Genomic DNA, 56026 nt, shown 5'->3' on the forward strand with positions numbered 1-56026 from the left:
GTGACGGGCGCGGCAGCGCCCGTCCCGGATGTATCCGCGGTCTTCGCGCGTTCGGCCTCGGTCAGGGGCGGGGCCGCTGCAAGCGGTAGGAAGCGGCCCAGCGTGGCGTCGTACTGCGCGTGGCGGGCTGCGGCGGACATGTCGCCGCCCTCGGGCAGAAGGCCCCAGTTGATCAGGATCGGCTCGCCCCCCACCGACCAGATATCCCCGCTGCCTGTCAGGTGCAGGGCGGCGGCGATCAGGGGGCCTGCCTCGGGATCCCCGAGCAGGTCGGCCACTGGCGCCAGTTGCGCGCTCAGCCGCGCGTCGAACTCGGCGCGGGCCGTGTCGTCGAGACGCGCCGCGGGCAGGCCGGTACCGGGGTGATCGCAATACCACGACACGGTGGACGCCGCCTGATCATTCCCGCGGCTGATGAGCGGTTCGGCAAAGAGGCGTGCCGTGGCCGGGCCGATCCGCCCGGTCAGGAATTTTTGCAGGTCGTCATGGTGTTCAAGGGCAGGGCCGTCGTCAAGACGGATGCAACGGGAAAGGTCGATGCGCGACTTCGTCAGGAAATGATCGGCCATGTACGCCCCCGTCTTATCGGCACCAGAACCGGAGTTGTGCCTTTTCCCGAAGAGTGCCGTGCCGCCGGGCTTTTGGCCAGACCCGGCATGAAATGGCCGGAAACAAAAATTTACCTTGCGCGGCATTGTTGCACAGCCGCACGTGGATTGAGGGCGCCAGATAACGGCAGAAATCGCGAAGCGTCAACTACGCAACAATGCTACGTGAAAGAGGATGACTGATCACAAAACGAAAACAGACACCGATGCCGCCAGCGCGAATCGTATTGGGTCGCACACGAAAACGACTATTCCGATTTAAACGAATCAGGTTTAATCGGAATGCGGATTGCAGGATCGTTTCTAGGGGGTGTGGCACATGAAAGTCAGACAAGGCGTAATTCCGGCCCTTTGCGTGTCGTTGGCCATGACACCCGGGCCAGCGGCGGCCAGCGATGCTGCAAAGGTCATCGGCGGTGCGATCCTCGGGATCATGGCCGGACAGGCCGTGCAAGGCGCACAAAAGCGCCGCGAGCAGCAGCGTTCCCGGAGCTCTCAACGCGCGTACAGCCCCCAAAGACAACGCATCCGCGAGGTGCAGCAGGCACTCAACGAGTTCGGATTTTCCGCCGGTGGCGCTGACGGCATCATGGGGCCGAAAACGCGTGCGGCCATCAGCAATTACCAAGCCTACATGGGCTATCCCACCACCGGGCACCTGAACGATCGCGAGCGTTCGGTGCTGGTCGAGGGCAAGAACCGCTATGACGCCGGAGGCGCGCAGGCATATCCCGAAGTGGTCGCCAACGAGGGGACCAAGGGGTTGCTGAAGGCATTCAATGACCCGAACTATGTCAACAGGTATCGCGGAGGCGATACGACCGGCCAGGCCCAGACCGCATCGGTCAGCACCAGCGGACAGGGAGGTGGCATCGGCACGGGCAACGGTGGGGTTCTTCCCAAACTGGATTTGTCACGGGGAAAGGCGCCGTCATCCATGGCCACACATTGCGAGGTCGTGGCCGGCCTGACGCAGGTCAACGGCGGCGTCATCCTCGCCTCCGACGTGAGCGACCCCGACCAGGCGCTCGGTGAACAATTCTGCGAGGCGCGCGCCTACGCGATCACGCAGGGGCAATCGTTGTTGGCCAATGCGCGCGCCACCGAGGATCAGATCACGAACCTTTGCGATCAGATCTCGGACAACATGGCGCCGGCGGTTGCGGCCATGGGCACGCAGGATGTGAAGGTCATCAGCGCGCAGGCAAAGCAGATCGCGAACCGTATCTACAATCAGGACATGGCAGCCGCAGAAGGATACGGGCGAATCTGTCTCGGAACCGGGTATCGGCAGGACGATGCCGGCATGGCGCTGGGCGGCGCGCTGTCCATGGTGGCCGCGGGGGCGATGCCGTACGCGGAGGTCATGGGCCACCACCTGCGCTGGGGGTTCGGTGCGGATCGTGCGGCGGGACCGTCGGAAAACTGGTACAAGGCCGGGCTGACCGCGATGGAGCACGGCGCGGAGCCCGTGTTCCTGCCGAGCAAGACGGCGGAGCGTAATGCCATCATCAAGGCTGCGCTGGATGCCGGTACGGGCACGCTGGCGGCCGAGGCGGATGGCGGCGGTGGCGGCGGATTGTCCCTGCCCGAGCTCAACCTTGGCGACTGAAAACGACGCGATCCCCGGGCCATGTGCCCAGTTGCCGCTCGCTTGGGCAGACTGAGCCGTGCCACGGAAAAAGCTGAAGGGCCTGCCGCGACTGAGAGCGGCATTTGCCAATTCCGCACGCGGCCTGCGCGATATCTGGCGCGGTGAGGAAGCATTCCGGCTGGAAGCGGTTGTATTTGTGCTGTCTGTCCCGCTGGGGATATGGCTGGCGGAAACCGCCTTGGGCGCCGCCTGCCTGATATTTTCCGTATGGCTCGTGCTCGTGGTCGAAGTGATCAACTCCGCGATCGAGGCGGTTGTCGACCGGTTTGGAGAGGAACATCACGACCTGTCGCGTATCGCCAAGGATCTCGGCTCTCTCGCGGTTCTGATGGCGATGGTCGTCCCTGCCGTGGTGTGGTGTGTTGCCCTTTACGACAGGGTGGCGGGATAACCCGCCAACGGGCGTGGTTCGCGTCAGCCGCCCTTCAGCCGGGCCAGCAGCACCACCTCGCTGTCCGGCGAGATGCGCTGGAACCAGCTGTCATTGTAGATGCGCCCGTCGATGGCGACGGACACGCCGCGGTCCAACTGGGGTTTCATGGCCGGGTAGTCCCGCGCCAGACCGTCCAGCAATTCCCGCAGCGTGCCCGCCTCGATCTCGACCTCGGTCCGGTCACCGGCAGCTGCCGCGAGCGAGCCCCAGATCTTGACCTGAACCATCCCCTAGCCCGTCTTCGACTTGAGCGCCGCGAGCAGTTCCGGCGGCGACATAGGCAGGCTCGTCATGCGCACGCCGGCGGCTTCCGAGACCGCGTTGGCGATGGCCGCGAGGGGGGGCACGATGGATGTCTCGCCCACGCCGCGCACGCCGTAGGGGTGGCCCGGGTTGGGAATCTCGAGGATCACCGTGTCGATCATCGGCAGGTCCGAGGCCACGGGCACGCGGTAGTCGAGGAAGCCGGGGTTCTGCAGCACCCCGTCATCGCCGTAGATGTATTCCTCGTTCAGGGCCCAGCCGATGCCCTGCACCGCGCCGCCCTGGAACTGGCCCTCGACATAGGAGGGATGCACAGCCTTGCCCGCGTCCTGGAAGACGGTGTAACGCAGCACCTTCACCGCGCCCGTGTCGGGGTCCACCTCGGTATCGACCATGTGCGTCGCGAACGATACGCCAGCCCCTTCGGCGTTGACCTCGTGATGGCCCGCGATCGGCCCGCCGGTATTGGGCGATATCGCGGCGATCTCGGCCAGGGTCATCGGGTCGTGCCTGCCCGCGTTCGGTCCGGCGGGCCGCGCGGCGCCGTCCTCCCAGATAACGGCTTCCTCGTCGATGCCCCAGACCTGTGCCGCGCGCTTGCACATCTCGCGCTTGGCGGCGCGGGCGGCCTCGATCGTGGCGAGCCCCACGGCGAAAGTCACGCGCGAGCCGTCGGTCACGTCGTTGACACCCAGCGACCCCGTGTCGGCGATCACCGTGCGCACCCGGTCATGGGGAATGCCCAGTTCCTCGGCCGCCATCATCGACATGGACCCGCGCGAGCCGCCGATATCCGGGTTGCCCTCGGTCACGGTCACGGTGCCGTCGAAGGTGATGTTGAGCGACACGCAGGTGTTGCCGCCGAAGTTGAACCAGAAGCCGCAGGCAACGCCGCGCCCCTGGTTTGCGCCCAGCGGGGCCGACCAGTGGGGATGGTCCTTGGCGGTGCGCAGCGTCGCCTCGAGCCCGATGGCCGGGTAGGTGGGCCCGTAGGAGGCGCGCGTGCCTTCGCGCGCGGCATTCTTGAGCCTCACCTCGAGGGGATCGAGCCCGAACCCCCTGGCCAGCTCGTCGATCGCGCTTTCCACCGCGAACGCCGCCATCGGCGCACCCGGCGCGCGATACGCCGCCGCCTTGGGTCGGTTGGTCACCACGTCCCAGCCGACCGTCTTGACGTTGTCGAGGTCATAGGGCGCGAAGGCCGACATGGAGCCCATGTCGACGGGCGCGCCGGGATAGGCACCGCCCTGATAGCGCAGCTCGGCGAAGCCGGCCGTGATGCGGCCGTCCCGTGTCATGCCCAGCCGGATGTCGATGGAGCTCGACGCGGTGGGGCCCGTTGCCCGCAGCACCTCGGACCGGCTCATGACCATCTTAACGGGGCGGGCCGCCTTTTTCGCCAGCAGCAGCGCCACGGGCTCAAGGAAAACGGTCGTCTTGCCGCCGAAGCCGCCGCCGATTTCGGAGGCTGTCACGCGAAGCTGGCCCTGCTTCAGCCCGAGGATGGCGGCGCATGTATCGCGCACCATGTACTGGCCCTGCGTGCAGCACCAAAGGTCGGCCTGCCCGTCCTGTCCCAACTGCGCAAGGCAGGCATGGGGTTCGATATAGCCCTGGTGCGTGGCCTCGGTCCGGTAGGTGCGTTCCAGCACCTTGTCGGCCTGGGCGAGCCCCGCGTCGATATCGCCATGGCCGAATTCGTACCGGGCCATGATGTTGGGCGACACGCCGGAGGGCACGGATTCGTTCGCGCGGCCGGTATGCAGCGCCGGGGCGCCGTCCTCGATGGCCGCGTCTATGTCCGTGACGTGGGGCAGCGGTTCGTACTCGACCCTGATCGCCTTGAGCGCCTTGCGCGCGACATGACCCGACGAGGCCGCGATCGCAGCCACCGCGTGCCCGTCATACAGCGCCTTGGCGCCGGCCATGCAGTTGTCGCGGATGTCGTCATTGGCCTCGTCAAGTTCGATGTCAGGGAAATCGGCGCGGGTGAGGACGGCATGCACCCCGTCCATCGCCTCGGCCACGGAGGTGTCGATCGACTTGATGCGTGCGTGGGGGTGCGGGCTGCGCAGGACGAGCCCCGTGAGCATGCCAGGCGCCGACATGTCCGCGCCGAACCGGGCGCGGCCCGTCACCTTGTCTATGCCGTCGGGGCGGTCGGGCCGGGTGCCCACCACCTTGAAATCCATCCTGGTGTCGGTCTTGCTGTCCAGTGCCATTACGATGCCTCCCGCATTTCGGTGGCCGCGTCGAGGACGGCGCGAATGATCTTGTCATAGCCCGTGCACCGGCAGAGGTTGCCGGCCAGCCAGTAGCGTGCCTCTTCCTCGGTCGGGTCGGGGTTGTGCGCCAGCAGTGACTTGGCCGCCACGAGGATGCCCGGCGTGCAGATGCCGCATTGCAGCGCGGCATGCTCGATGAACTTGCGTTGCAGTGGATGCAGGGTTTCACCCTCGGCCATGCCCTCGATCGTGTCGACCCGCGCGCCCTCGGCCTCGGCGCCGAGCACGAGACAGGCGCAGACCAGCCGGCCATCGACGGTGACGGAACAGGCCCCGCAATCGCCGGTGCCGCAGCCTTCCTTGGAGCCGGTCATGCCCAGCCGGTCGCGCAGCACGTCAAGAAGCGTCTCATCGGGTTCGCAAAGGAACTCGGTCGGGTCGCCGTTGACGTTCGTGGTGACGTGAATCTGGCTCATGTCGCACCTCCTGCGCGATTCCTGGCGATTTTCGCGGCCCGCTTGGCCAGTACTCCGGCGACGTGGACCCTGAATTCCTCGGTGCCGCGCTTGTCGGCAATGGGGGTGGCCGCCGTGGAACAGGCAGCCGCCAACGCGTCAAGCGCAGCGTCATCGGCCCGCGTGCCGACAAGGGTCTTCGCGGCGTCCTCGACAAGGATCACCGTCGGCGCCACCGCGCCGAGCGCAACGCGCGCCGCGATGCAGGTGCCGTCGGCGTCGAGCGTAAGCGACACGCCGCAGCCGACCACGGCGATGTCCATCTCGGTGCGCGGGATGAAGCGCAGGTAGGCATCGCCCGACCTTTCTGCCTTGGACGGAAGGAAGATCGAGGTGATGAATTCGCCGCGTTTCAGCGATGTCTTGCCCGGTCCGGTCGGGATGTCCTGAACGGGCAGGTCGCGCTGGCCATCGGGGCCGGCCACGCGCGCCACGCCGTCGGCGGCGACCATCGCGGGCACGCTGTCAGCGGCCGGGGAGGCGTTGCAAAGGTTGCCGGCAAGGGTGCAGCGGCCCTGGATCTGCGTGGAGCCGATCAGGTTGACGGCCTCGACCACGCCGGGCCAGTCCGCCACGAGCGCGTCATTCTCGCCCATCTCGGCACCGGATACGGCCGCGCCTATCCGCCAGCCGCCGTCTTCGCGTGTGATGCGCCGCAACTCGTCGATGCGCTTGATGTCAAGGATGCTGTCAGGCTCCGACATGCCGGAGCGCATACGCACCAGCAGGTCGGTTCCACCAGCCAGCACCCGGCACTCGCCCGCCTCGGCGGCGAGCAGGCGGACGGCGTCATCGACTGTCTTGGGTGAATGGTATTGCATGAGTGGCTTCCAGGTTACCGGGTTCGAGATTTGATCAAACGCATCCAACAGGAAAACGTGCCGGTCGTCAAATGGCCTTGCGCATGGTGCGGCGAAATGCAGGTGACGACTCGGGCATGGATGCGAGGTTATTGTATTAGGATGGTAGCATCGCGGCGCCGGGGCGCAAGCGGCAGATCGCCGGACCCCATCGCGGTGCGGCAGGCGGCGGGACATGACGCCGTCCTTGTGGCAGAGGGGAAATGGATGAAAGCGGACATGATATGCCGAGGCTGATATGCGCCACGATAAGATGACCAGTAGCGCCGGCGCGCACACCGCGCAGCCGGTTGCCGACCGGCTCGAGCGGTTGATCGCCTGTCCGGTCTGCGACGTGGTCTACACGGTGCCAACGGTCGAGTCGCAGGACCGCGCGGTCTGCGCGCGATGCCACACGGTGCTGATCGCGCCGCGGCGCAAGGCCGGCAAGCGGCTGATCGCGCTGGCGCTGACGGTACTGATCCTGATCGTGGCGGCGACGGTGTTCCCGTTCCTCGCCATCGACGCGCGGGGCCTGCATCGTGATGCCTCTGTCCTTCAGACAGCGTTTGCCTTCTCCGGCGCGATGTCGGTCTTGTCCGTCGCGGTGCTTTTCTTCATCGTCGTGATCCCGGCCACGCGGCTGGCGCTGCTGATCTACGTGTTGGCGCCCTTGATCCGTGACAGGCCGCCGGCACGGTGGGCGCAGCAGGCGTTCCGGTTGTCCGAGGCGCTGATACCTTGGTCCATGGCCGAGATCTTTGCACTTGGCTGCGCCGTCGCGCTGGTCAAGCTGAGCGATCTGGCCGATGTGGTGTTCGGGCCCGCGGCGTGGCTCTTCGCGGCGTTGGTGGTGATCGTGGTCGTCACGGATCGGCTGATGTGCAGGTACTCGATATGGAAATCACTGGAGAACTGAAAACGGCGCGGGAGATGGGGCTGGTCGGCTGCACGCGCTGTACCCGCGTCAGCCCGGCGGGCACAGCCCGTTGCCCGCGTTGCGGCAGCGTGCTGAGATCGCGCGATCCGATGACGCTGCAGAAGGTCTGGGCATGGTGGCTTGTCGGGCTCGGGTGCTACGCGCCGGCCAATCTGTACCCGATGCTGGAGACACGGACTCTGACCGGGACCCAGAGCGATACCATCATTGGCGGTGCCGTCGATCTGGCCCAGCACGGAAACTGGGGCGTGGCCATCATCATATTGATCGCCAGTGTCCTGATCCCGGTGGGGAAATTCGTGGCGCTTGCCGGTCTTGCCATCGGGGTGCGCCGCGGGCCGCAGCTTTCGGACAAGAGGCGCCACCTGCTGTACGAAGTGGTCGACTATATCGGCCGCTGGTCGATGATCGACGTGTTCGTCGTTGCGATTCTGTCGTCGCTGGTGCAACTTCAGGCGCTGGCGTCGATCACGCCGGGCCGGGCCAGCCTGTTCTTTGCGCTGTCGGTGATATTCACCATGCTGTCGGCACAGGCTTTCGACAGTCGATTGATCTGGGATACCGGCCGCCGCGAAGACATGCCGGGCAGGGCCGGGCGGGCCGATCATAGGCGAAGGGAGCCGACTGCGTGAGCGATGACGACACCATGCCGCCCGAGGCGCCCGTCGAGCCTGCCCGCCGGGGCCTTCTCGATCGCATTTCCATCGTGTGGATCGTACCCGCGGTGGCGTTGGCCGTGGTGCTGGCGATCGCCGCGCAAACCTATCTGGACCGCGGACCGCTGGTCGAGATCAGTTTCGAGAACGCGTCGGGGGTGAAACCGGGCACGACGGAATTGCGTTATCGCGATGTCACCGTCGGCCTTGTCGAGGAGGTGTATTTCACCGACGGTCTGGACCGTGTTCTGGTGTCCGTCCGGCTTGAACAGGAGGTGGCGCCGTATGTCGATGCCGATGCGGAATTCTGGGTGGTGCGCCCGCAGGTGACCACGCAAGGGGTGCGCGGGCTGAACACGGTGCTGTCCGGCGTCTACATCGAAGGGGTCTGGGACAACGAGGCCGGTGGGGCCGTCGAACGCTTCGAGGGGCTTCCGGATGCGCCGTTGAACCGGGCAGGGCAGGACGGGCTGCGCCTGACCCTGCGCGCCTCGGGCAAGGCCACGGTCACAGAGAACGCGCCGATCCTGTACCGCGGCATTACCGTGGGGCGTGTCGGCAAGCCGACGATTTCAGCGGACGGCAGCACGGCCGAGGCCGAGGCGCTGATATTTGCCCCGCATGACCGGTTGATCAATGACGCCACCCGGTTCTGGGATGCGTCGGGCTTCTCCTTCTCGCTGGGGGCGGGGGGGGCCGCGCTGGATTTCTCCTCGGTGGCGGCACTCGTATCGGGCGGGATCGCGTTTGATACCATGGTATCGGGCGGCGGCCCGGCGCAGGCAGGTGACAATTTCACCATATTCGCCGACGAGGCGGCCGCGCGCGCCAGCATCTTTGCGGGGGATGACGGTGAAACCGTCACGCTGACGGCCGTTTTCGAGGACAATGTCGCCGGGCTGAGCGTCGATTCGCCGGTGGAACTGAACGGGATCGCCATCGGCCGGGTCAGCGCGCTGAGCGGTATCATGGACCCGGAGAGCTTCGGCGACAGCCGGGTCCGGCTGGCCGCCACGTTGGCGATCCGTCCCCGCCGGCTGGGGCTGGACGGCGAGACGGGCACGCAGGCGGCGCTCGACTTCCTGCGCGGGCGCATTGCCGAAGGGCTGCGCGCGCGCCTTGCCACCGACTCGATCCTGACCGGCGGGCTCAAGGTGGAGCTGGTGGACGTGGGGAATGGGGAAGCGCCCGCCACGATGCCGGGCGACGGGCCCGGCGACCTGACCGTGCCGACCACGCAAAGCGACATCGCGGACGTGTCGGCAACCGCCGAAGGGGTGTTCGAACGCATCAACGCGCTTCCGGTCGAAGACGTGATGGCGCGGGCGATCACGTTGATGGAAAACGCCAATCGGTTGATCACGGACGCGGACACGCGGGCGGTGCCCGGATCGCTGAACGGGTTGCTTGCCGACGCGCGGGGCGTGATCGGCGCGCCCGAGGTGCAGGCCCTGCCGGCGCGGCTGGACGCGGTGGTGGGAGAATTCGAGGCGCTTGGCGCCCGGTTCTCCCGGGCGCAGCTCGTGATGCGGCTTGAGGACGTGCTTGACGAGGCCGCGCAGGCGGCGCGCGGGGTCAATACCGCCGTGGCCGGTGTCCCTGACCTCGTCGAGCGGCTCGACGCGGTGGCGGCCAAGGCCGAGGCCGTCGAGATCGAGGCGGCGGCCGAAGAGCTTTCTTCCTTGCTCGACGCCGCACGAACCCTGCTGTCCGGAGAGGACACCCGGGCCCTGCCCGGCAGGCTGAACAGCGCCTTGACGGAACTGGCCGCCATCCTGTCGCAGCTGCGCGAGGGCAACGTCGTCGAGAACGCGCGCACGACGCTGGAATCGGCCAGCGACGCCGCAGACACCTTTGCCGCGGCCGGCAGCGACCTGCCCGGGCTCATCGCCGAGGCAGAGAACGTTCTGGCGCAGGCGCGACGCACGCTCGAAGGCTACGAGGCCGGCGGCGGGCTTGCCCGTGATACGCGTGCGGCACTTGCCGAGGTTCAGCGCGCCGCCAAGGCCGTCGCCTCGCTCGCCCGCGCGATCGAACGCAACCCCAGCTCACTTCTGAGAGGACGCTGAGACGATGACCCGACCCTTTCTCGTGCCAATGATAGTCGCTGCCGCGGTCCTGTCCGCCTGTGCCGCAACGCCAGAGAAACGGCTGGCGGTGCCGCAAGCTCCGTTCGCGAAAAAGCAGGCGGTGCCGCACGACACCATCGCCGTCCGCGAGGTTTCGCTGCCGGGTTACGCCGCGTCGGAAGACGTCTACACGACCGACGCGGCGGGCCTGCTCACCCGGCGGCACGGCCTTTTGTGGGCCGATGACCCGACACGGGCCGTCACGCTGGAGCTGACGCGCCACCTGTCACGGATAACCGGCGCCCGTGTCGCCGCGGAGCCTTGGCCGTTCGACGGTTTCCCCGAGGCGCAGGTCGAAGTCCGGATCGAGGAAATGCTGGCGGGCGGGGATGGTACGCTGCGCCTGTCCGGGCAGTATTTCATCGCCGCCGGGGAAGGGCATGAGCGCGCGCGGCTTTTCGAGCTGGGCGTTCCGGTCGACGACGACGGCAATCCGGCGAGCTTGGCCGCGGCACGCGGTCAGGCGTTGCGCGATCTTGCCGTCATGGTCGTCGAAAACGGTTTGCGCTGAGAGGGCCGGCGGCGCAAGTCAGAGCGCCGGCAGCCTGTACATGCCCGAAGCCGAGAAGGCGATTGCGCTGCCATCCTCGATCTCGGCGGCGAAGCGTTCTGCAATGGCGCGCAGCGCTGCCTTACGGCCCTTGTCGACGAGGGCGCGCCGCGACGGCAGCGGCATGGCGGCTCCCGGGGTCAGAAGGGCCTGTGACCAGATCAGCGGGTGCAGTTCCTGAAGATGCGCGCTCAGAAGCCAGTCGAGGCAGCCGTGCAGCTTGGCGCGCGCCGCCTCGGCCGACCCGGACAGGGCGCCGTCGCCCTGTTGCCGGGTCATGGCGATGGCGCAGAAGGCGGTGAAAAGGTTGACGATGTGCTGGTTGCGCTTGCGGTCGAGAATGTCGGCCATCCCCTCGATGAAGAACGCGTCGTCGAGCAGCGTCAAGACGTCGGGATCGAGCGAAAGCGCATCAAGGTAGACCCATGTATACCCCCCTGCGCCCCAGATTTCGCCGGTTCGTGCCGCGGTGCGGCGTGCCTGCAGTTCGATGGCGCCGACATCGCCATCGGCCGTTGACAGGAGATGCACGCCCAATGCGCGCATGTGGCGCGGGCAGTCCGGATCGAGATCAATCAGCGTTTCGTATGCGTCCGCCAGACGGGGCCGGGCGTCCGGGTCGAGCGCCGTCAACAGGCATCGCGCCGCCGCGAGCGAAGGGGCATCGAGATCCGCGGCGTCATGCGGGGCCAGCAGGTCGCGCGCGCGGCCGAGGTGAGCGCGGAACCGCAACCGGTGTTCGCCGGTGCCGTCGGGACCTGCGATCTGGTGCCATGCCCACGCGATATCGAGATGTGCCAGCGCAACAACCAGCGTACAGGCGTATTCGTCCGGCATGTCTGTGAGCATGTCCTCCAGCGCCTCGATCCCCGCCGGGTCGGGGACCATGCCGTCATGCAGCGAATCCTCGGCCGCTGCGACCACGTCGCTGCGCGCGCCGAACGCCAGCAGGGCACTGGCCGCTTCCCCGCCGGGTGTTGTCAGGCGCGCGTCGTCTGCATAACGGATGCGTTGTGCAAGATCGTCCCACCGCTCCTGCCGGGCAAGTTTCTGCCCGCTGTCCTGATGCGTGGCGCGGGCCATTTCCTCGTCTGTCACGGGCAGGGTCGGCAGGATGATCCGCTTTGCAAGGGTGTCGAGGTCGGCACGGCTTCTGCGGCCCGGCCGCTTCAGGGCGGCGAGACGGGCGGCAGGCGCAAGGCGCCGGCCAAGAGGTCCGGAAAGGATTTTTTTCAGGTAGCGGTCCGGTCGGATATTGGCGGGCATGAATTCTCCGGCACTCTTGTGTCTATGCGACCGTGCCGGGCCAATCCGGCCAAAACTTGGCGAAGCTGCGAAGAAGCCGGGGAATCAGCACAAGCCCGGCAGACGCCACCGGCCGGGCGCCGTGCTGTCACGTGCCGCGAATGCGGCTGACCATCTCTGTAGTGTCGCGGCTGAGGCCGGGCGTGGCGAGGATGCGATCAAGCTGACGTGCGATCAGCGCCCGGCGATGATCGTCGTAGCGTTTCCACGTCTCGAAGGCCGCGCACATCCGGGCCGTTGTCTGCGGATTGAGCGGATCGAGACGGATCAACCAGTCGGTCAGCAGTTCGTAGCCTTTGCCCGAAACATGGTGGAACCCGGCGGGAGACATGGCCAGCGCCCCCAGCACGGCGCGGAAGCGGTTGGGGTTCTTCAGGTTGAAATCGGGGTGATCCGTCAGGCGGCGTGCCGTGTCGGCGGCGTTTTCGGGCAGGGCGTTCACGATTTGCATCATGAACCACTTGTCGATCACCAGCCGGTCCTGACGCCACTGGTCGTAGAAGGCGCGCGTCGCCGCGTCACCCTTGCCGGCCTTGAGCAGGCAGCTGAACGCGGCGAGCTGCTGGGTCATGTTGCCGGCGGTGTCGTATTGCGTTTGCGCCTGCGCGCCGCCGTCGAGGCGCGTGATGAGGCCGAGCGCCGCGTTGGCCAGCGCCCGCGCACCTGACTGCGCGGCATCGGGGCGATAGGGCGCCGTGACCTGGTACTGGGCATACAGCCCCGGCGCGAGGTCCCGCAGCGCCTGCGCCTTGGCCAGACGCAACGTGTCAAGCGCTTCCCAGATGGCCTGCGGATCGGGCGTGTGACCCTTTTCGTGCAGCGTCTGTGCCAGATCGTCCTCGCCGGGAAGACCGAGGGCGAGCGCCCGGAAAGCCGGGTCGAGGCTGTCGTCACGGGCCATGTCCCGTACCGCGTCGAGATAGGCGTCGTCGGGTGCCGCGCCGTCCGTGATCATCGCGACAAGCCCTGATCGCGCGAGGGCGCGGCCGGCTTCCCACTTGTTGAAGGGGTCTGTGTCATGCGCCAGCAGGAAAGCGCGTTCCGCGTTCGTCGTGTCGCGGTCGACGATGACCGGCGCCGAGAAATCTCGCAGGATCGACGGCACCGGGCGCGCGTTCAGACCCTCGAAGGTGAAACTCTGCCGCGTCCCGGTCATTTCGCAGATAACGGTCTCGCGCACTTCGTCGCCATCGGGGCCCAGCAGCCCGACCGCCACCGGGATCACCTGCGGTTCTTTCACGTCCTGACCGGGTGTCGGTGGCGTTTGCTGTTCGAAATGAAGCGTGTAGGTGCCGTTGTCGTAGGTGTCGCTGACGTGTAGCCGCGGCGTGCCCGCCTGCGTGTACCAGCGCTTGAACTGCGTCAGGTCACGACCGGTCACATCCTCGAACACCTTGAGCCAATCCTCGATCGTGGCGGCGTCGCCGTCGTGGCGGTCGAAATAGAGGTCGAGCGCGCGGGCATAAGCCGTGTCCCCCACGAGCCGCTTGAGCATGCCGATCATCTCGGCCCCCTTTTCGTAGACCGTGGCGGTGTAGAAGTTGTTGATCTCGACGAAGCTCTCGGGCCGCACCGGATGGGCCAGCGGCCCGTTGTCCTCGCGGAACTGACGGGCGCGCAGGGTGATCACGTCGGTGATGCGCTTGACGGCCGCGCTGCGCTGATCCGCGGTGAACTGCGCGTCGCGGAAAACCGTCAGCCCCTCCTTCAGGCAGAGCTGGAACCAGTCGCGGCAGGTGACGCGGTTACCTGTCCAGTTGTGGAAATACTCATGCGCGATGATCGCCTCGATCCGCTCGAAATTCGCGTCGGTCGCGGTTTCGGGGCTGGCCAGCACGGCGGCGGAGTTGAAGATGTTCAGTCCCTTGTTCTCCATCGCGCCCATGTTGAAATCGTCAACGGCCACGATGTTGAAAACATCTAGGTCGTATTCGCGGCCGTAGACGTCCTCGTCCCATTTCATCGACTTGATCAGCGAGTCCATCGCGAAGGCGGTTTTGCCCTCGTCCCCCGGCCTGACCCAGACGTTGAGTTCCACATCGCGGCCGGAACGGGTGGTGAAACGCCCCGTATGGGTGCGCAGGTCGCCGGCGACCAGTGCGAAGAGGTAGGCCGGCTTGGGCCATGGATCGTGCCATTCGGCAAAGCCGGCCCCGGCCGCGCCGCGATTGCCGTTCGACAGCAGGACAGGCGCATCCCCTTCGATCCGCACCGAGAAGGGCGCCATCACGTCGGGCCGGTCGGGGTAGTAGGTGATCTTGCGGAAGCCCTCGGCCTCGCACTGCGTGCAATACATGCCGTTCGACATGTAAAGCCCTTCCAGCGCGGTATTGGCGGCGGGATTGATCTCGACTTCGGCTTCCCACGTGAAAGGCGCGTCCGGCACGCGGCAGCGCAGCCCGCCCTCGACCAACTCGACCGGGGCGTCGGCGCCGTCGATCCGGGCCCGGATCAGGTTGAGGTTCTCGCCGTGCAAAAAGAACTCACGGTCTTGTGACCCGGGGTTGGGTCGGAACTCCAACTTACTAATCACGCGCGTTTTTTCGGGGTGTAAACGGAAAGTCACGTGAACCGCGTCGACAAGGTAGTTTGGTGGTGAATAATCTGCGAGATAGATCGGGTCGGAAGCGGCGTCATTCGTCACGGCGATCTCCGTCAGCTGTTCGGGTTCGACCGGACGTTAGGGCGACGCGGGGCCGGCCGCAACGGCAGGTGGCCCCGAGAGGCGAAAAACCGGAAGGAAACAAATGATATCGGCGCCTGACACGAAGGTGGGAAAGCAGAAATCACGCCACAAGCCCGCGCTTTGAGGAATTGGCGCGGTCGTGGTTTTTGCGGGGACACTCTTTGCCGGTCTCATGCGCTGGCTGGCCCATGCCGGTAATGAGCCGCGTGATGCCGACGTGAAATCGACCGCCGCACAGGAGAAAAAGTGCAGCCCGACTGACTATTGAAACGCCTTGGACGGAGCGAGGACACTTGTCATGGCCGACGTATCGATTTGCTGGTTCAAACGCGACCTGAGGGTCACGGACCATCCCGCTCTCGCACTGGCGGCAGAACTCGGGGCGGTGATACCGCTTTACATCGTCGAGCCCGAACTCTGGCGGCAACCGGACATGTCCGGGCGCCAGTACGATTTTCTGACCGAGACGCTCGCGGGTCTTCGCCAAGACCTCGCGCAACTGGGGCTGAGCCTTGTTCTGCGCGTGGGTGATGCTGTCGACGTGCTGGAGGAGCTTCGCGGGCGCACCGGTGCGGGCTGGCTTGTCAGCCACGAGGAGACCGGAAATAGCTGGACTTTCGCGCGCGACCGTGCTGTCGCATCCTGGGCACGCGGGCAGGGCGTAACATGGGAGGAACTGCCACAGTGCGGCGTCGTACGACGTCTGCCCGGCCGTGACGGATGGCAGCGATCACGTGACCGTTTCATGGCGACCGACATGTGCGCCCCGCCACGGAACGCCCGGCCCGGCCCGGTGGTTGACAGCGATCCGATGCCACCGGCACGTGACCTCGGGCTTTCGGATCAATGCCCGTATCGCCAGAAGGGCGGCCGTGACCGGGCCGAAAGGGCGATAGATGGGTTCCTGCGGACCCGCGGGCGGACGTATCGGCGGGCCATGTCCTCGCCATTGACCGGCGCCCGGGCCTGTTCGCGGGTGAGCCCGCACCTTGCATTCGGCACCCTGTCGGTGCGGGAGGCCGTGCAGATTGCCAAGGGGCGGCAAGCCGAGGTGAAGGGGCGCCGGGATGGCTGGTCCGGTTCCCTGCGGTCCTTTCAATCCCGGCTCGCCTGGCGTGATCATTTCATGCAGAAGCTCGAGGACGAGCCAAAGATCGAGCATCGCTGCCTTCATCCCGATTACGAGGGGCTGCGCCCCGCGCAACCGGACCGCGCGCGACTCGAGGCTTGGGCGAACGGCGAGACAGGCCTGCCTTTCGTGGATGCCTGCATGCGCAGCTTGCACGCCACCGGATGGCTGAACTTCAGGATGCGCAGCATGGTCATGGCGGTTGCCAGCTACCACCTCTGGATCGACTGGCGCGAGACGGGGCCGGTTCTGGCGCGCCTCTTCACCGATTACGAGCCGGGCATTCACTGGTCGCAGGTGCAGATGCAGTCCGGGACGACCGGGATCAATTCCATCCGTATTTACAACCCCGTGAAGCAGGGTCTCGATCAGGATCCGGACGGCTTGTTCACGCGCCGGTGGATACCCGAATTGTCGGCCGTGCCGGACGAGTTCCTGCAAATGCCGTGGCGATGGCAAGAGGCCGGACGCGTTCTCGGCCACGTGTATCCCCACCCCGTCGTCGCGCCGGAGGACGCTGCGCGCGCGGCGCGACAGGCCGTCTGGGCCGTCCGGGGGAGGCCGGGCTTCCGCGACCGTGCCCTTGGCATCGCCGCCCAACACGGCAGCCGCAAACGGTCGCGCCCGGGCATTCCGGCGCCGGATCGCCAGATGCGGTTCGATTTCTGATGGCGCGGATGCGGCGAAAATCCGATCTGCCCACCAAGATCTGCGCCGCGTGCGGACGCCCCTTCACGTGGCGGCGGAAATGGGCGCGGGACTGGGACAGCGTGCGGTACTGCAGCAAACGCTGCCGCGGGGCCGGCGCGGCGTCGGGGAAATAGCCCTGCAGCGGTGCGCGGCGGGCTGTGCGCCTATTGAGGTTTCAATATGTGATGCGCATGTATAACATCAGTATCGTGACAACCGGTGCAGGACAGGCATGAAACGCCCGATCATAGGAATCATTGGGAATTATCACGAGATCGATGGCCGTTATCCGGTCCATGCGGGTGGCACGATGAACTCCGAGGCCATTGCCGGCGTGGCCGGATGCATGCCGCTCATCGTACCGAGCGATCCGCGTTTTGTCAGCGTTGCCGACCTGATGGACCGGTGCGACGGGTTCATGCTGACAGGTGGGCGGCCGAACGTTCATCCCGAGGAATACGGCGAGACCCCGACGGAAGCGCACGGCGCGTTCGACCGGGCCCGCGACGCCATCACCCTGCCGCTGGTCCGCGCCTGCGTCGAGCAGGGGCAGCCGGTTCTGGGCATTTGCCGCGGCTTCCAGGAGGTGAATGTCGCCATGGGCGGCACGCTTCACCCCGAGATACGCGAATTGCCGGGCCGCGAGAACCACCGGATGCCACCGGACGCGACGCTGGCCGAACAATTCGCCCCGCGCCACAAGGTGCATTTCACCGAAAACGGCGTGTTTCACCGCTTGATCGGGGCGACCGAGGTGATGACCAATACGCTGCATGGACAGGGTGTCGTCAAACCCGGACAGGATGTCGTGATCGACGGCCATGCCGACGATGGCACCCCCGAGGCGATCTATATCAAGGGCGCCAAGGGATTCGCGTTTTCCGTCCAGTGGCATCCTGAATGGAACGCGGCCAATGATCCGGTCAGCCGACCGCTCTTCACCGCTTTCGGAGATGCGGCGCGGGCGTGGGCGGCCGGGCAGCAGGCGCGACCGGCGTTGAAATCCGCCTGACGGAACGACCCCGAGAACGCGGTCCCTCGAGCGGGATGCCGAAAGCCGCCGCGGTCCGCGGTCCTTACATACCTTGATTGATCCCGAGCAATGCGAGAGCCGGGATTCCGCGGCAAGGCGTGGCCACGGGAGGACCGCGTGATGAAGATTGCGATCACTTATGCCACGACCGAAGGACAGACCCGGCGCATATGCCGGTTCTGTGCGGACAAGCTGGTCGATGACGGTCACGCGGTCGAGTTGCTTGCCGCTGCGGATGGTGATGACCTCAACCTCGGGCGGTTTGATGCCGCGATCCTCGCGGCATCGGTTCACGTTGGGGCCTATCAGGCCGGAATGCGCGCCTTCGTGGAATACCATGCCGCTGCGCTGGCAGGGCGCCGCACGCTTTTCCTGTCGGTTTCGCTGGCGGCGGCCGGGGATGACCCGGACGAGCTGGCCGAGCTGGACGCGATCGCCGACCGTTTCTTTCGCGATACGGGCTGGCGGCCGGACAGGGTAGCGCAGGTCGCCGGCGCCTTTCGCTTCACGCAGTACGATTTCTTCCGCTCATGGGCGATGCGATGGATCGCGTCGCGCAAGGGCGAAGAGGTCGATCCGCACGCGGACAAGGAATATACCGACTGGGACGCGCTGCATGCCGTGCTGCACGATTGGTCGGCAGGGTCAGACGGTGAGGCTCCGGGCTGATTCCCGTGCCAGAAGCGCGGCCTCGCGTTTCTTCAGGCAGGTTCGGGCGGTTTCCAGATGACGCCCCGCCGCGATGCGCAGCTCGGGGAAAACGGCAAAGAGTTCCTCCCGCGCGGCCGCGTCGATGGCCGTGATGGCCGCGTCCCCGGCGTGGAAACTTTCGGCGGCGATGCCGTCTGCATAGATGATCTCGTGCCGGTCGAACATGATGTGGACGTAGGTCACCGTTGCCCGCGGCACGATCCGCACATCGTTGTCATTGACGAGATGCTTGGCCGCAACCAGCACCTCGGACTCGCCGAAAAGCAATTCGGCCGTGTACCCGGTGAACAGGATACGATGCTGCGGGGATATCAGCAGGCCGCCGCACGTGTCGCCGCCGGCCATGTCCGGCGCGATGCGGACCGGTGCGAAGCGCCCCGTCCCCGGGAGGTCGCGCCGGCCGATCCAGCGGATCGGCCTCAGGCCGTGATCGCGTGTCACCACCATGTCGCCCACCGCCAGTGTTTCGATGGGGCGATCGCCGAATTGCGTCAGGAGGCGGGTGCCGGGGGTGAAGCAGATGATGTTGTCGATTTCCGCGCCGCCCCCCGCCGTCGCAGACGCCATCCCGAAATGGCCCGACAGATCGCCCGCGTAAGCGTCGGAAGCGGCAAAAGTGATGTCGTCGTACGAGGGCGCCCAGGTCAGCATCCGCGTTGGCCCCGTTTTGGCAAAAGAGATGTTGATGCTGCCGCCGCCGGTTTCAGCCCGGGCCGGCCGGTCACCCGTCGCGTGGCTGTCCTGACCGGGGTCGGCAGGCGGGTGTGGGTGGCGTTGTCGAACCTGCTGTCGCCGGTATCGCTGGGGTGATCCGCCCTCTGGCCGCCCAGGCACATGCGACGGCGCGTGCTTTGTCCGAAAATGGGTCTCATGCCTCGACCTTGCCTTCGTACGGGTGCCCGGCGTCCCGGTTTCCGCACGCGATTCTGCCTCGTCGGAGGGCGCCGTGCTGACTACGCGGCGCAGCGGCACCTTAGCCGGCAACCTCTTATGAAATGCTAACGGCGCAGTTGGGCGGAATTCCGGGTCGGGTGTGACGATAGGATGGTCCGCCGACGGCGCAGCGCCGCAATCACGCCGCGTTCATGCATCTGGCCTCGGCGGTTGCGAGCAGTCGTGCCTCGTGCTGCTTGAGGCAGGGGCGTGCCGCCTCGGCGCCCGCGCCCGTGCGCAATTCGGGAAAGATGCTGAATATCTCTTCGCGGGCGGCATCGCAAACGGCCGAAAGGCCCATTTCCGCGGCTTGAAAGCTCTCCGTTGCGGCGTTTTCCGCGTAGATGATCTCGTGCCGGTCGAACATCAGGTGAAAGTAGGTGACCTGATCGCACGGGGCCTTGATCACCGCGTTGCCGTCAACGAGGTGCGTGGCGGCGACCAGCACCTCGGGGTCGCCGAAAAGCAATTGTGCCTTGTAGCCGGCGAAGAGAAACCGGTGCTGAGGGGAAACGCGCAAGGGCCGCGTCGCGCCGTCCAGGACACCCGGTTGAACAAGGATCGGCGCGAACCGGGCGTGACCGGCGACCGTCCGACGCCCGATCCAGCGGACCGGCCGGGCCCCGTGATCCCGCGTGATGACGAGATCACCCTTGCACAGCGTCTCCACCGGCCGCTCGCCGCGCGGCGTGAGGATCCGCGCGCCCGCGGTGAAACAGATGATGTTCTCGATTTCCGAGAAAGTGACCGCGGTGCCGTCGGCCATCGCGAAATTGCCCGACAGCCCGCCCGCCATATCGTCCGTGTTGGTGAAGGTCAGGTCCGCGAAGGTCACTTCGGGGGTCAGTTGTAGGGTGTCGCCGCCGGTCTCGCCCGTCTCGCCGCCCGTCAGGCTGATTGTGCCGGTGCCGTCTTCGCCGAGGTCCTCTAGCACGAACAGGTCATCGCCGGCGCCGCCGTCAGCCGTGTCGCCCTCGGCGATGCGCATCACGTCATCGCCCGTGCCGCCAACCAGCGTGTCCGCGCCCACGCCGCCGTCGAGGGTATCCGCGCCGGCCGCCCCCAGTATCCGGTCGGCGCCGGTCCCGCCGTCAAGGCTGTCGGCCCCGTCTTCAGGCAGGACGGTTTCGAACCGGATATCCGTGACGTTGATCGCCTGCGTGTTGCCGAGCCCGTTCTCGTACGCGATTTCGATTCTCTGAACCGGGCCGTCCATCTCGACCAGGACCGACCCTGCAAGATCATCCGTGGCCGTGGCGGTGTTATCCGAGCTGACCGTGTTTCCCGAAACCGTCTGTCCGCCGCCGGTATCGAGGGTGACAGCCACCGGCGCCCCATCGGCGTCGTAGGCGTCGATCGTCACGATATCGCGGTGATTTCCGTCCCCCCAGTCGAGGTCGTTGATGCGGAAAGCGACATTCTGAACCTCGTCGTCCATGACGCTGCCCGAGGTCGCCGCGAAGTCGATGGTGGTGGTCGAGGAGGCGCCGGCGCCCTGAGCAAACAGATCGAGGCTGGAATCGGTAGCGAAGGACTCTCCGGTGGCGGTGTACATCGGGTCCGTCGTCTCGACGCGGAAAGTGGGGGAGTTGTCGCCGTCATCGGTGAAGCCGACGGTGACATCCATCTCGCCCGTGTTGAGCGTGAAGCCGCCCGAAAGGTCGGTTCCGTCGGTGTCGAGCGCGCTCCAGTTCAGCGTTTCGACGACCGGCGCGGCCCCGTTGCTGCCGCCGTGGATGACATCCGCGCCATCGCCCCCCGTGACGGTATCCTGTCCGCCTCCGGCGATGATGGTGTCGGCGCCGGCGGCCCCTTTGACCGTGTCGTCGCCCTCGCCGCTGCTGATCGTGTCGTCCGTGGCGCCGGCGCGGTCTCCGTCGGTGTCGGGTTGGCTGGGGTCGATCCTGTCGCTGCCGGTCGTGCCCCCGACCACGCCGTCGTTCGACGTGAACCCGCCCGCCGGGGCGGATTCCACCTTGGCGGCCGTTATCGTGTCCACGGCGCCGAAATCAGGGACGAAATAGACGTTGCCGTCCGTGGCGTGGTAAAATTGGCCGGGTTCTGATACGTCGTTGAAGGTCTGACCGTTCCACGTGCCGGACCAGACCCAGTCGCCCGCACCGAGGTCCTGCTGGATCAGGAAACCGGTGAGGGGGCCGGCGATCGAATCGGTGGAATCAAGCGAATTGTCAGACAGTTGGACGAGATACCCCTGGGGCATGCTCATTACTCCTTGCGGGCAGACACAGGTGACCTGCCGCAGTCACGCTGTGCGATCCGGCGGGGCGGAACATTATTTTTCCGACCCATTCGATAAAAATCGTCCGAGGCAAAACTGCGATGCGAATCGGGTTTATTCGTGGTCAACCGAGGCGGGCCAAGCGCGACGAAAAGACGTCTGTTGCGGCGCCGCCATTGCCGTAGAGATGGTGACGTTGGATATTCAAAAACGGGCGGCGCCGCGCCGGGCGGCCCCGGAGCGGAGGAAGACGGAATGCTGAAATGGATCGACCTGCCACCTGTTTGGCTGGCGGGGGCCATCGCGCTGGCATGGTGGCAGTCGACGTATTCCACGCTCGGGCTGGGGTTCGGCGGCGCGTGGTCGGACCTTGCCGGCGGGGTGCTTGTGGGCGGCGGTGTGCTGTTGATGCTGCTGGCGGTGGCCGAGTTCCGCAAGCACAAGACGACCGTGGTGCCGCATCACACGCCCGAAAGGCTGATCCAGACCGGTATCTTCAGCCGGACGCGCAACCCGATCTATCTGGGCGATGCGCTGGTGCTGGCCGGGCTGATCCTGCGCTGGGACGCGGTGTTGTCGCTGCCGCTGATTCCGGTCTTCGTCTGGATCATCGAAAAGCGCTTCATCGAACCCGAGGAAGACCGGATGCGGCGCGCGTTCCGCATGGAGTTTGCGCGCTACTGCGAAAAGACAAGGCGGTGGATATGACCGAATGCGACATTCCTTGCATCGAAACCGGTGGAAAAATGTGGAATAAGCGGTGCTGATGGTATCTAAGGCCGGGTGATCGGCCCGCGGTGCCGCCCGAATAACACCAGAAACAGGACGAGATAACGGGGGAGACGAGATTGAAGATCGGAACACCTAAGGAAGTGATGGAGGGCGAGGCCCGGGTCGCGATGACCCCCGACTCGGCCCGGCAGCTTCAGAAACTGGGCTATGACTGCGCCATCGAGACCGGCGCGGGCAAGGCGGCGGGCTTTGCCGATGCCGCCTACGAGGAAGCCGGCGTCGAGGTCATCAAGACCGCCGCGCAATTGTACAAGGCCGCGGATATCGTGGCCAAGGTGCGCCCGCCGACGGAGACCGAGGCCAAGCGGCTGCGCAAGGACCAGCTGCTTGTTTCCTTCTTCTGGCCGGCCGAGAACGAGGACCAGATGCAGATGCTGGCCGAGAAGGGCACCAGCGTCATCGCGATGGACATGGTGCCGCGGATCAGCCGCGCTCAGAAAATGGACGCGCTCAGCTCGATGGCCAATATCGCGGGTTACCGCGCGGTGATCGAGGCCGGCAACAATTTCGGCCGGTTCTTCACCGGGCAGGTGACGGCGGCGGGCAAGGTGCCACCGGCGAAGGTGCTGGTGGTGGGGGCCGGCGTGGCCGGGCTGGCCGCGATCGGCACGTCCACCAGTCTTGGCGCGATCACCTATGCCTTCGACGTGCGCCCGGAAGTGGCCGAGCAGGTGGAATCGATGGGCGCCGAGTTCGTCTATCTCGATTTCGACGAGGAGCAGCAGGACGGCTCGGGCACCGGCGGCTATGCCGCGCCGTCCTCGCCGGAATTCCGCGAGGCGCAGCTGGCCAAGTTCCGCGAACTGGCACCGGAGGTCGATATCGTCATCACCACGGCGCTGATCCCGAACCGCGAGGCACCGGAACTCTGGACCGAGGACATGGTGAAATCCATGAAGCGCGGCAGCGTGATCGTGGATCTTGCGGCCGAGAAGGGCGGGAACTGCAAGCTGACGGTGATGGACGACAAGATCGTCACCGACAACGGCGTGACGATCATCGGCTACACCGATTTCCCGAGCCGGATGGCGACCCAGTCATCGAGCCTTTACGCCACCAACATCCGCCATCTGATGACGGACCTGACACCTGAAAAGGACGGACAGGTCGTACATGATATGGAGGATGACGTGATCCGCGGCTGCACCGTGGCCCATGCCGACGAGGTGACATTTCCACCGCCGCCGCCCAAGGTGCAGGCGATTGCCGCCGCGCCCAAGAAGGAGCCGGAAAAGGAACTCACCCCCGAGGAAAAACGCGCGCAGGAACTGGCCGCGTTCAAGGAGCAGACCAAGCGGCAGGTCACGCTGCTGGGCATTGGCGGGGCGTTGGTGCTGGCGGCGGGGCTCGTGGCGCCGGCCAGCTTCATGCAGCATTTCATCGTCTTCGTGCTGTCGGTCTTCGTGGGCTTTCAGGTGATCTGGGGCGTCAGCCACAGCCTTCATACGCCGCTGATGGCGGTGACGAACGCGATCTCGTCGATCATCATTCTGGGCGCGCTGATGCAGATCGGCTCAAGCTCGGTGCTGATCACGGTGCTGGCGGCGCTGGCCGTCTTCATGGCGGGAATCAACATTTTCGGCGGCTTCCTCGTCACGCGGCGGATGCTTGCCATGTTCCAGAAATCCTGAGACGGAGGCGACAATGGATTACGGATTTACCATTGCGGCCTACGTGGTCGCGGCTGTTCTTTTCATCCTGAGCCTCGGCGGCCTGAGCGGGCAGGAAAGCGCCAAGCGCGCGGTCTGGTACGGCATCGTGGGCATGGCGATCGCCGTGCTGGCGACATTGATCGGCCCCGGGGCCGGGCTGTGGTGGCTGTCGATCCTGCTGATCGCGGCCGGGTCGCTTGTCGGCTACCAGCTGGCCACGCGGGTGCAGATGACGCAGATGCCCGAACTGGTGGCGATCATGCACTCGCTCGTGGGGCTTGCCGCCGTCTTCGTGGGCTTCAACGCCGATATCGAGCTGGGCCGTGTCGCGGCGGCCTTCGGCGGGCAGGGCCTCGCCTTCCCGCGGCCCGAGGAGGTGACGCCCGAGGCGTCGGAATTCGCCAAGACGTTCTCGGGGTTCGCGGCCATCGTGGCCAAAAAGACCGGGGTCGAGGTCAGCATCCTGATGGTCGAGCTGGTGCTGGGCATCTGGATCGGCGCGGTGACCTTCACCGGCTCGGTCGTCGCCTACGGCAAGCTGGCCGGCAAGGTCGATTCGGCCGCCAAGAAACTGCCCGGCGGGCATGTCCTGAACGCGGGCGCTGTGGCGCTGTCGGTGATCTTCGCCGCGATGTACCTCGGCGGAGCGGGCAGCTGGACGCTGGTCCTGCTCACCATCCTCGCGCTTTTCATCGGCTATCACCTGATCATGGGAATCGGCGGCGCCGACATGCCGGTGGTGGTGTCGATGCTCAACAGCTACTCGGGCTGGGCGGCGGCGGCCATCGGCTTCAGCCTTGGCAATGACCTGCTGATCGTTGTCGGCGCGCTGGTTGGCTCCTCGGGGGCGATCCTGAGCTATATCATGTGCAAGGCGATGAACCGCTCGTTCATCAGCGTGATCCTCGGCGGGTTCGGCGGCGCGCAGGGCCCGGCGGCCGAGGTCGAGGGCGAGCAGGTCGCCATCGACCCCGACGGCGTGGCGCAGGCGCTCAACGAGGCCGACAGCATCATCATCGTGCCCGGCTACGGCATGGCGGTGGCGCAGGCGCAGCAGGCGGTCAGCGAACTGACCAACAAGCTGCGCGCCAAGGGCAAGGAAGTGCGGTTCGCCATACACCCCGTCGCCGGGCGTCTGCCGGGCCACATGAACGTGCTGCTGGCCGAGGCCAAGGTGCCCTACGACATCGTGCTCGAGATGGACGAGATCAACGACGATTTCCCGGACACCGACGTGGTGATCGTCATCGGCTCGAACGATATCGTGAACCCGGCCGCGCAGGACGACCCTAACAGCCCGATCGCCGGGATGCCGGTGCTAGAGGTCTGGAAGGCCAAGAACGTCTTCGTCTCCAAGCGCGGGCAGGGCGCGGGGTATTCGGGTATCGAGAACCCGCTGTTCTTCAAGGAGAACACCCGCATGTTCTACGGCGACGCCAAGGACAGCGTGAGCAAGTTGCTGACGCTTGTCGATTGACCCGTCCCGGCCAAATCAGTGTGAAAGGGCACCCGTTCGGGTGCCCTTTCCGTTTCAGACGCCGTGATGGCCGCCGCGCCGTGTTGCCCGAATGCAAGTATGCGCCGGGACACCTTGCGCACTGTTTCCTTCGCGGCATCGCGGCATAATCTGGCAACAAGACCCAACACCGCGTCGAAAGGCCCCCCAATGGCACGCATCGAAGACCATCCTCTGCGCTACAGTCTGGCCAATGAACTGCACGCGCGCCCCTTCCCGTCGCTGACTGTGCCGACCACGGCGGCCTTCCTCGCGATCAAGCGCGTGAACAGTGCCGCGGGCCGGGACCGGGACGCGGACATGGCGCATCTCGTGGCGTTGCTGGACCGCTACGGCGCGCCGCACCCGCAACCTGGGGCCACGCATTTCTTCGGCAAGATCGGCCGGCACATGCTGAAATGGGAAAGCCATACCGAGATGGTGACTTACACCGCCTTCGCGGACGGGCTGAGTGCGCGGCCCTTCGACCCGACCGATTTCGAGGTATTCCCCGACGACTGGCTGAGCGAGGCGCCGGGCGCACGCATCACCTCGGCGCTGATCCGGGTCGCGCCGTGGCGCGACAAGGAGACGGTGCGCAAGGAAATCGCCGAGTGGTTCGTTCCCGAAAGCGTGGCGGTGGCGCGCGTGTTGGACGATGCTGCCGTGATCGCCGGGGATTTCCGCATCGATCCGGCGGGGCACCAGCGTTTCGCGGTGACGGTGGCGCCGCAGACCGGGCAGCGCCGGGTGGGGCGCGTCGTGCAGCGGCTGTGCGAGATCGAGACCTACAAGTCTATGTCCATGCTGGGCTTTTCCCGCGTGAAGGAGATGAACCCGCGGATGGGCGAACTCGACGAGCGGCTGAGCCACCTGATCGGGACGATGCCCGACAGCGCCACGCGTGCCGAGGACACGCTGGACGACCTGCTGGAGGTATCGGCCGAACTGGAGGGCATGGTGGCGCAATCCTCGTTCCGGTTCGGGGCGACGAAAGCCTACGAGCAGATCGTCAGGCAGCGCATCTCGGTGCTGCGTGAGGAAAGGTTCGAGGGGCGTCAGACGTTCTCGGAATTCATGATGCGCCGGTATGAGCCGGCGATGCGGACCGTGCTATCGACCAAGGAGCGGCTGGACGCCATGGCCGATCGCGCGATGCGCGCGGGCGACCTGTTGCGCACGCGCGTGGATGTGGAGCGCAGCGCGCAGAACCAGAAGCTGCTGGAAAGCATGAACCGCCGGGCGGATCTGCAACTGCGCCTGCAGCGCACGGTCGAGGGGCTGAGCGTTGTCGCGATCAGTTACTACGCCGTGTCGCTGGCGGGCTACCTGCTCTACCCGCTGAGCGAGGCGTTCGGCGTGGGCAAGGGGATGGTCACGGCGGCGGTGACGCTGCCGGTGGTGCTGGCCGTCTGGCTTGTCATCCGTCATGTCCGCAAGAAAATGGAATAGCCGCGGCGCCCCGCGTGGCGCGACGGCCGCAGTACCGGCGCGCCGTGTCGTGACCGGTTCCCGCGGCGGGGCGGATAGGGCATACTCGGGCCGGGGAGGAAACCGGACACCTTGTCGAAAGGGGGTTTCCATGACGTCGAACATTCCGGAAATCGGATTTCTGCCCACGAGCTGGCGGCGCGACCTGGACCTTTTCCTGGCCGAGCGCGCGCAGGGCATGAACGCCTACATGCTGAGCCGGAACAGGCTGGCCAGCGTGGCGCGGCTGGCGATGCTGAGTGACGCGGAACTGGCGGAACTGGGTCTTGCGCGCGAGGACATCCCGGCATTCGTTTTCGAGGACATCCTGCCCGGCTGACAGGCCGGGCGCGGTTGCGCTTGACACCGTCAGGCCCCGCCGCCAAGGCTTTGCCGCATGTTCGATCTGCGACCCGTGGGATATGTCATCGGCTTGATGGTCATGGCGCTGGGCCTGACGATGATCCTGCCGATGGTGGTGGACATCGCCGAGGGGCGCGGGCATTGGGCCGTGTTCGCCGAAAGCGCGATCCTGACGGTTCTGATCGGGGGGCTCGTGGCGCTCGCGTGCCGGAACGGCGTGCGCGCCGGGCTGAGCATTCGGCAGGCCTTCATCCTGACCAGCGGGGTCTGGGCGGTCTTGCCGATTTTCGGAGCCTTGCCGTTCATGCTGGGGGCGACGAACGCGACCTTCACCGACGCTTTTTTCGAATCCATGTCCGGGCTGACGACCACGGGAACCACCATGTTCGTGGGGCTCGACGACCTGCCGAAAGGGATCTTGCTGTGGCGCAGCATCCTGCAATGGCTCGGGGGGCTGGGGATCGTCATCGTGGCATTGGTCTTCCTGCCCGTGATGCGCGTCGGTGGGATGCAGTTTTTCGTGTCCGAAGGCTTTGACACCTTTGGCAAGGTCCTGCCTCGGGCGGCGGATATCGCCAAGGGCGTGCTGAACATCTACCTTGCCCTGACGGTTGTGTGCATGCTGGCCTATCTGGTGCTCGGCCTGCCGGCTTTCGACGCAACCGCGCATGCGCTGACAACGGTCTCGACGGGCGGGTTTTCGACACGTGACGCGTCCTTCGCGGCGTTTCCCGGCCTGCCGCAATATGCCTGCGTCCTGTTCATGATTCTGGCCAGCCTGCCTTTCGTGCGCCTGATGCAGGCCGTCCGGGGCGATTTCGGGTCTTTTTTTCGTGACAGCCAGGGCCGAGCCTATATCCGCTGGATCATTTATGCCGTCGGCGCCGTTGCGCTCTACGAGTTTGCTCGGGCGGGACACCTCACCGAGGAGGGGTTCCGCGAACGGTTGTTCAACGTCGTGTCGATCTTTTCGGGCACCGGGTACGGGGATGGTGATATCACGGCCTGGGGGGCGGCGCCCTTTACCGTTCTCCTGATCGTCGGTGCCATCGGCGGTTGTACCGGGTCGACCGGATGTTCGATCAAGGTCTTCCGCTACCAGATCCTTTTCACCTCCATCTGGGTCCAGTCCAAGCGCATCTTCTTTCCGCACATCGTGAGCGTGATGCGGTATGGTGGCCGCAAGGTTGACAACGATGTGCTACACTCGGTCATGCTGCTGTTCACGGTGTACATTCTTGCGTTCGGAGTCTTCACCGTGACGCTTGAGCTGGTGGGCCTGTCATTCACGCAGGCCCTGACTGCCGCGTGGACGTCGATGTTCAATATTGGCCCGGCCTTCGGCCCGGATGTCGGCCCCACCGGCGCCGTTGACGCCTTTCCGGGGCTGGCGAAGTGGGTGATGATCCTTGCCATGCTGTTGGGCCGGCTTGAGGTCGTTTCGGTCCTCGTCTTGCTGATGCCGCTGTTCTGGCGGACCTGATCGGGTGCCCCCGGACCACTGTGTGTCCGGGGAACGGCAATTCCGTGCCTGTCCGGATCAGTACATGTCGTCGTAGGGGCTTGTCCCGACGATATAGGTGGGACAGCCCGGGCGGCGCGTGTTGATGATCACGAACCAGACGGTTTCACCGGGCCGGCCGGCGCGCGAATACTCGCATCCGCGCGGATGGGTCCACCACTGGCCTTGATGGCCCGGCGGCGGGGCGGCGACGGCCCGCGTGCCGGCACCGGTCGGGGGCTCCGGCGTGGTGCGGGTGTCGGCGGTCGCCGTTGCGGCGGCGCATGTCAGTACGGCGGCCATGACGGCCGATGGCAGAAATCCCTGCATTCCGATCGCTCCTGTTCGAGGGCATGAATGCCCGCGGTCTTGCCCCGCACCGCTATTGCCCGAGGGTGCGCCCGGGGGATTGAGACTTCGTTAAGGCAAGCGGGGCGCGCCGCGCCAGTTGCATCGGATTCGATCCAAACGGAGCGGCGCGCGGCGGGTCAGTCCCAGCAGCTGACAAGCACGGTCATGCCCTTGGCCTGCTCGGTCAGTGCCTCGGGCGAGACCTGGCCGACCTGCGACGTCGCGGCGGGCGAGATCCCGGCCTGCGCCAGCACCTCCTGCACGACCGCGGCATCGGCGGCGAGGCTGACATCCTCGGGCAGGCGGCGTTTGTCCCGCGTTTCGGGCAGAAGCATGCCCAGCACCGCCCCGCCGGCATCGAGCACCGGGCCACCGGCATCGCCCTCGAGGGCCGCCAGTTCGAGCCGTTTGCGGCTTTCGTCGCCATCGAGGTCGCGCAGGTCGGCCAGCTGCCCGAAAGTCAGCGTGGGCGCGCCGAGGACGCCGCCATAAGAATACCCGGCCACCGCCACCTCGGAGCGCAATCGGGGTACCGCTTGCTGGAACGCCGCGATGCTGAGCGGCGCGAGCGCCTGCACGGGTCGCAGCACCGCGATCCCGGCGGCGCTGTCCTCGGCGGCGACGCGGGCTTCGTATTCTTCCTCGATGGTGATGCGGGCGCAGCCCTGTACCGCGTCGGCCGTGGTCACGACGGTGCCCGCGCGATCGACGTAGAAGCCCGAGCGCGACAGCCGGGGCTTGCGCACGTCCAGCCCGGCGACGAGATCGACGCTCTGTTCCTCGCCGCTGCCGGCCGTCGGGTCGAGCGCGCCGTCCAGCCGGGTGAAACTTTCCTGCATCGCCCCGAGAAGGCGCGTGCGGCGCTCTTCGTCCCCGGCGGGCCAGACGAGGGTGAAGCCCTTGATCTCGCCTTGTTTCAGCCATGCTTGAGTGTGCGAGACGAACAGCGGCCCCTCACCTATCAGGGTGAAGGTGTCGCCGTCGAGGGTGCGCGGACCGGCCCGCGGCACGATTTCGAGCGTCTGCATGATGTCGTAGAGCCCGGCAAGCGTGTTCTCGTCGCCGCGCTGGCTGATGAGAAGGACCCGCGCGTCGATGTCGCCGGTGGCGGTGTAATGGGCAAAGGGGGGCGCGTAGCGGTCGAAGGCCACGACCTCGGTGGGCAGCCTGATCGCGATTCCGGCGTCGTCGTCGCGGACGGTGCGCAGGCCCAGCCCGTCGAGCACGGCGTTGTACTGTTCGAGCAGTTCGGCCCTTTGCCGGGTGGTGAGAATGCCCGTCCCCTTGTAGCCGTTATCCTGCTGCCAGCGGCGCATGGCGGCGCGGGTGCCGCGCCCGAACGCCGCGTCGATCGCGCCGTCGTAGAAACCGGCCCATTTCAGGGCGGTCTGCAGTTCAAAGCGTTCATCGCGCGTCAGGAGTCGTTCGCTGGCACGCGCCTCGCGCCGGGTTTCGAGCGGGGGGTCGGGAAGCTCCTGCGTGCGCGACCCGTCGGCGGTGTCGGTTTCGGGAACCGCCGCCACGGGCCGGTCGAGCAGGTTGGCCCCGACGGGCCAGAACTGCCGCCTGTAGTCCCGGCTGCGGGCGATGTAGCTGTCGCCGGGAATGACTCCTTCGGCCCTGAGCACGCGGAGCACCTGCCGGGCGTCCTGCTCGCCGTAGGGGCCGAGCGCGATGGCATAGTAGCCTGAGCCCAGTGTGAACCCGTTGACGTCCTGCAGCTCACGCGCATAGCCGCGGGCGGCCTCCTGCGCCTCGGACAGGGTCGGTTGCGCCTCGATCTGGACCCAGACAGGCTGCTGCTGGGCGTGCGCCCCCGGTACGAATGCAAGCGCGGCCATTGCCACCACCAGAAAAAACCTTGTCATGCGCGTCCCTTCGCCCCTTGCGGTTCAAATCCCTTAACTGTGGTCACCTTTTAGCAAAAAAGGCGCTTTGTGCACCTGAAATTTGCACCGGCGCGCGATTGACCCTGACATGGGGGCGCCGTAGGTAAGGCGGCAATCGGATCGCAGGGCAGCCCGGGGGATCGCATGTCGGACAGTACCACCAAACCACGAAGTTTCCAGGAGGTGATCCTGCGTCTTCAGGCGTATTGGGCGCGGCAGGGCTGTGCGGTCATGCAGCCCTACGACATGGAGGTGGGCGCCGGCACGTTCCACCCGGCCACGACGCTGCGCAGCCTCGGGTCGAAACCGTGGGCGGCGGCCTATGTCCAGCCCTCGCGCCGGCCGACGGACGGCCGGTACGGCGAGAACCCGAACCGTCTGCAGCATTATTACCAGTATCAGGTCATCATCAAGCCCAGCCCGCCGGACCTGCAGGAGCTGTATCTCGGCTCGCTGGAGGCGATCGGCATCGACATGCGGATGCACGACATCCGATTTGTCGAGGATGACTGGGAAAGCCCCACGCTGGGCGCGTGGGGGCTGGGCTGGGAAGTCTGGTGCGACGGCATGGAGGTCAGCCAGTTCACCTATTTCCAGCAGGTCGGCGGACATGATTGCCGGCCCGTTTCGGGCGAGCTGACCTACGGGCTGGAGCGTCTGGCGATGTACGTGCTGGGCATCGACCACGTGATGGAAATGCCCTTCAACGACCCTGACGCGCCGATCCCGCTGGCCTACGGGGATGTGTTCCGCCAGACCGAGGAGGAATACAGCCGCTGGAATTTCGACGTTGCCAACACCGAGGTGCTGTTCAAGCAGTTCGAGGAGGCCGAGGCCGAATGCGAGGCGATCCTCGGCCATCCGCAGGCGGACCCGAGGACCGGGGCGCGGATCATCATGGCCCATCCCGCCTATGACCAGTGCATCAAGGCAAGCCACATCTTCAACCTGCTCGACGCGCGCGGCGTCATAAGCGTGACGGAGCGTCAGGCCTATATCGGCCGCGTGCGGGCGCTGGCCAAGAAATGCGCCGATGCCTTCGTGCAGACCGAAGCCGGGGGGGCCGCGGCGTGACCGGCAAGATACTCGGCGCGCTGATCCTCGTGACGGCCCTCGTGGCCGGGGTGTCGCTCTATTACCTGCAGGTGTACCATTTCTACGAAGAGGTGCCGGCAACCGGCCCGCGGGATGTGCAATTGACCGCGCGGGCAACCGGCCAACCCGAGCCGCTGCCGCATCGCGCGTTCAGGGCGATCGACGCTGACAGTTCCCCGATCCGCTACCGCGCGTGTTTCGTGACCGACGCGCGTCTGCCGGTGCTGAGCGAAACCTACGTGCCCTACGACGCCGCCGAACCGCTGGTCGCGCCCGGCTGGTTCGACTGTTTCGACGCCGAGGCCGTCGGCGCCGCGCTGGAGGCGGGCACCGCGCGGGCGTTCCTGGGCGAGAAGGACATCGAATACGGCATTGACCGTATCGTGGCCATTACCGAAGACGGCCGGGGCTATGTCTGGCACCAGATCAACCATTGCGGCGAGGTCGTTTTCGACGGCCGGCCCGCGCCCGAGGATTGCCCCGAACCACCCGAAGGGTACTGATACAAATGCCTGATCTCCTGATCGAACTCTTTTCCGAGGAAATCCCGGCGCGGATGCAGGCCAAGGCGGCCGAGGAACTCAAGCAGCGAATGACCGACAGGCTGGTGGAGGCCGGCCTGACTTATGCCGGCGCCGCCGCCTTTGCCACGCCGCGGCGCCTGTCGCTGACGGTGCAGGGCCTGCCCGACAAGAGCCCCACCGTGCGCGAGGAACGCAAGGGCCCGCGCGTCGATGCGCCGGAAAAGGCGGTCGAGGGATTTCTGCGCGGCGCCGGGGTGGGCCGCGACGAGCTGGAGATCCGCGAGGAAAAGAAGGGCCGCGTCTATTTCGCCACCATCACGAGGCCGGGCCGCGCTGCCGACGAGATCGTGGCCGAGGTGCTGGAGCAGGTCATCCGGCAATTCCCGTGGGCCAAGTCGATGCGCTGGGGCACGGGCAGCCTGCGCTGGGTGCGGCCGCTGCATTCGATCCTGTGCATCCTGACCGACGATTCCGGCGAGGCGCGTGTCGTCCCGCTGGAGATCGACGGGATCAAGGCGGGCAACACCACCGAAGGGCACCGGTTCATGGGGGCGAGGCGTTTCGAGGTGGCATCCTTCGACGAGTACCGCGCGCGGCTCAAGCGCGACAAGGTCTTGCTCGACCCGGCCGAGCGCGCCGATCACATCTGGCAGGACGCGACCAACCTTGCCTTTGCCGCCGGGCTTGAGGTGGTCGAGGACCGCAGCCTGCTGGCCGAGGTGGCGGGGCTGGTGGAATGGCCCGTCGTGCTGATGGGCGAGATCGGCGAGGAGTTCCTCGACCTGCCGCCGGAGGTGCTGCAGACGTCGATGAAGGAGCATCAGAAGTTCTTTTCCGTGCGGAACCCCAAGACCGGCCGGATCGAGCGTTTCGTGACGGTGGCCAACATGGAAACCCCGGATCACGGTGCGACGATCCTCGCGGGGAACCAAAAGGTGCTGGCGGCCCGGCTGAGCGACGCCAAGTTCTTCTGGGAGAACGATCTGCGCATCGCCCGTGCCGGCATGGACGCTTGGCTGGAACGGCTGGAGACCGTCACCTTCGAGCGGCAACTGGGTAGCCAGGCCGCGCGGGTGGCCCGGATCGCCGCCCTCGCGCGCGAGATCGCGTCCGCCGTTGGGGCCGATCCCGACGCCGCGGAGAAGGCGGCGCGGGTGGCCAAGGCCGACCTGAGTTCGGAAATGGTGGGCGAATTCCCCGAGCTTCAGGGCGTGATGGGGCGCTACTATGCCGAGGCCGCGGGCCTGCCGGCCGATGTGGCGGCCGCGTGCGAGGAACATTACGCGCCGATGGGGCCGTCGGACGCGGTGCCCGGCGCGCCGGTTTCGGTGGCGGTGGCGCTGGCCGACAAGATCGACACGCTGACCGGGTTCTGGGCGATCGACGAGAAGCCCACCGGGTCCAAGGACCCGTTCGCGCTGCGCCGCGCGGCGCTGGGGGTGATACGGATCGTGGTGGACGGGCAGTACCGCCTGAAACTGGACGGTTTCATCGACAGCCAGCTTTTGCGCCACAAGATCGCGCTGAACCGCAAGAAGGCCAGCGAGGGCGAGATCGACACGCTGGAGGAGATCCTCGACGAGATTGGCGATCGCGGCGTGTTCGGCGCGGCGTGGCGCGCGGTGATCGACGGGCTGCAGCACCGCGAGGCCGCCCCCGACACTGGCGATGGCAGTCTGCTGCGTACGGTCGGCGACGCGGTGCCCGACCTGTCCACCGACCTGCTGGCATTCTTCCATGACCGGCTCAAGGTTTATCTGCGCGACCGTGGCGTGCGTCACGACGTGATCGATGCCTGTCTGACGCTTGACGGCGGGGACGACCTGTCGATGATCGTGGCGCGGGCACGGGCACTGGGCGACGTTCTTGCCACGGAAGAGGGCGAGAACCTGTTGCAGGGCTTCAAGCGGGCCAACAACATCCTGCGGCAGGCCGAGGAGAAGGACGGGGTGGAATATTCCTTCGGCGCCAATCCCAAATATGCCGAGACCGACGAGGAACGGGCCCTTTTCGCGGCGCTGGACGCGGCCGAGGCCGAGATCGGGCGCGCCATCAAGGCCGAGGAGTTCGCGGCCGCGATGGGGGCGATGGCCGCCCTGCGCGCGCCCATCGACGCCTTTTTCGAGGCGGTGCAGATCAATACCGACAACGAAATCGTGCGGCGTAACCGGTTGAACCTGCTGAACCGCATACGCGGGATCTGCCTGCAGGCGGCCGATCTGTCACGGGTGGAGGGCTGAGCGGACAACCGGCATGGCGCGCGGGGGTCAGCGAGCCCTTGCGTTAGCGCGCACGGCGCTTATGCTGCGCTCACGAAAAGCAGGTGCCGCAGTGCAGAAAAACGATCCCGACTTCACCCTCATCACGCCCGATGCGCCGATGGCCACGCAAACGCATGGCGGCCGGGCCAAGTGCCTTCAGCGTCTGGTGCGCCTTGATCTGCCCGTGCCGCGGACGATGGCATTGTCGTTTGCCGCGGTGCATCGCCTCGCCGCCGGTGAGACGCCCGACATGGCGCGCGTGCTTGCACCGTTCGGTGACTCGCCGCTGTTGTGCGTGCGCCCGTCGTCCGAGGATCCGGATTGGGGCGGGCCGAGCGCGATCCTCAATATCGGGATGAACGACGCGCTTTACGTGGAAATGTCCGAACGCGTCGGCAAGCAGGCGGCGGCCGGGCTTTACCTGCGATTCGTGCAGGCTTACGCGGTGCATGTGGCGCGGCTGGACCCGGACCTGTTCGACGACGTGTCGGATGACGCCGTCGAGGGGCTGGGCGAGGCGCTGGCCGCCTACGAAGAGCAAACCGAGGAAGCCTTCCCGCAGTCGCCCGAAATGCAGCTTCTAGAGGTTCTGCGCTCGATGGCGCGGGCATGGGAAGGCACGACCGCGCGCCTTTTGCGGCAGGCCAAGGGCGCGCCGGCCGATGCCGGGCTGGGGCTGGTGGTGCAGGAACTGGCGCTCGGGCTGGGCCGCGGCGAGTGCGGTTCCGGGGTCATGCAGCTGGTCAACAGCCAGACGGGCGCGCGCCAGATCACCGGCCGCTACCTGAGCCAGAGCCAGGGGCGCGAAGCCCTGAGCGGCGGGCGCGACTCGCTTTACCTTCAACGTGATCCGCGTGGCCCGTCGCTGGAGGAACTGGCGCCTGAGGCGTTCGAGCAGCTCAAGGCGCATACTGCGCTGATGCGCGAGAAACTGCGCGAGGAGATGCAGACCGAGTTCACCATAGAGGACGGGCGGGTCTACGTGCTCGACGGGTTGCGGGTGCCGCGCAACGCCCGCGCGGCGGTGGCCATCGCCGTGCATCTGGCCGAGGACGGGATCATCCCGCGCGAGGAAGCGCTGATGCGGATCGAGCCGCGCGCGCTGAACGAATTGCTGCACCGTCAGGTCGATCCGGAAGCGCCGCGCGAGATCCTTGGCCGGGGGATCGCGGCCAGCCCCGGCGCGGCCTCGGGGCGGATCGTGTTCAATGCTGCCGATGCACAGGCCAGCGAGTCGCGCGGGGAGCCCTGCATTCTGGTGCGGCGTGAAACCAGCCCCGAAGACATTCGCGGGATGCATGCGGCGGCCGGCGTGCTGACCGAACGCGGCGGCATGACTAGCCACGCCGCGGTGATCGGACGGGGCATCGGCCTGCCATGTGTCGTCGGCGCGTCCGGGATCCGGTTCCAGACGCGCAAGCGGCAACTCACCATGCCCGACGGGCAGGTGTTCCGCGAAGGCGACAGGATCACCATCGACGGCACGAACGGCGATGTCCTCGTCGGGTCCACCCCGCTGCTGGAGGCGGCGCGCGACGAATCGCTGAAAACGCTGATGAACTGGGCGGACGACATCCGCGATATCGCCGTTCGGGCCAATGCCGACACGCCTGCCGACGCCGAGGTCGCGCGCAATTTCAGGGCACAGGGAATCGGCCTGTGCCGGACCGAGCACATGTTCTTCGAGCCCGATCGCCTGACGGTGATGCGCGAGATGATCTTTGCCGACAGCGGGGAGGACCGCGCGGCCGCGCTGGAGATGCTGTTGCCGATGCAGCGTGCGGATTTCACCGATCTTTTCCGCATCATGCAGGGCCAGCCTGTCTGCATCCGTCTGTTCGACCCGCCGCTGCACGAGTTCCTGCCGACGGATCGCGCCGGCCACCTGCAACTGGCCGAGGCGCTGGACCTGCCGTTCTCGGACGTGACGCGACGCGTGGAGTCGCTGACCGAGTACAACCCGATGCTGGGGATGCGGGGCGTGCGGCTGGGAATCACGGTGCCCGAAATATACGACATGCAGGCGCGGGCGATCTTCGAGGCGACGCTGGAGGCCAGCCGCGAGGGCGCGCCGGTGGTCCCCGAGATCATGATCCCGCTGGTGAGCGCGCGGCGCGAGGTCGAGCTGGTGAAGGCACGGATCGATGCGGTCGCCACCGCCGTGCGCGGCGAGACGGGGCAGGAATTCACCTATCGCCTTGGCGTCATGGTCGAGACGCCGCGCGCCGCGTTGCGCGCGGGCGAGATCGCGCCGCTGGTCGCGTTCCTCAGCTTCGGGACGAACGACCTGACGCAGATGACATACGGCCTGTCGCGCGACGATGCCGGGCGGTTCATGTCGACCTACGTGCAGCAGGAAGTGTTCTCGGAGGATCCGTTTCACACCCTCGACACGGAGGGCGTGGGCGAGTTGCTGGAGATCGGGGTGGCGCGGGCGCGGCGTGCCAACCCGGGCATCGTGCTGTCGATCTGCGGTGAACACGGGGGCAATCCCGAATCAATCGCCTTCTGCCGCGATGCCGGGTTCGATTACGTTTCCTGTTCGCCATTCCGGGTGCCCGTGGCGCGGCTTGCGGCGGCGCAACTGGCCGTCAAACACAAGATCGGCTGACATGGCGCGCCCGCGCCACAAGATGCGTTGCACGGTTGGGGCCGATTTTTGCGCGGATTCGGGCTATTTGCCGCTTGACAGCGCCGGGGTGGACGCGAACGGCCTGATCCTGTAAGAGCCCGGGATGCTGCGGGGGGCTGCCCCGCGCCACCTTGGGGGACCTATGATGTTGCGACTTGCCCTGGCATGCCTGCTGGCAATGAGCAGTGCCGCATTGGCGGACACGCCATTGCAGAACCTTCTGGACCGCGAGCGCGCGCGGCTGAGCGCCATTCCCGACGCGCGGCTGTCGTCTTTTCTCGAACGTGCCGAACACGATGTCGAATATGACCGCGACTGGCTGGCGCGGGTCGATGCCGTTCGCGGCGGGCAGGAATGGCAATGCCTTGCCGAGGCGCTCTACTTCGAGGCGCGGGGCGAGACCGTGAAGGGCCAGTTCGCCGTTGCCGAAGTGATCCTGAACAGGGTGGACAGCCCCGAGTTTCCCGATACCGTCTGCGGCGTCGTCAACCAGGGGACGGGCCGCAAGTATGCTTGCCAGTTCACCTACACGTGCGACGGGCACGAGGAGGTGATCGCCGAAAAGCGCGCTTTCGAGCGTGTCGGCAAGGTGGCGCACGTGATGGCGAAAGGCGCCGAACGCCGCCTGACGAATGGTGCGACGCACTACCATACATCGGCCGTCTCGCCGCGCTGGTCGCGCACCTTCACCCGCACCGCGACCATCGGGGTACATCATTTCTACAGGATGCCGACGCGCCTTTCGAGCAATTGAGCCCGACGCGCTGAAAACGCCGGCCGGCCCCGATAATCGCGGTTGACTTGACCGCGCGCACCGGTAAAAGACGGGCTCAAACGAATTTCACGGGCGACCGCGTGGCGCCCGGTGCAGGAGACTAAAAAATGGCGAAGCCGACGACCATCAAGATCCGTCTTAACTCGACAGCGGGCACGGGCCATTTCTACGTGACCAAGAAGAATGCGCGGACGATGACCGAGAAGATGACGATCAAGAAATACGATCCGGTCGCCCGCAAGCACGTGGAGTACAAGGAAGGCAAGATCAAGTAAGCCCTCCGCCGATCCGGTGTCATGTGGCCGCGCCGTCAAGGCGCGGCCTTTTCGTGTTCGGGCCTGATGCAGTGGGCCGGATGGGACGGCGTGGCCCGAGCACGTGTGCCCGTGGCGAGAACCGGGGTGACACGGCTGCATCGATGTCTGGTCGGTCGTGTATGGCCATGCTGCGCGATACGGCGTCTCGAAGCCCCGGCGTGTGTGCTGGCGCACCGTTCTCACGTGGTCTCAACAACAGGTGACCGTCGGCGCGGTTACACCGTGTCCGACTTTTGATTACCTCGGGCGTGACCGAAATCAAAGGAGGGTCACATGACTGCTGAATACAAGGTTGAAGCGAACCCCGTGAGCGACGAACAAGCCGAGGGCCTTGCAAAGGACCTGCTGGACGGCACCCGCGCGAAGCTGGGTTTCGTGCCGAACATGTACCGTGGCATGGCCGTTAATCCCGGGCTTCTGTCCACCTACCTGCATGGCTACGAGCATTTTCGGGAGCAGGCCAATTTCACTCCGCCAGAGCAGGAGGTCGTGTTCCTGACCGTCTCGCTTGGCAATGGGTGTGATTATTGCACGGCGGCACATTCGATGCTGGCGAGCAATGTTTCCAAGCTGGACGACGAACACACGCAGGCACTGCGCGATGGCAAGCCGCTTGCGGATGCAAGGCTGGAGGCGCTGCGCAAGTTCACCCATCACATGTGGGAGACGCGCGGCCTGCCGACCAGGGCCGAGGCGGAGGCATTCAAGGCGGCGGGATATTCCGATGTTCACGTGCTGGAGATTATCCTGGCCCTGGCGGTCAAGACGATCAGCAACTATGCCAACCACGTGAACCAGCCCGAGACGGACGAGGTTTTCGCCCCCTTCGCCGTCGGCCTGCCCGTCGTGGCGGCCTGATCTCGGTCACTCGTCGGCTTGGCTGTGGTCTGACGCGCAGAAAAGGTCGTAAACCACTTCGAGGATACGGCGCGGCCTGTCATCGGCAAGGCGATAATAGATCGTCTTGCCCTCCCGCCGGGTTTCGACCAGCCCTTCGAGGCGCAGCCGCGACAATTGTTGTGACACGGCGGCCTGGCGGGCGGATAGAAGCTGCTCAAGCTCGGTGACGGATTTTTCGCCGGTGACGAGGTGACAAAGGATCATCAGGCGCCCCTCGTGGCTGACCGCCTTGAGGAAATTGGCCGCCTCGGTGGCGTTGTCGACCATGCGGTCCATCTCGTGCGGATCGAGATTATCATCAATCACGGGAAGGGGCATCGGCTGTCGGTTCCGTCGGAATATTGCATTCCGTGTAAGGAATTTTGGCGACCGATGCAAAACCGTTGTCGTATTTTCGGCGTCTTGTGTCCTGCCTGCACGACAAGACGCCGCACGGACGCGACAAATTGGCGGGGGTGCCCTTGCAGCCCCCCGTACGCACCACTAAGACTCCGGCATCACCTGATCGCCGAAGATCGGACAACGCAAGCAGGCAGGCGCACATGACAGACCCATTCGAGACCTACATGAACACGCTCGTCCCCATGGTGGTCGAGCAGACCAGCCGCGGCGAACGCGCCTACGACATTTTCTCGCGCCTGCTGAAGGAACGGATCATTTTCGTCAACGGCCCGGTGCATGACGGCATGTCGAGCCTTATCGTGGCGCAGTTGCTCCATCTCGAGGCGGAAAACCCGTCGAAGGAAATCAGCATGTACATCAACAGCCCCGGCGGCGTGGTGACCAGCGGGCTTTCGATCTACGACACCATGCAGTACATCAAGCCAAAGGTGAGCACCCTGGTCATCGGGCAGGCGGCGAGCATGGGATCGCTTCTGCTGACCGCGGGCGAGAAGGGGATGCGCTTTTCGCTGCCCAACAGCCGTATCATGGTTCACCAGCCCTCGGGCGGATACCAGGGGCAGGCGACCGACATCATGATCCACGCCGAGGAAACACTTAAGCTCAAGCGGCGACTGAACGAGATATACGTAAGGCACACCGGCCAGACCCTGAAGAAGGTGGAGGACGCGCTGGAGCGGGACAATTTCATGTCCCCCGAGGACTCGAAAGACTGGGGGCTGATCGACGAGATCGTGACCAGCCGCACCAAGGATGACGGGGACGACGAAAAGTAACAGCGGTCCCGACGGGCCGGAATGCCCGTGAATTTTGGCGTTGTGGTGGCTTCGCACCTGTCCTAAGCTGGCCGGGACAAGTGCGGTACAGAGCCGAAATCGGCCGGCGCGAATGGCACAGGGTCCGAAAGGTACGAGATGTCGAACAATTCTGGTGGCGACAGCAAAAACACCCTCTACTGCAGTTTCTGCGGCAAGAGTCAGCACGAGGTGCGAAAGCTGATTGCCGGGCCGACCGTGTTCATTTGCGACGAATGCGTCGAGCTGTGCATGGACATCATCCGCGAGGAGACGAAGAGCGCCGGCCTGAAATCAAGCGAAGGCGTGCCAACCCCACACGAGATCTGCGAGGTGCTCGACGATTACGTGATCGGGCAGGCGATGGCCAAGCGCGTGCTCAGCGTGGCAGTCCACAACCATTACAAGCGGCTCGACAATTCCGGCAAGAGCGATATCGAACTGCAGAAATCGAATATCCTGCTGATCGGTCCGACCGGCTGCGGCAAGACGCTACTGGCGCAGACGCTGGCGCGCATTCTCGACGTGCCGTTCACGATGGCGGATGCCACAACGCTGACCGAAGCCGGATACGTGGGCGAGGATGTGGAAAACATCATCCTCAAGCTGCTGCAGGCGAGCGAGTACAACGTCGAACGGGCGCAGCGCGGCATCGTTTACATCGACGAGATAGACAAGATCACTCGGAAATCCGAGAATCCGTCGATCACGCGCGACGTGTCGGGCGAGGGGGTGCAGCAGGCGCTTCTGAAAATGATGGAAGGCACCGTCGCCAGCGTGCCGCCGCAGGGCGGGCGCAAGCATCCTCAGCAGGAATTCCTGCAGGTGGACACGACGAATATCCTGTTCATCGTTGGCGGCGCCTTCGCCGGGCTCGACAAGATCATCGCGCAACGCGGCAAGGGCTCGGCCATGGGTTTCGGCGCGGATGTACGTGACGACGAGGAACGTGGCGTCGGCGAGGTTCTGACCGGGCTCGAACCCGAGGACCTTCTGAAGTTCGGGCTCATCCCGGAATTCGTGGGTCGCCTGCCCGTCCTCGCGACGCTGGAGGATCTTGACGAAGATGCGCTTGTCATCATCCTGACGCAGCCAAAGAACGCGCTGGTCAAGCAATACCAGCGGCTGTTCGAACTGGAAAATGTGCAGTTGACGTTCACTGAGGATGCTCTCAAGGCAATCGCGCGTCGCGCGATCGAGCGCAAGACGGGCGCGCGCGGGCTGCGTTCCATTCTCGAGGATATCCTGCTCGACACGATGTTCGAATTGCCGGGCATGAACGACGTCGAGGAGGTTGTCGTGAACGAGGAGGCCGTCACGTCTGATGCCGCGCCGCTGATGATCTATGCCGACCATAAGAAGGAAGGCACCAGCGCGGGATGATCCGGGCATTACGGCTGGACACGGGCTTCGGGACCGGCGCTAGTGGCGTCGGTCCTTTTTCTTGGGGCGATATCGGGCGTCGGGTCGCCGAATCCTCGCATGGCAGGCTGGACCTTTCCCGCCGATTGCGCCATATCGGGAACATATCACGCCGGAGGTTCCGATGAGCATTCTCAACACGCTTCTGCGCGCCGTCACATGGTGGCACGGTCAGACGCTCAACACGCAGATATACACGTGGCGCAAGGGAGTGCGCGTGGGCGAGGACGAGCAGGGCAACGTGTTCTACCGTGATCGCGAGGGCAAACGCCGCTGGGTCATCTACAACGGCGAAGCCGAGGCCAGCCGCGTGAGCCCTGACTGGCATGGCTGGCTGCATCACACGTACAAGGAACCGCCAACAGATCGCCCGCTTTCCCACAAGAAGTGGGAAAAGCCGCACGAGGAGAACCTGACAGGCACGGCGCTGGCCTATGCGCCGGCCGGGTCGATTCGCCGGGAGACCCCGACGGAGCGGCGCGATTACGAGGCGTGGACCCCGGAATAGGGCGGGACGATGTCGGAAAACACCGCAGAAGTATTGGTCGGCGGGGCCGTGCTGGCCGTCGCCGTAGGTTTCCTCGTCTACGCGGGGCAGACGACCGGTTTCACCGCCGGTGCGCGGTCGGCCTATGAACTGACCGCCAGTTTCCGGGCCGCCGACGGGGTGTCGGTTGGCACGGATGTGCGCCTTGCCGGCGTGAAGGTGGGCCGGGTCACAGAGATCGGGCTTGATCCGCAGACCTATCGGGCGGCGACGACCTTTACCGTCGAGGACGGTATCGAGGTTCCCGACGACAGCGCGGTTGCCATCTCCTCGGAAGGGCTGCTGGGGGGCAATTACGTTGAAATCCTGCCCGGCGGATCGCCTTTCTATTTCGAACCGGGCGACGAGATCGAGTTCACGCAAGGCTCCGTCAGTCTTATTTCGCTTCTGATGAAATTCGTCGCGGGCGAGGGCGAGGAAAGTGCCGAATGAGACGGGCGCTGGCCGTCGCGCTGCTGACCGTGCTGGCCGGTCCGGGTATCGCCAAGACCGAAACGGTGACGCGCGGCGCGGGCGCCGTGTTGCGCGGATTGGACAAGGTCGACGGGACCATCACGGATGTCACGCTGGACACTGGCGGGGCCGGGCAGGTGGGTCGCCTGACGCTTGAACTGGGCGAGTGCCGGTATCCGAAGGGCGATGCGGCGCGTGATGCCTATGCCTACCTGACGATCCGTGACACGGCGTCGGGCGACGTTTTTTTTGCAGGGTGGATGATCGCCTCGTCGCCCGCGCTGAATGCGCTGGAACACCCGCGTTACGACGTCTGGGTGCTACGCTGTACCACCAACTGAGGATCCGTGCAGAGCGGCTCGGCGTTGATTGACGCCGGGATTTCCAGGGCCTCGGCCAACCGCGCGCGGTAATCCGCACGGCTGATTTCCAGCGCGCCGAGGCTTTGCAGGTGCGGCGTGATGAATTGGGTGTCGAATAGCATGAATCCACAGCGCCGCAGATGATCGACAAGGTGCGCCAACGCCAGTTTCGACGCGTCGGTGCGTCGCGAAAACATGCTTTCTCCAAAGAACGCGCCGCCGATCGCGACACCGTAGACACCGCCGACCATTTGCCCGTCCTGCCAGATTTCCAGTGAATGGGCGTGGCCCATGGCATGCAGGGCAAGGTAAAGGTCACGGATTTCGTCGTTGATCCACGTCTCGTCGCGGTCGGCGCAGCCATCCACGACTCCTGCGAAATCGCGGTTCAGCGTGGCCGTGTAGCCGCCTTTCCGCATCCGGCGCGCCAGCGACCGGGAAATGTGGAACCCGTCAAGCGGCAGGATACCGCGACGGCGTGGGTCGACCCAGAAAACCTCGGGGGCATCGCGGCTTTCCGCCATTGGAAAAATGCCCGCCGCGTAGGCCCGCAGGAGCATCTCCGGCCCGAGGGTGAAGCCCTCGTCTTTCATCGGCGGCCCACGGGCCGTGCCCGGGTCATCCCTGGAACTGGGTTTCGAGCCATTGCTCGAGCCAGTGGATGCTGTAGTTGCCACTGAGAATGTCGTCTTCCTGCAGGAGCGCGTGGAAGAGCGGCACGGTCGTTTCCACGCCATCGACAATCAGTTCACCCAAGGCACGGTTAAGACGCGTGAGCGCGCCGCGCCGGTCGCGTCCGTGCACGATCAGCTTGCCGATGAGGCTGTCGTAGTAAGGGGGGATGGAATAGCCATCGTAGAGGGCGGAATCCATGCGTACGCCAAGCCCGCCCGGCGCGTGGAACTGCGTGATCCGCCCGGGGCGGGGGGCGAATTCGGGCAGTTTCTCGGCGTTGATGCGGACCTCGATGGCGTGCCCGTTGATCTCCAGATCCTCCTGCGCGAAGGACATCGGGTGCCCCTCGGCCACGCGGATCTGCTCCTGCACGAGGTCGATGCCGAAGATGGCTTCGGTCACCGGATGTTCCACCTGAAGGCGGGTGTTCATCTCGATGAAGTAGAATTCGCCCTTTTCGTAGAGGAATTCGATCGTGCCCGCGCCCGCGTAATTGATCGTGGCCACGGCATCGGCGCAAATCCGGCCGATGCGGTCGCGCTCCTCGGCCGATATGGAGGGGCCCGGGGCTTCCTCGAGCACTTTCTGGTGGCGCCGTTGAAGCGAACAGTCCCGCTCGCCCAGGTGCACGGCGCGGCCCTTGCCGTCACCGAAGACCTGTATCTCTATATGGCGCGGCGTGGTGAGGTATTTCTCGATATAGACCTCGTCGTTGCCAAAGGCCGCCTTGGCCTCGGAACGGGCTGTCATGAAGGCGCGCTCCAGCTCGGCGGCATCCTGTGCCACCTTCATGCCGCGCCCGCCGCCGCCGGCCGTCGCCTTGACGATGACCGGATAGCCGATATCGTCACAAAGTTTCTTGGCCGCGGCCAGATCGGCCACGCCCCCTTCGGAGCCCGGTACACAGGGCACGCCGAGATCCTTCATGGTGTCCTTGGCGGTGATCTTGTCGCCCATGACGCGGATATGTTCCGCCGTCGGGCCGATGAAGGTCAGTCCGTGATCCTCGACGATCTGGACGAAATTCGCGTTCTCGGACAGGAAGCCGTAGCCGGGATGGATGGCCTGTGCGCCCGTGACCTCGCAGGCGGCGATGACCGACGGTATGGACAGGTAGCTGTCGGTGCTGGGCGGCGGGCCGATGCAGACGGATTCGTCGGCCATGCGCACGTGCATGGCATCGGCATCGGCCGTCGAATGGACCGCGACGGATGCGATGCCCATTTCGCGCGCCGCGCGAATGACGCGCAGGGCGATTTCGCCCCTGTTGGCCACGAGTATCTTGTCGAACATGTGCGTGCGCCTCACTCGATGATCATCAACGGCGCACCGAATTCGACCGCGGCGCCATCCTCGACAAGGATGCGCTTGACGGTGCCCGCGCGCGGTGCCGGAATGTGGTTCATCGTTTTCATGGCTTCGACGATCAGCAGGGTGTCGCCTTCGGCCACCTGTTCGCCCACGCTGACGAAGGCAGGCGCGCCAGGTTCGGCCTGCATGTAGACGGTGCCCACCATCGGCGACGTGACGGCGCCGGGATGGTTGGCCGGATCCTCGACCTGCGTTTCGGCGGGGGCCGGGGCGGTGGCCTGTCCCGACGGCGCGGGCGCCGGTGCCGCGACGGGGGCCGGGGCGGCCGGCGCGGGCGCGGGCTCCTGTCGGCGGCTCACCCGCACGTTCAGGCTGTCGTTTTCGCCGTAGTCGCGCTTGACCTGAAGTTCGGTCAGGTCATTGTCATTGAGCAGTTCGGCAAGTGCCTTGATGAAGGCGACGTCCGTGTCATGTGTCTTGTCCGGCATCAGGTTCCTCGAAAGGTTGCGAGAGCCGTCGGGCCGACGCCTCGCGTTTGCTTTGGCGCCGCTTATATTCGATGCGCTCTTGTTAGAAAAGCGCGCATTGGCGGCTTGGACGCGCCTTGGCCGCGCATTCCGCGCGCATTTCGTGATTTTGACTGGCGCAGGCAGCGCGGGGTGCGCCGGCGCGTCACATCCCGAGCGCTTCCTTGTACATCTCGAGGACGGCCTCCTGTTCGGCGACCTCGTCCTTGTCACGCTTGCGCAGGGCGATCAGCGACCGCAGCGCGCGCTGGTCGTAGCCGCGCGACTTGCTTTCGGCATAGACCTCCTTCACCTGTTCGGCGATGTCCTTCTTCTCGGCTTCTAGCCGCTCGATACGTTCCACGAATTGCCGCAGCTCATCGGCCGTCACGCGGTAATTGGAATCCGAAGGCGTGTCGTTCATGTGTTTCCTCCAGTGAATGGGCCGCTTGCGTATCGCCCCACGGCCATCACTGCAAGGCGCTTTGGCGCGAATTTCCCGCGGTGCCACATTGCACGGGGGGGTGGTTTCCGCTAGGCGCTGCCGGACGGTCGGCAAGCGGAGGCTGCGTGATGGAGATACTGATTTGGCTTGGGGCAATCGTTTCGCTTGCCGGTCTTGCCGGACTTGTCTGGTGCATCGTGAAGGTCTGGCACACCCGCAGGTCAGGAGCAAGCGACGAGCACCTGCGCGAGACGGTCCGCCGCGTGGTGCCGATCAATACCGGCGCGCTTTTCCTGTCGGTCGCGGGGCTGATGATGGTGGTCATCGGGATCCTACTGGCCTGACTGGGCCGGGCGGCCGAAGAACCCTTCGCCGTTCTTGAACATCTCCTCGATCAGTGGCGCGGGACGCCAGAGCGCATCGGACAGGTCCGCGAGAGCTTTCATGTCGGTCAACAGGCGCAACATGCCAGCTTGATCTGCGCGCAGAAGCGGGCCGCCCCGCTCACGCGCGAAGCCGTAGCCCTTGACCATCACCACATCGAGATCCGAGGCACGCTGCACGGCGCCGGCTTCGAGAAGGCGCGCGGCCGCGTTGGCGAGCGCCGCTTGCAGGGCGCAGGCGGCGCCGATGTCGCCGAGCGCGGCCGACAGTCGCGTTTCCGGCCGTGGCAGGTCGGGCCGCGGCCGCGCGCCGTCGGCGCCGTACTGGTAGAACCCGTACCCGCCTGCCTGGCCCGTGCTGCCCTCGGCCAAAAGACGGTCGAGCAGGGGTAGGCCCTCGGCCGTGCCGGACCCCGGTGACACGAGCCGCGCGCGCACGCGATCCAGCCCCTCGGCATCAATCAGGCGGAATGGCCCCTGCGCGAAGCCAAGATCGCGGGCCGCCTGATCCACCGCGTAGGGGCTCATGCCGGCCTCGGCCAGCACCAGCGCGCCCCGATAGAGCGCATCGGCCATCGCGTGACCCGCACTACCCGTGCCCGCCGCGCACCTGACGACGGTGCGCCCCAGGCCGGAAAACATCCGGGCCAAAGCGGCGACCTTGACCTGTGCGATCGTTTCGCCAGCGCAGATCTCGACGAGCCGCGACCGATGCGCGGGCCTGTAGACGCGGCAGCCCGGCGTCGCGGTGCCGTCACCGTCGAGGGTGGCCCAGAACGCGCCCTCCTTGAGCGCGGGCATGTCGCCGCCCATCACGGTGCCGCCGCAATCGAAAACGACGTCGGCCCCTTCGAGCGCCTTATAATCGGTTCGGATGCCCAGGCGGACCAGGCGTTCGTCGCGTTGCTCGGACGGCAGGCGCCCCCGGCTGACGGCACCGTCGTAGATGTGGCGTATGCGGGCCATGACCGTGTCGCGGGCGGTGTCGTCGGGCAGGGCGATCTGTACCTTGCGCGCGCCGTCGAGCAGCGCGACCGCGAATTCCGGCAGAATCGTGGTGCTGCCCACGAGCACGACACGGCGCAGCAGCGGGGCATCGGTGGCCGACATTTCCGGCATGTCGGCCGCACGGCGTTCGGCTGCGAAAATGTGCCTGAGGCCCCGTGACGAGGATGACGTCAGGCGATCTTTGAAAAGGGCCGACTCGAAATCGAGCCCGCGTTCATACGGGAAGATTTGCGCGGCCTCGACGCAGCGCACGATGTCGCGCTCCGCGCCGTCGCGATCGTTCAGGCGTTCGAACGCGGCGGCCACGGCTTCCCTGTAAGCTTCCGGGTCGGACAGGCCCTGCACGCGGTCCGCGGGCCGGTGCCAGTGGCCGGTTTCGGCCATCGACGCGGCCATTCCTGCCGCAGCGTCGAGCGGATCGTCCTCGGTCAGGGTGTCGACGAAGCCCCGCATCCGGCCCTCGGTGATATCGACAACGCGCCCCGACAGCATGATGTCGAGGGCGGTTTGCGCGCCCACCAGCCGGGGCGCGCGTTGTGTCGTTCCGCCGCACGGGATCAGGCCAAGCGCGACTTCGGGCAGCGCGCCCCGTGTTCCCTTCCGCGCGACGCGGGCATGGGCCGCGAGCGCCAGTTCGAAACCGGCCCCGAGCGCCGCGCCGCGCAAGGCGGCAACAATCGGTTTCGCGGCGCTCTCGATGGCGCGGCAGATGTCGGACACCCACGGCGTGGCGAGCCTGCCGTCGTACTCGGTGATATCGACGCCGGAACAGAAGCTGCCCCCTGCACCGCGCAGCACGATCGCCGCCACGTCGTCATCGCCGAGCGCTTCCTGCAGACGGGTTTTCAGCGCGGCACGCAGGGACGGAGCCAAGGCATTCGCGGTCGGTCGGTTCAGCGTCAGTATGGCGATGTCACCGCGCCGTTCATAGCCCACTTCGGACACGCAAACCTCCCGCGAAAGCAACCTTTGCCGGCAATTACTACGAAGAATTGCCAGTTACGCAAGCACGGGAACGATACGCTCGCCGTGGCCGTTATACCGGCACGTTGTCGAATTGTGCCTCGATCGCCTCGGCCAGCAATTCCTCGTCGAGGTCCTGAACGGCGCAGGGCACCTTTTGGCCGGCCTCTTCCATGCGCTCGATCAAGCGGCGCAGCGCCGGGTGGTGCACGTGACGTGTCGCGCCATCCGACGCCTCGATCATCTCGATCAATCGGTCCAGTTCGCTTTTCAGGTCTGTCATCGGTCGCCTCCGGGTCGCAGCATGATCGGTGTGCCCGCCTCCGGTGAAAGCGGGCGCGGATCGTGCATCAGGGTCATGTCGCACAGTTGCGGCACAGCGGGGTATCGGGGAGGATATCGAGACGTTCCTCGGATATCGGGTTTCCGCATTGCGTGCAGATGCCGAATTGTCCGTCGCGTATCCTCTGCAGCGCGGCGCGGATGCGCGCGATCTCGTTCTGTCCGCTGACGCCGAGCTGCTCCAGCACCTCGTCGCCCTCGTTCTCGATCGCTGCCTCTTCCCAGTCCTTCGACGCGGGTTCGTCGAGCTCCGTTTCGATACGGTGCAAGCGCTTGTCCAGCTCGGCGAGCCGGGCCAACAGGGCCTTGCGGTAGTTTTCCGTGGATTGCATCGCTTCCCTCCGTTTTCCGGGGCACCATCGCATGGCCTTTCGCGCAGGGCCTTGACCTCGGTCAAGCGCTGACGGCGACAGGATCACACCGACGTTTGCGCCTGTAAAGCGGGCCGCCGTGCGGGTCTGCCCGGCGCGTTATGTCGTGTCGGCGGCCGGTACGGCATCGTCCCCGGGCCGGGGCGACGCGGCGGTAGCCGTGCTATCAGGGGCGGTCAGTCGGGATTGAGGGGCGCTTTCATTGGCGTGCGGTTGTTGCGCGGGCGGCTCCGGTGCGTCATTTTTTCGTTCCGGTGTCGTATCTGCCGGATCAGGCCCGGCGGCGGGTCGCGTTGCCGCGGCCGTCGCGTCGTCCGTGAACCTGACCGCGCGCCATCCGTTCAACTGGCCAAGCCTGACCTTGGCAACGACATGGCCCTGCGTGCCGAGAAGCCGAATGGCGGCCAGATCGCTTTGCTCCAGTGGCAGGATCGCGCCGGCCTCAAGCGCGCAGACGGTATCAAGGGGCAGCGACAGGCGCGCCACGACTGCGTTCAGGACCAATGGGGCACTCATCGCGTTTTCCGCCAAGCCTGCACCGTCCGGCCGCGCTTCCGACTGGTCGCTTGGATTCTCGTCACACGGGGCCGGTCTGGGCAGAAGCACGGTCACCGCGCCGGTTCTGGCGCCATTTTCGATCGTGACCGCGATCTGGAACATGTCATACCTGCCGCCATCCAGCGCAAGGCAGAGGCTGCGCGCGTCAGGCATCCGGTCACCGAAACGCAAGCCAAGCGCCTCGTAGCCAGCTATCGACCCTGTCATGCGGTCATCATGGCCCTTTAGAAGGGCGTCGATCATCGGGGCGGCGATGGCGGCGTCGGTTCGCGTCAGCGGGCGGCTTTCGACCGGCCCGCTGCGGACGCGGCCGGTGGTCTGTTGCTCGATCAGGGCGGAAAGAACCTGCATGTCCAGCAGGACCGCCCCGCGCGCGCCGGTGTCGCTGTCAACCAGCGCGATCAGGTCGTCCTGCCCGATGCAGCCCGCGATTTCGTCGGCGCGAAGGGCGCGTTGTTCGACGGTCGTCACCGTGAGGGGCAGGCGGAAACGGTCATCAGCCGCCTTGGACAGCGACAGGCGCAACGCCTTGGCCGGCGACATCGCGCGCGCGTCGTATCCCGCGCGGGCGGCCGCAGTCATGCGGTGGATCACCGATTTTACGTTGTCCGCATCCATGCCGTTCGCCACCGCCTGTCGGAAGTCACCCGCAGGTAACCGGATTCTGGTTACCAAAGACTTTACGACGCCGTGGCGCGTCGCGCGGCCGGCATCCGGACGGGCACGGTCACCCTGAAGGCCGCGCCGCCCTGTCCGGGCAGGTAGCTGATGCTGCCACCCAGCCGGCCCATGATCTCGCGGCAGATGGCAAGGCCAAGCCCGGCGCCGCCGGCCCGCGTTTCCGCGATGCGCGAGAATTTCTCGAAGATCATCGCCTGCTGTTCCGTCGGTATGCCCGAGCCGTTGTCGACAAAGTCGATTTCCAGCGTGTCGCCCTTGCCGGCGCTGGTGATGGTCAGGGCGGGGTGCGGCGCGTCGCAATACTTACGCGCATTGTTGATCAGGTTGATGAAGACCTGCGCGAGGCGGTCGAGGTCGTTCGTCAAAACGAGGTCCTCGGCCTCGCGGTTCCGGAATATTCGGAAATCGGACAAACTGGCGCCCGCCGCGGCCTCGGCCCGGTCGAGAACCCGGGAAAGGCTGTCCGTCTGTTCGTTGAGCACGACCTGCCCGTTTTCCAGCACACTGAGATCAAGCAGATCATCTAGCAGTCGGGTCAGCCGGATCGTTTCGTCATGGATCACCGAGGCATATTTCTTCTGTTCCTCCAGCGTAAGGTCGTCGGTGTCCCGCAGGATCTCCGAGAAGGCGCGGATCGATGTCATCGGGGTGCGCAACTCGTGGCTGATCTGGGACAGGAAGCCGTCCTTCTGAACCGAGAGCTGGGTCAGTTTCTCGTTGGCCTCGCGCAACTGGCGGGCGGTCCGGGCCTGTTCCTCGGTCTTGGCCTCGAGGCGGCTGGAATATTCCATGATCTGCGCCGTTTCATCGGCCACCGCCATCAGGTCCTCGACCGAGACGGTCGCGCCGCCCACGATCTGCGAGATCATGGCGTGTGCCGCGGCCGCGCCGATGGAGCCCGACAACTCGCGCTCGAGCGCCTGCAGGAAATCCGGTGACGGCTCGGGCAGGTAGCCTTCAAGGCCCTGTTCGCGCGCGATGCCCGAGAAGAACGCCTGCGCTTCGGCCGGCCCCATGATGCGCTGTGACATGATCAGCAGGTCCTCGCTCTGGGCCAGGCCGCCGGACCATGTGCGCGCCGTTGCGGAATGCTGGAACACGTCGACGAACTGCGCGCCCTGCAACCGCTCGATCGGCTTGGGAAAGCTCAGGATCGAGGTGATCACGAAGGCGGTCGTGTTCAGCAGCATGCTCCACATGACGGCATGAACGACCGGGTCCATGCCCGCGGCGCCGAACAGGGCCTGCGGGCGCAGCCAGCTTATGCCCATGGCGCCGTGGTCCAGAACCGCCTGCGGCATCACCGCCGAGGGGCCGAAACTGGGCAGCATGAGACAATAGAGCCAGACCACGAACCCCACAGCCAGCCCGGCGATCGCGCCGACGCGCGTTGCCCCGCGCCAGAACAGCCCCCCCATGAGTGACGGCAGGAACTGCGCGACACCGGCAAAGGAAATCAGGCCGATGGCGGCCAGCGCCGTGCCGCCCCCGGACAGGCGGAAATACAGGTAGCCGAGAAAGACGATGCCGGCGATTGACAGCCGCCGGGTGAGCAGGGCCACGTGCCGGATATCTCCCGACACGATGGCGCCGCCACCCGTCATCCAGAGCCAGATCGGCATGACCACGTGGTTTGACACCATCGTCGAAAGCGCGATGGCCGCCACGATCACCATGGACGTGGCCGAGGAAAAGCCGCCCAGAAAGGACAGGATCGCCAGCCCGTCCCTGCCGTCCGTCAGAGGAAGTGTCAGCACGAACAGGTCGGGGTTGGCGCCGTCGGGCAGCATGTCCAGCCCCACCGCCGCGATGGGCACCACGAAAAGGCTGATCAGCATGAGGTAGGTGGGAAACGCCCATGACGCGACGCGGAGGTGCCCTTCGTCGCCGCTTTCGACAACCATCACCTGGAACATCCTGGGCAGGCACAGGAAAGCCGCCGCGGACAGCATCGTCAAGCCGATCCACCGACTGCCCGAGACCTCCCAATGGGCGATGGTCGAGGCGTCGATGCGCGCGATGGTTTCGTCGAGACCGCCGGCCACCCCCCAGACCACGAAAATGCCCACGGCCAGCAACGCGAAAAGTTTCACGACCGCTTCCAGCGCGATGGCCATCACCACGCCGTGGTGCCGTTCGTTGGCATCGAGGTTGCGGGTGCCGAAGAGGATGGTGAAAAGCGCCAACCCCGCCGCCACCCAGAAGGCCGTCGATTGCTGGTTCGGCAGGGCCGAACGCGTCGGGTCGGCCTCGGCGAAGGCCGTGAAGGACAGGGTGACCGACTGAAGCTGGAGAGCGATGTAGGGTGTCGTGCCGATGACCGCCAGCAGGGTCACGAAAACCGCCAGCAGGTTCGATTTGCCGAATCGTGACGAGATCAGGTCGGCGATCGAGGTGATGCGCTGGCTGCGCCCGATCCTGACCATCTTGCGCAGGGTCCACCACCAGCCGATCATGATCAGCGTCGGCCCAAGGTAGATGGTCAGGAATTCGAGGCCGAATTTCGCGGCGAATCCCACCGCGCCGTAAAATGTCCACGCCGTGCAGTAGATCGACAGCGACAAGGTGTAGACCAGCGGCGATCGCAGCCATCTGCCCCGGCCCCGGCGTGCCGCGCGGTCGGCGGCGAACGCGACGAGGAACAGGAAAACGACGTACAGCAGGCTCACGATGACGACGACGTTGAGGATCGGCATTCAGCGCCCCTCGTCCCGGTCCCGCGTGTCGGTGTCGGAGTTCAGGTGCCGCGAGATGACACCCGCCAATGCCACGAGGCCGAGCCAGACGCAGAACAGATAGAAGATCACGTGCGTCGTCAGGGCCGTTTCGCCGCCGCTTTGCCAAAGAAGCGGCAGCGCGAAGAGGAAGGCCCCCATCAGCGGCAAAAGCCGCGCCGCATCCGCCATGCGGCGGCGGCGGTACGTGCGGCGTTCAAGGAAGACGGGCCCCGGGTCGCGCTTCATGACGCCACCAGTGACCTCACGGCGTCGAGCACCTCGGAATTCGAGAACGGCTTGGTCATGTATTGGCTGGCGCCGGCGCGCTCGGCCATTTCGCGGTCTCGCGACTGACCGCGCGCCGTGAGCATCAGCACCGGCGTTTGCGAAAACGCGGCATCGGCGCGGATGTCCTTGAGAATGTCGAACCCGCTGCGGCCGGGCAGCATCACATCGAGTATGATCAGGTCCGGGGCCCGCGCGTGGATCGCCGCCATCGCGTCATGGCCGTTGGAATGCGTCTTCACCTCCCACCCATCGCGCGACAGGATGAAGCTGACCGCCTCGATGATGTTCGGCTCATCCTCGATCAAGAGAACTTTCTTGCCCATTCAACCGGCCTCCCCACCCGATCAAATCCGGCCGTTTTGCCGGCTTACTATCCTCAATGCAGTGCGCAGTGTCAAAAACCCTTTGAAATGACAGGCGGTTCGCGCCGGGCCGGGCATTCCTCGACCGGGCAGATCGGGCAATTGACGCCAACTTCCCGTGGCGCGGCTCCCCCGGAATCGGACGTGTCGGGCACCACCAGCATGTTGCCCCGCAAGAGCGGGGGCTGCGTGAAACTCGCGGGTGTCAGCCGCTCGGCCAGGGCATAGGCCCGCACGGACTCCCCCCCGCGGCCGGCCTGATGCAGCACGGCCTCGATCGGGGCGTTGGGCTGGCCGAGCACCTGAAACAGCGGCCAGAGCGGACATGCCCCCGAGATCCGGGGCACCTCGAAGCCCTGCACGGGCTTGCGAAAGGTCAGCGCCCCCGAGCCATCGCAAGTGATCAGCCCGACCGGGCCCACGTCTTCCTCGGGCAACGTGGCGAGGCGCCGGAAAACCAGCGGAAGGTCGACGTCCAGCGCGCGGGCCAGCCTGTCAGGGGCCATCCCGTGCCGCGCGATCGCGTCCATCATGTCCTGCAAGGGCAGGCGGCGGGCGTCCTCGAGATACTGCATCAGGATATGCCGCGCGAGGGCCCGCGCGGTGTCCGAGCTCAGCGCCTCGGCGGAGTCGACGACGAGGTCCACTGTCGCTGCGCCGGCCCCGGCTTCGAGCGCGGCGATGTGATAGCCCTTGGCGGCCAGGAAATCGTGTACCTCGGCCTGCGGCCACTTGATGTCGGCCTCGGTGTCCGGCGCCCTCTCGAGGTAGCGCACGAGGCTCTCGGCTCCGTCTGCCAGCCGGCTGCTGTCCTCGTTGATGTTGCGATGAAACCTGTTTTGCCACTCCGGTTCCAGTTCGTCGGTTTCCACCAGGATCGACGCGGTCGACCATATTGAGGTCACGGTGGAGATCACTTCGTGCAGCGATGCCGCGAGGTAGGGGTCATGCGCCATGCGGTCGGTCAGCGTGGCCACGGTCTCTTCAAGGCTTTCGCAGTGCTGATGAAGTGTTGCGGCGAGATTCGCCCAGCCCGGAAAACGACCGGCGAATTCCTCGACCCGGTCCAGCTCGGGCGGCGGATCCGCGGATTCGACAGCCGCTTCGCGCAGGTTGGCGATCAGTGTTGCCTCCGCGCCGTCTGACAGGATGCCCGGCTCCACGTCCAGCGCGTCCGCCAGCTTGAGCAGGGTCTTGCCCCCGATTCTGCGCCGGTTATGCTCAATCAGGTTGAGATACGAGGGCGAGATCCCGACACGGTGCGCGAGTTCCGACTGGCGCAAACCGCTCGAGAGGCGGCGTTCGCGGATTCGTGTCCCGACTATCGAGCTTTCTGACATGCGGAATTTTCCATTGATTCAGGTGGCTTCCACGTCGGCGGTCACAATTTTTACTGCAGTGAACGAAACTCTGTGTATTTATTTACAAAAAAATCGTTTTGTCAAAGCCGCTTGTTGCGAAATTTTCTTAAGGCTTGGCATACTTGGCCTGCACGGATGTGCCATTGAGGAGCCGCGGAGGAGGCGCTCGTCAATGATTGATCAATTGGGAGGAAATCCATGTCCAAATCTAACCTGACCCGTCGTGGCCTGCTGAGAACCAGCGCCGTCGCAGGCGCCGGCTTCGCGATGCCGACCATCTTCACTGCCTCCAGCGCGTCGGCCCACATGAACGAGCCGACGGGCAGCTCGGTCACGCTGGGTTTCAACGTGCCGCAATCCGGCCCTTACGCCGACGAGGGGGCTGATGAGCTGCGTGCCTATGAGCTGGCGGTCGAACACCTCAACGGTGGCGGCGACGGTGGCATGATGAACACCTTCAGTTCCAAGGCGTTGCAGGGCAACGGCATTCTCGGCAAGAAAGTCGAGTACGTGACGGGG

Annotated in this window: 53 protein-coding genes and 1 pseudogene (1 of these 54 cut by a window edge); 30 read left to right on the forward strand and 24 right to left on the reverse strand. The window is 65.7% G+C overall.

What is annotated here, in order from left to right; all coding sequences use genetic code 11:
- Positions 1-569: pseudogene (locus ACH107_RS04300) on the reverse strand (serine protease); the annotation flags it as partial.
- Positions 570-975: 406 nt separating this feature from the next.
- Here ACH107_RS04300 and ACH107_RS04305 point away from each other — a divergent pair.
- Both ACH107_RS04305 and ACH107_RS04310 read left to right on the forward strand, forming a co-directional pair.
- Entirely contained in the window at positions 976-2220 is a 1245-nt protein-coding gene (locus ACH107_RS04305) for a peptidoglycan-binding domain-containing protein (RefSeq protein WP_412504784.1), read from the forward strand.
- A gap of 58 nt (positions 2221-2278) precedes the next feature.
- Positions 2279-2653: a diacylglycerol kinase gene (locus ACH107_RS04310; RefSeq protein WP_412504785.1), complete on the forward strand. Its 375-nt coding sequence runs from the start codon at positions 2279-2281 to the stop codon at positions 2651-2653.
- A gap of 23 nt (positions 2654-2676) precedes the next feature.
- On the opposite strand, the gene ACH107_RS04315 is transcribed toward ACH107_RS04310, so the two are convergent.
- The 4 genes from ACH107_RS04315 to ACH107_RS04330 are packed head-to-tail and all read right to left on the reverse strand — an operon-like array spanning position 2677 to position 6520.
- Complete coding sequence (locus tag ACH107_RS04315; protein ID WP_412504786.1) at positions 2677-2922, reverse strand: MoaD/ThiS family protein; 246 nt, start codon at positions 2920-2922, stop codon at positions 2677-2679.
- Between the two features lie 3 nt (positions 2923-2925).
- A complete protein-coding gene (locus tag ACH107_RS04320) occupies positions 2926-5181 on the reverse strand; it encodes a xanthine dehydrogenase family protein molybdopterin-binding subunit (RefSeq protein WP_412504787.1) in 2256 nt (751 codons plus the stop codon).
- Positions 5181-5660, reverse strand: coding sequence for a (2Fe-2S)-binding protein (locus tag ACH107_RS04325; RefSeq protein ID WP_412504788.1), 480 nt, complete (start codon positions 5658-5660; stop codon positions 5181-5183). Before ACH107_RS04325 ends, ACH107_RS04320 begins: the two co-directional genes overlap by 1 nt.
- The gene (locus ACH107_RS04330; protein WP_412504789.1) at positions 5657-6520 is read right to left on the reverse strand and encodes an FAD binding domain-containing protein; all 864 of its coding nucleotides are present in this window, start codon (positions 6518-6520) and stop codon (positions 5657-5659) included. Before ACH107_RS04330 ends, ACH107_RS04325 begins: the two co-directional genes overlap by 4 nt.
- Before the next feature lie 292 nt (positions 6521-6812).
- Here ACH107_RS04330 and ACH107_RS04335 point away from each other — a divergent pair, with 292 nt between their 5' ends.
- The 4 genes from ACH107_RS04335 to ACH107_RS04350 are packed head-to-tail and all read left to right on the forward strand — an operon-like array spanning position 6813 to position 10774.
- Positions 6813-7457, forward strand: a complete 645-nt coding sequence (locus tag ACH107_RS04335) for a paraquat-inducible protein A (RefSeq protein WP_412504790.1) — start codon at positions 6813-6815, stop codon at positions 7455-7457.
- Positions 7436-8110, forward strand: a complete 675-nt coding sequence (locus tag ACH107_RS04340; protein WP_412504791.1) for a paraquat-inducible protein A — start codon at positions 7436-7438, stop codon at positions 8108-8110. Before ACH107_RS04335 ends, ACH107_RS04340 begins: the two co-directional genes overlap by 22 nt.
- Positions 8107-10203 carry an intermembrane transport protein PqiB gene (locus tag ACH107_RS04345; protein WP_412504792.1) on the forward strand — a complete coding sequence of 699 codons (2097 nt, stop codon included), beginning with the start codon at positions 8107-8109 and terminating at the stop codon, positions 10201-10203. Before ACH107_RS04340 ends, ACH107_RS04345 begins: the two co-directional genes overlap by 4 nt.
- 4 nt (positions 10204-10207) lie before the next feature.
- Positions 10208-10774 (forward strand): membrane integrity-associated transporter subunit PqiC, encoded by a 567-nt coding sequence (locus tag ACH107_RS04350; RefSeq protein ID WP_412504793.1) that lies wholly within the window; start codon positions 10208-10210, stop codon positions 10772-10774.
- Positions 10775-10792: 18 nt separating this feature from the next.
- Here the strand turns inward: ACH107_RS04350 and ACH107_RS04355 are convergent, their stop codons facing one another.
- Positions 10793-12079 (reverse strand): hypothetical protein, encoded by a 1287-nt coding sequence (locus ACH107_RS04355; RefSeq protein WP_412504794.1) that lies wholly within the window; start codon positions 12077-12079, stop codon positions 10793-10795.
- Between the two features lie 127 nt (positions 12080-12206).
- A complete protein-coding gene (gene pepN, locus ACH107_RS04360; protein WP_412504795.1) occupies positions 12207-14762 on the reverse strand; it encodes an aminopeptidase N in 2556 nt (851 codons plus the stop codon).
- 340 nt (positions 14763-15102) lie between these two features.
- Between pepN and ACH107_RS04365 the strand changes: the two genes are divergently transcribed.
- From ACH107_RS04365 to ACH107_RS04380, 4 genes are all read left to right on the forward strand, one after another.
- Positions 15103-16602, forward strand: a complete 1500-nt coding sequence (locus ACH107_RS04365; RefSeq protein ID WP_412504796.1) for an FAD-binding domain-containing protein — start codon at positions 15103-15105, stop codon at positions 16600-16602.
- Positions 16602-16757, forward strand: coding sequence for a DUF2256 domain-containing protein (locus ACH107_RS04370; protein WP_412504797.1), 156 nt, complete (start codon positions 16602-16604; stop codon positions 16755-16757). Before ACH107_RS04365 ends, ACH107_RS04370 begins: the two co-directional genes overlap by 1 nt.
- A gap of 98 nt (positions 16758-16855) precedes the next feature.
- Positions 16856-17635 (forward strand): gamma-glutamyl-gamma-aminobutyrate hydrolase family protein, encoded by a 780-nt coding sequence (locus ACH107_RS04375; RefSeq protein WP_412504798.1) that lies wholly within the window; start codon positions 16856-16858, stop codon positions 17633-17635.
- A 141-nt stretch (positions 17636-17776) separates the two neighbouring features.
- Entirely contained in the window at positions 17777-18325 is a 549-nt protein-coding gene (locus ACH107_RS04380) for a flavodoxin domain-containing protein (RefSeq protein ID WP_412504799.1), read from the forward strand.
- On the opposite strand, the gene ACH107_RS04385 is transcribed toward ACH107_RS04380, so the two are convergent.
- Both ACH107_RS04385 and ACH107_RS04390 read right to left on the reverse strand, forming a co-directional pair.
- Entirely contained in the window at positions 18302-19018 is a 717-nt protein-coding gene (locus ACH107_RS04385) for a Hint domain-containing protein (RefSeq protein WP_412504800.1), read from the reverse strand. The genes ACH107_RS04380 and ACH107_RS04385 overlap by 24 nt on opposite strands.
- 421 nt (positions 19019-19439) lie before the next feature.
- Positions 19440-21527, reverse strand: coding sequence for a Hint domain-containing protein (locus tag ACH107_RS04390; protein WP_412504801.1), 2088 nt, complete (start codon positions 21525-21527; stop codon positions 19440-19442).
- Positions 21528-21794: 267 nt separating this feature from the next.
- On the opposite strand from ACH107_RS04390, the gene ACH107_RS04395 reads away from it, so the two are divergent.
- From ACH107_RS04395 to ACH107_RS04420, 6 genes are all read left to right on the forward strand, one after another.
- Positions 21795-22247 carry a methyltransferase family protein gene (locus tag ACH107_RS04395; RefSeq protein WP_412504802.1) on the forward strand — a complete coding sequence of 151 codons (453 nt, stop codon included), beginning with the start codon at positions 21795-21797 and terminating at the stop codon, positions 22245-22247.
- Positions 22248-22387: 140 nt separating this feature from the next.
- Positions 22388-23962: a Re/Si-specific NAD(P)(+) transhydrogenase subunit alpha gene (locus ACH107_RS04400; protein WP_412504803.1), complete on the forward strand. Its 1575-nt coding sequence runs from the start codon at positions 22388-22390 to the stop codon at positions 23960-23962.
- A 13-nt stretch (positions 23963-23975) separates the two neighbouring features.
- Positions 23976-25460, forward strand: a complete 1485-nt coding sequence (locus ACH107_RS04405) for an NAD(P)(+) transhydrogenase (Re/Si-specific) subunit beta (protein WP_412504804.1) — start codon at positions 23976-23978, stop codon at positions 25458-25460.
- A 189-nt stretch (positions 25461-25649) separates the two neighbouring features.
- Positions 25650-26930, forward strand: coding sequence for a DUF3422 family protein (locus ACH107_RS04410; protein WP_412504805.1), 1281 nt, complete (start codon positions 25650-25652; stop codon positions 26928-26930).
- Positions 26931-27060: 130 nt separating this feature from the next.
- Positions 27061-27288, forward strand: a complete 228-nt coding sequence (locus ACH107_RS04415; protein ID WP_412504806.1) for a DUF1127 domain-containing protein — start codon at positions 27061-27063, stop codon at positions 27286-27288.
- A 57-nt stretch (positions 27289-27345) separates the two neighbouring features.
- Positions 27346-28794 (forward strand): TrkH family potassium uptake protein, encoded by a 1449-nt coding sequence (locus tag ACH107_RS04420; protein WP_412504807.1) that lies wholly within the window; start codon positions 27346-27348, stop codon positions 28792-28794.
- A gap of 57 nt (positions 28795-28851) precedes the next feature.
- On the opposite strand, the gene ACH107_RS04425 is transcribed toward ACH107_RS04420, so the two are convergent.
- Both ACH107_RS04425 and ACH107_RS04430 read right to left on the reverse strand, forming a co-directional pair.
- Complete coding sequence (locus ACH107_RS04425) at positions 28852-29142, reverse strand: hypothetical protein (protein WP_412504808.1); 291 nt, start codon at positions 29140-29142, stop codon at positions 28852-28854.
- 158 nt (positions 29143-29300) lie between these two features.
- Positions 29301-31031 (reverse strand): serine protease, encoded by a 1731-nt coding sequence (locus tag ACH107_RS04430; RefSeq protein ID WP_412504809.1) that lies wholly within the window; start codon positions 31029-31031, stop codon positions 29301-29303.
- Positions 31032-31196: 165 nt separating this feature from the next.
- Between ACH107_RS04430 and ACH107_RS04435 the strand changes: the two genes are divergently transcribed.
- From ACH107_RS04435 to ACH107_RS04465, 7 genes are all read left to right on the forward strand, one after another.
- Positions 31197-32126 (forward strand): glycine--tRNA ligase subunit alpha, encoded by a 930-nt coding sequence (locus ACH107_RS04435; protein WP_412504810.1) that lies wholly within the window; start codon positions 31197-31199, stop codon positions 32124-32126.
- Positions 32123-32650 (forward strand): DUF6446 family protein, encoded by a 528-nt coding sequence (locus tag ACH107_RS04440; RefSeq protein WP_412504811.1) that lies wholly within the window; start codon positions 32123-32125, stop codon positions 32648-32650. The genes ACH107_RS04435 and ACH107_RS04440 overlap by 4 nt, the downstream gene beginning before the upstream one ends.
- A gap of 5 nt (positions 32651-32655) precedes the next feature.
- On the forward strand, positions 32656-34911 hold the full coding sequence (gene glyS / locus ACH107_RS04445; protein ID WP_412504812.1) for a glycine--tRNA ligase subunit beta: 2256 nt from the start codon (positions 32656-32658) through the stop codon (positions 34909-34911).
- Positions 34912-34972: 61 nt separating this feature from the next.
- The gene (locus ACH107_RS04450; protein WP_412504813.1) at positions 34973-37543 is read left to right on the forward strand and encodes a putative PEP-binding protein; all 2571 of its coding nucleotides are present in this window, start codon (positions 34973-34975) and stop codon (positions 37541-37543) included.
- Between the two features lie 166 nt (positions 37544-37709).
- Complete coding sequence (locus ACH107_RS04455) at positions 37710-38318, forward strand: cell wall hydrolase (RefSeq protein WP_412504814.1); 609 nt, start codon at positions 37710-37712, stop codon at positions 38316-38318.
- Positions 38319-38446: 128 nt separating this feature from the next.
- Complete coding sequence (gene rpmG / locus ACH107_RS04460) at positions 38447-38614, forward strand: 50S ribosomal protein L33 (protein ID WP_149753999.1); 168 nt, start codon at positions 38447-38449, stop codon at positions 38612-38614.
- A 315-nt stretch (positions 38615-38929) separates the two neighbouring features.
- Entirely contained in the window at positions 38930-39514 is a 585-nt protein-coding gene (locus ACH107_RS04465) for a carboxymuconolactone decarboxylase family protein (protein WP_412504815.1), read from the forward strand.
- A gap of 6 nt (positions 39515-39520) precedes the next feature.
- Here ACH107_RS04465 and ACH107_RS04470 read toward each other — a convergent pair whose 3' ends face one another.
- Positions 39521-39874 (reverse strand): metalloregulator ArsR/SmtB family transcription factor, encoded by a 354-nt coding sequence (locus tag ACH107_RS04470; protein WP_412504816.1) that lies wholly within the window; start codon positions 39872-39874, stop codon positions 39521-39523.
- Positions 39875-40098: 224 nt separating this feature from the next.
- On the opposite strand from ACH107_RS04470, the gene ACH107_RS04475 reads away from it, so the two are divergent.
- The 5 genes from ACH107_RS04475 to ACH107_RS04495 all read left to right on the forward strand — a co-directional run bounded on the left by ACH107_RS04475 (position 40099) and on the right by ACH107_RS04495 (position 43515).
- Complete coding sequence (locus ACH107_RS04475; protein WP_412504817.1) at positions 40099-40734, forward strand: ATP-dependent Clp protease proteolytic subunit; 636 nt, start codon at positions 40099-40101, stop codon at positions 40732-40734.
- Positions 40735-40872: 138 nt separating this feature from the next.
- The gene (gene clpX / locus ACH107_RS04480; RefSeq protein WP_412504818.1) at positions 40873-42135 is read left to right on the forward strand and encodes an ATP-dependent Clp protease ATP-binding subunit ClpX; all 1263 of its coding nucleotides are present in this window, start codon (positions 40873-40875) and stop codon (positions 42133-42135) included.
- A 163-nt stretch (positions 42136-42298) separates the two neighbouring features.
- Positions 42299-42682, forward strand: coding sequence for an NADH:ubiquinone oxidoreductase subunit NDUFA12 (locus ACH107_RS04485; protein ID WP_412504819.1), 384 nt, complete (start codon positions 42299-42301; stop codon positions 42680-42682).
- A gap of 9 nt (positions 42683-42691) precedes the next feature.
- Entirely contained in the window at positions 42692-43153 is a 462-nt protein-coding gene (gene mlaD, locus ACH107_RS04490) for an outer membrane lipid asymmetry maintenance protein MlaD (protein ID WP_412504820.1), read from the forward strand.
- Positions 43150-43515, forward strand: coding sequence for a DUF2155 domain-containing protein (locus ACH107_RS04495; RefSeq protein ID WP_412504821.1), 366 nt, complete (start codon positions 43150-43152; stop codon positions 43513-43515). The genes mlaD and ACH107_RS04495 overlap by 4 nt, the downstream gene beginning before the upstream one ends.
- On the opposite strand, the gene aat is transcribed toward ACH107_RS04495, so the two are convergent.
- The 4 genes from aat to ACH107_RS04515 all read right to left on the reverse strand — a co-directional run bounded on the left by aat (position 43479) and on the right by ACH107_RS04515 (position 46452).
- Complete coding sequence (aat, locus tag ACH107_RS04500) at positions 43479-44129, reverse strand: leucyl/phenylalanyl-tRNA--protein transferase (protein ID WP_412504822.1); 651 nt, start codon at positions 44127-44129, stop codon at positions 43479-43481. The two genes, ACH107_RS04495 and aat, sit on opposite strands and share 37 nt — an antisense overlap.
- A gap of 25 nt (positions 44130-44154) precedes the next feature.
- Entirely contained in the window at positions 44155-45504 is a 1350-nt protein-coding gene (gene accC, locus ACH107_RS04505) for an acetyl-CoA carboxylase biotin carboxylase subunit (RefSeq protein WP_412504823.1), read from the reverse strand.
- Positions 45505-45515: 11 nt separating this feature from the next.
- Entirely contained in the window at positions 45516-46010 is a 495-nt protein-coding gene (gene accB, locus ACH107_RS04510; protein WP_412504824.1) for an acetyl-CoA carboxylase biotin carboxyl carrier protein, read from the reverse strand.
- A gap of 184 nt (positions 46011-46194) precedes the next feature.
- The gene (locus ACH107_RS04515; RefSeq protein ID WP_412504825.1) at positions 46195-46452 is read right to left on the reverse strand and encodes a DUF2312 domain-containing protein; all 258 of its coding nucleotides are present in this window, start codon (positions 46450-46452) and stop codon (positions 46195-46197) included.
- Positions 46453-46601: 149 nt separating this feature from the next.
- Between ACH107_RS04515 and ACH107_RS04520 the strand changes: the two genes are divergently transcribed.
- On the forward strand, positions 46602-46817 hold the full coding sequence (locus ACH107_RS04520; protein WP_412504826.1) for a hypothetical protein: 216 nt from the start codon (positions 46602-46604) through the stop codon (positions 46815-46817).
- Here ACH107_RS04520 and ACH107_RS04525 read toward each other — a convergent pair.
- From ACH107_RS04525 to ACH107_RS04560, 8 genes are all read right to left on the reverse strand, one after another.
- A complete protein-coding gene (locus ACH107_RS04525; protein ID WP_412504827.1) occupies positions 46806-48809 on the reverse strand; it encodes an enoyl-CoA hydratase-related protein in 2004 nt (667 codons plus the stop codon). The two genes, ACH107_RS04520 and ACH107_RS04525, sit on opposite strands and share 12 nt — an antisense overlap.
- Before the next feature lie 91 nt (positions 48810-48900).
- The gene (locus ACH107_RS04530) at positions 48901-49110 is read right to left on the reverse strand and encodes a hypothetical protein (RefSeq protein ID WP_412504828.1); all 210 of its coding nucleotides are present in this window, start codon (positions 49108-49110) and stop codon (positions 48901-48903) included.
- Positions 49111-49183: 73 nt separating this feature from the next.
- The gene (locus ACH107_RS04535; protein ID WP_412504829.1) at positions 49184-49501 is read right to left on the reverse strand and encodes a TraR/DksA family transcriptional regulator; all 318 of its coding nucleotides are present in this window, start codon (positions 49499-49501) and stop codon (positions 49184-49186) included.
- Between the two features lie 138 nt (positions 49502-49639).
- Positions 49640-50716, reverse strand: coding sequence for a FliM/FliN family flagellar motor switch protein (locus tag ACH107_RS04540; RefSeq protein ID WP_412504830.1), 1077 nt, complete (start codon positions 50714-50716; stop codon positions 49640-49642).
- 62 nt (positions 50717-50778) lie between these two features.
- A complete protein-coding gene (locus ACH107_RS04545; RefSeq protein ID WP_412504831.1) occupies positions 50779-53475 on the reverse strand; it encodes an ATP-binding protein in 2697 nt (898 codons plus the stop codon).
- The gene (locus tag ACH107_RS04550; RefSeq protein ID WP_412504832.1) at positions 53476-53742 is read right to left on the reverse strand and encodes a hypothetical protein; all 267 of its coding nucleotides are present in this window, start codon (positions 53740-53742) and stop codon (positions 53476-53478) included. It abuts the gene before it with no gap.
- Positions 53739-54107 carry a response regulator transcription factor gene (locus ACH107_RS04555; RefSeq protein WP_412504833.1) on the reverse strand — a complete coding sequence of 123 codons (369 nt, stop codon included), beginning with the start codon at positions 54105-54107 and terminating at the stop codon, positions 53739-53741. The genes ACH107_RS04550 and ACH107_RS04555 overlap by 4 nt, the downstream gene beginning before the upstream one ends.
- Positions 54108-54178: 71 nt before the next feature.
- A complete protein-coding gene (locus ACH107_RS04560) occupies positions 54179-55486 on the reverse strand; it encodes a helix-turn-helix domain-containing protein (RefSeq protein ID WP_412504834.1) in 1308 nt (435 codons plus the stop codon).
- 219 nt (positions 55487-55705) lie between these two features.
- Here ACH107_RS04560 and ACH107_RS04565 point away from each other — a divergent pair, with 219 nt between their 5' ends.
- Positions 55706-56026: the start of a substrate-binding protein gene (locus ACH107_RS04565; RefSeq protein ID WP_412504835.1), read on the forward strand. It continues 1032 nt past the right edge of the window; 321 of the gene's 1353 nt are visible here — the first part of the coding sequence; the start codon lies at positions 55706-55708; its stop codon lies beyond the right edge, outside the window.

Source organism: Roseovarius halophilus (ex Wu et al. 2025), assembly GCF_047086965.1.

Excerpts from the sequence above, each read along its gene's own strand:
- ACH107_RS04395 (WP_412504802.1), top strand. The coding sequence starts at position 21,795 with ATGCTGAAATGGATCGACCTGCCACCTGTTTGGCTGGCGGGGGCCATC.
- ACH107_RS04475 (WP_412504817.1), top strand. The coding sequence starts at position 40,099 with ATGACAGACCCATTCGAGACCTACATGAACACGCTCGTCCCCATGGTG.
- ACH107_RS04320 (WP_412504787.1), bottom strand. The coding sequence starts at position 5,181 with ATGGCACTGGACAGCAAGACCGACACCAGGATGGATTTCAAGGTGGTG.
- ACH107_RS04370 (WP_412504797.1), top strand. The coding sequence starts at position 16,602 with ATGGCGCGGATGCGGCGAAAATCCGATCTGCCCACCAAGATCTGCGCC.
- ACH107_RS04550 (WP_412504832.1), bottom strand. The coding sequence starts at position 53,742 with ATGAAGCGCGACCCGGGGCCCGTCTTCCTTGAACGCCGCACGTACCGC.
- ACH107_RS04355 (WP_412504794.1), bottom strand. The coding sequence starts at position 12,079 with ATGCCCGCCAATATCCGACCGGACCGCTACCTGAAAAAAATCCTTTCC.
- ACH107_RS04350 (WP_412504793.1), top strand. The coding sequence starts at position 10,208 with ATGACCCGACCCTTTCTCGTGCCAATGATAGTCGCTGCCGCGGTCCTG.
- ACH107_RS04390 (WP_412504801.1), bottom strand. The coding sequence starts at position 21,527 with ATGAGCATGCCCCAGGGGTATCTCGTCCAACTGTCTGACAATTCGCTT.
- ACH107_RS04315 (WP_412504786.1), bottom strand. The coding sequence starts at position 2,922 with ATGGTTCAGGTCAAGATCTGGGGCTCGCTCGCGGCAGCTGCCGGTGAC.
- ACH107_RS04455 (WP_412504814.1), top strand. The coding sequence starts at position 37,710 with ATGTTGCGACTTGCCCTGGCATGCCTGCTGGCAATGAGCAGTGCCGCA.
- ACH107_RS04470 (WP_412504816.1), bottom strand. The coding sequence starts at position 39,874 with ATGCCCCTTCCCGTGATTGATGATAATCTCGATCCGCACGAGATGGAC.
- ACH107_RS04465 (WP_412504815.1), top strand. The coding sequence starts at position 38,930 with ATGACTGCTGAATACAAGGTTGAAGCGAACCCCGTGAGCGACGAACAA.
- ACH107_RS04335 (WP_412504790.1), top strand. The coding sequence starts at position 6,813 with ATGACCAGTAGCGCCGGCGCGCACACCGCGCAGCCGGTTGCCGACCGG.
- ACH107_RS04560 (WP_412504834.1), bottom strand. The coding sequence starts at position 55,486 with ATGTCAGAAAGCTCGATAGTCGGGACACGAATCCGCGAACGCCGCCTC.
- ACH107_RS04415 (WP_412504806.1), top strand. The coding sequence starts at position 27,061 with ATGACGTCGAACATTCCGGAAATCGGATTTCTGCCCACGAGCTGGCGG.
- ACH107_RS04450 (WP_412504813.1), top strand. The coding sequence starts at position 34,973 with ATGCTGCGCTCACGAAAAGCAGGTGCCGCAGTGCAGAAAAACGATCCC.
- ACH107_RS04555 (WP_412504833.1), bottom strand. The coding sequence starts at position 54,107 with ATGGGCAAGAAAGTTCTCTTGATCGAGGATGAGCCGAACATCATCGAG.
- ACH107_RS04540 (WP_412504830.1), bottom strand. The coding sequence starts at position 50,716 with ATGGATGCGGACAACGTAAAATCGGTGATCCACCGCATGACTGCGGCC.
- rpmG (WP_149753999.1), top strand. The coding sequence starts at position 38,447 with ATGGCGAAGCCGACGACCATCAAGATCCGTCTTAACTCGACAGCGGGC.
- ACH107_RS04325 (WP_412504788.1), bottom strand. The coding sequence starts at position 5,660 with ATGAGCCAGATTCACGTCACCACGAACGTCAACGGCGACCCGACCGAG.
- ACH107_RS04535 (WP_412504829.1), bottom strand. The coding sequence starts at position 49,501 with ATGCAATCCACGGAAAACTACCGCAAGGCCCTGTTGGCCCGGCTCGCC.
- aat (WP_412504822.1), bottom strand. The coding sequence starts at position 44,129 with ATGAAAGACGAGGGCTTCACCCTCGGGCCGGAGATGCTCCTGCGGGCC.
- glyS (WP_412504812.1), top strand. The coding sequence starts at position 32,656 with ATGCCTGATCTCCTGATCGAACTCTTTTCCGAGGAAATCCCGGCGCGG.
- ACH107_RS04405 (WP_412504804.1), top strand. The coding sequence starts at position 23,976 with ATGGATTACGGATTTACCATTGCGGCCTACGTGGTCGCGGCTGTTCTT.
- mlaD (WP_412504820.1), top strand. The coding sequence starts at position 42,692 with ATGTCGGAAAACACCGCAGAAGTATTGGTCGGCGGGGCCGTGCTGGCC.
- ACH107_RS04495 (WP_412504821.1), top strand. The coding sequence starts at position 43,150 with ATGAGACGGGCGCTGGCCGTCGCGCTGCTGACCGTGCTGGCCGGTCCG.
- ACH107_RS04485 (WP_412504819.1), top strand. The coding sequence starts at position 42,299 with ATGAGCATTCTCAACACGCTTCTGCGCGCCGTCACATGGTGGCACGGT.
- ACH107_RS04545 (WP_412504831.1), bottom strand. The coding sequence starts at position 53,475 with ATGCCGATCCTCAACGTCGTCGTCATCGTGAGCCTGCTGTACGTCGTT.
- accC (WP_412504823.1), bottom strand. The coding sequence starts at position 45,504 with ATGTTCGACAAGATACTCGTGGCCAACAGGGGCGAAATCGCCCTGCGC.
- ACH107_RS04330 (WP_412504789.1), bottom strand. The coding sequence starts at position 6,520 with ATGCAATACCATTCACCCAAGACAGTCGATGACGCCGTCCGCCTGCTC.
- ACH107_RS04340 (WP_412504791.1), top strand. The coding sequence starts at position 7,436 with ATGGAAATCACTGGAGAACTGAAAACGGCGCGGGAGATGGGGCTGGTC.
- accB (WP_412504824.1), bottom strand. The coding sequence starts at position 46,010 with ATGCCGGACAAGACACATGACACGGACGTCGCCTTCATCAAGGCACTT.
- clpX (WP_412504818.1), top strand. The coding sequence starts at position 40,873 with ATGTCGAACAATTCTGGTGGCGACAGCAAAAACACCCTCTACTGCAGT.
- ACH107_RS04520 (WP_412504826.1), top strand. The coding sequence starts at position 46,602 with ATGGAGATACTGATTTGGCTTGGGGCAATCGTTTCGCTTGCCGGTCTT.
- ACH107_RS04305 (WP_412504784.1), top strand. The coding sequence starts at position 976 with ATGACACCCGGGCCAGCGGCGGCCAGCGATGCTGCAAAGGTCATCGGC.
- ACH107_RS04380 (WP_412504799.1), top strand. The coding sequence starts at position 17,777 with ATGAAGATTGCGATCACTTATGCCACGACCGAAGGACAGACCCGGCGC.
- ACH107_RS04530 (WP_412504828.1), bottom strand. The coding sequence starts at position 49,110 with ATGACAGACCTGAAAAGCGAACTGGACCGATTGATCGAGATGATCGAG.
- ACH107_RS04425 (WP_412504808.1), bottom strand. The coding sequence starts at position 29,142 with ATGCAGGGATTTCTGCCATCGGCCGTCATGGCCGCCGTACTGACATGC.
- ACH107_RS04410 (WP_412504805.1), top strand. The coding sequence starts at position 25,650 with ATGGCACGCATCGAAGACCATCCTCTGCGCTACAGTCTGGCCAATGAA.
- ACH107_RS04365 (WP_412504796.1), top strand. The coding sequence starts at position 15,103 with ATGGCCGACGTATCGATTTGCTGGTTCAAACGCGACCTGAGGGTCACG.
- ACH107_RS04420 (WP_412504807.1), top strand. The coding sequence starts at position 27,346 with ATGTTCGATCTGCGACCCGTGGGATATGTCATCGGCTTGATGGTCATG.
- ACH107_RS04435 (WP_412504810.1), top strand. The coding sequence starts at position 31,197 with ATGTCGGACAGTACCACCAAACCACGAAGTTTCCAGGAGGTGATCCTG.
- ACH107_RS04430 (WP_412504809.1), bottom strand. The coding sequence starts at position 31,031 with ATGACAAGGTTTTTTCTGGTGGTGGCAATGGCCGCGCTTGCATTCGTA.
- ACH107_RS04385 (WP_412504800.1), bottom strand. The coding sequence starts at position 19,018 with ATGCTGACCTGGGCGCCCTCGTACGACGACATCACTTTTGCCGCTTCC.
- ACH107_RS04375 (WP_412504798.1), top strand. The coding sequence starts at position 16,856 with ATGAAACGCCCGATCATAGGAATCATTGGGAATTATCACGAGATCGAT.
- ACH107_RS04515 (WP_412504825.1), bottom strand. The coding sequence starts at position 46,452 with ATGAACGACACGCCTTCGGATTCCAATTACCGCGTGACGGCCGATGAG.